This window comes from Ramlibacter pallidus (assembly GCF_015070875.1).
In the GTDB taxonomy this organism is placed as follows: Bacteria; Pseudomonadota; Gammaproteobacteria; order Burkholderiales; family Burkholderiaceae_C; genus Ramlibacter; species Ramlibacter pallidus.
In genome coordinates, this window is record NZ_JADDIV010000001.1 from 609,057 (window position 1) to 662,564 (window position 53,508).

Consider the following 53,508-nt stretch of genomic DNA (forward strand, 5'->3'; position numbering starts at 1 on the left):
GCGACGGCTACTTCAGGTTCCACGGCCTGCGCGACGACCGGCTCGAAGGGCATCCCTACCAGGGCATCGTGAACTCGTACGTGGGGCTGCCGCTGTCCACCGACGGCGACCAGGTGGTGGGCACCTTCTGCCACTTCGACTTTCCCGCGCAGGCGATCGCCGACGCGGAGTACGAGCTGATGCAGCAGGTGGCGCCGGACCTCGCCACCTACGTGCCCTGACGGCGGAGGCGGCCGCTAGCCGGCGCTGAGGCTCTCGGCGATCTTGCGGCCGGTCTCGGCTTCCGACTTCGGCACCGAGACCTGCGCGTTGCACGTCCCACGCGGGCCCTTGATGGCGATGTAGAGGTTCAGGTTGCCGGGCTTGCCGCCGATGCCGCTGAACTCGTAGTAGTGGCGCGAAGCACTGTCCTCGATCATCTTCTCGACCTTCAGCGAGCCGACGATCATCTTCTTGGACTCCGCGAACGGCATCTTCACGCCGTTGACGGCCGCCGAGCTTTTCTTGTCGGCCGTGTTCGCGATACCCATCGGCTCGCCCATGATCGACTGCTGCTTCCAGCCCTCGGGGATGGCCACCTGGCAGGTGCCACCGGATTCCTTCATCAACTTCCATCCCTTCGGGACGGCTTGGGCCTGGGCAGGGCCCGCGAGCGAAACGGCCGCGGCCAGCGCGGCGCCCAGTACTGCTTTTCTCAATGGGTTTCCTTCGTCATGCAGGGAAATCGAGGCTCAGTCGAACCGGACGGCCTTCACGTTGTATTCCTGGCCGATGGTCTGCTCCCAGACCGCCACCGCGCTGCCTGTTCCGTCGATCGCGACGAATGGGGCGCTCGATGTCGCGGAAATCGCCTCCGACAGCTGGCCGATGCCTGTCCAGGCTTTTCCCGCCACCTGCCGCGCGGCGAACACCGCCTCGTTCGCCCCACCCTGGTACTGGCGCCACACCACGAGGGCATTGCCGCGTGCGTCCACGGCAACGTGGACCTGGGATGCATCCCGATCCAGGTCTTCCACGCGCTCGGGCGCCTGCCAGCCGCCGCCCGGCGTGTAGCGGCGCGTCCAGACGTCGGAATAGGCGTCATCCTGGATCCAGGCGACCACGGCGCCGCCGTTCGCGTCCATGGCCACCCTGGGGTCCGACGCGTTGTTGTCGGAATCACCATTGATGCGGACGACCCCTTTCCAGCCCGTGCCCGGGCGAAAACCGTTGGCCCAGACTTCCCGCAGGCCCTGCTCCCACACCAGGAAGAAGCTGCCGTCGGCAGAGGCGGCGATGGAGATCGGCTGATCGATCGATTGCGTGGCTGCCTCGACGGCGACGGGCGCCGACCAGCCGCCCGTGCGCCCCGAATCGACTGCGAAGACGTCATGAACCCCGGAACCGCCGGCCTGGTGCTGCCGCCATGCGACGATCGCGTGGCCCGAAGGCTCCAGGGCCACCACCGGGTCGGCCGATGCATTGGGTTCGCTCTCGAGCCGCTGCGCGCCTTGCCAACCGCCCGCAGGCGTGAAACGGTTCGCGTACACGTTGGACTCGGCACCGTCGTTCTGGATCCACACTGCCACGGCCTCGCCGCCGGAATTCATGGCGATGCGATGCGCGTTCACGCTCGCGTTCTGCAGCAATTGCGCCGTGCCCCAGCCGGAGCCCACCACGTAGCGATTGGTGCGCAACTCGTAGACCGAGCTGTTCCACTGCCGCCAGGTGACGATCGCATTGCCGGCGGCGTCCATGGCGATCTCCGGGTCGTAGGCGACACCGGAGTCGGCTTCGATGGTCTGCGGCGTGCTCCAGCCGGTGCCCGGCTGGTAGCGGCTGGCCCAGATGCTGCCGATCGAATCGGCCTGCCGCCATACCGCGATCGCATTGCCGCTCGCATCCGCGGCGACCCGCGGCTCATAGGCGGAATCCACGCGATCTTCGAGGGACTGCGGCGCGCCCCACGCACCGTCGGCGGTCGTGAAGCTGATCGACGGACCCTGGCCGACCCGCACGGTGTACCTGGCGACGGGCACAAGACGCGCCGCCGGGGAGATGCGCAGGTACCGGCCGTTCGCCGAAACCGTTGCAGCCACCGTCGCGCCTTCAAGAAGGAACTGCACGGTGTCCGCCTGCACGGGGGCCGACATCGTGAGTTCCGGGCGAACCCCCCGGTCCACGTCCGTCGCACCGTTGGCCGGCGAACTGCTCACGATGGAAAGGCCCCCCGCATCCGGCCCCGGTGCCGGCCCGTCGCTGCCGCCGCACGCGACGAGCAACAGCGATGCCGCGGACGCGACAAGGCCTGATCGCCAGTGGCTGGCGGATGGCACGGGCACGGGCGTGCGCTTCTGGGGATGGGAGAGCGGACTCATGGATTCCTTCGCATGCGGTCGTCGAACTTCCGGCAAGGGAAGTGCAGCGGCGCAGTATCGGGAGCGGGGCGGGCGACCAGAAGTGACCGAGGTCACCTGCGGCGAGCCTGCCGCGTCGCATCCGGCGAAAAGGACGAATAGTTCGCGCCCAGGTGCGGGGCCGACGGAGGAATCGGCAAGCGACTGGGAGGCCGTGGACGTCACCCGGAAGTTGAGGGAGCCCCCGGACGGCCTGTTCACCAAGCCAGGGTGGATCTGGCTGCCGGCGGACACCTCGGAGAAGCCGGAGTACGTGAAGGTCCGGATCAACGACTTCTCGGTGCTCGGGCACTAGCGGGCGGGCGCTCCCGCTTCGAGCCGCGTGCGCAGCGTCTCGAGGAAACCTTCCAGCTGCCGCTGGTAGTACCACTGCACCACCGGACGGAAGAAGGCGAGCAGCGGCAGGTTGCCGACGTCGCTGCGCAACGCGTAGGTGAAGACGGCGCCCTCGCCGGACGCAGCCACCGTCCGCTCGACGGCCACCGGCGCGGGACCCTGCACGGTGCGGCTGAGCACGCGCTGCGGCGGCTGGAATTCCGTGATCTCCGTGACGGTGACCAGCGTCTGGCCGAAGGCCTTCAGCGTTTCCTCCGTCCGGGCACCGGCGCGGGCCGGCCCCGGCGTCGTGCGGCGGATGCTCACGATGCCGCCGCGCCAGTGGATGTCGTTCTCGACGTCGGAGACGTAGCGGAAGACCGTGTCCTGGTCGCGCTGGATCAGGACGGAAGCACGCACGGCCACGATGCTTTCCGCGGCGCGCGCGGACGGGAACCAGGCGAGGAGGCAGGCCGCGAGGGCGGCATAGAGGGAATGACGGGTGTTCTTCATGGGCGCGGATTTTTCGCGCCGGGCCGGGCCCCGTATTGATCGAACGCGACGCGTGGGCGCCGCGCGTTTCAGGCGTAAGGGCGCCCGCCGGCGTCCGCCCGGCCGAAAGCGATGGAGAGCGGCGTCGGAGGCAGGCGCGTGAATTCGCCCGGCGTCATCTGCGTCAGCCGCCGGAACTCCCGCGTCATGTGGGCCTGGTCCGCATAGCCGGCGCCGGCCGCGACCTCCGACAGCTTGTGCCCCCGCCCCGCGAGCCGGCAGGCATGCTGCAGCCGCACCGCATGGGAGAACCCCTTGGGCGTGGTGTTCATCCAGCGCCGCATGTCGCGCTCGAGCTGCCGGCGGGTGATGGCGTAGTTCGTGGCCACCGACTCGATGGAGCCGCAGCCGTCCCGCATCAGCTCCGCGCAGGCGCGCGCAGTGCGCAGGGCGGCGGGCGGCATGGCGCGCCGCCGGAGCAACCACGACTCGAGCCAGCGGCCGACGCGGTCGAGGCTCTCGTGCAGGCCGGCGTCCGCCTGCGCGGCCTGCGAGAGGCCGCGCGAACCCTGTCCGCCGATCACCGCATCGAGGCCGATGCAGTCCGCCTGGCCCTGCATGGCCTGGCCGCAGGTGAGTTCCAGTGCGCCCAGCGGCGTGAGCAAGGCGAAGACGCCCACGAAAGGCCCGGCCACGTCGCGCCGGGCGGGCTCGCCCCGGATTCCGCTCAAGAGGCTGGTGCCGACGTCGGAAGGATGCCGCGCGTCGCCGCCGAAATGCACGTGCACGACCGTGGCGCCGGTGGGCACGGCCAGCATGGAACGGGGACGGCGGAGGTCCGCATGGACGGCGACCAGGCCCGTCACGAGCTCGCCGAGCGGGCCGTCGACGCGCCGGGCGGCGACGGTCCACGTGTCATCGGTTTCGGGCGGCTCGCGGGTCATCGCGCGAGTGTCGCCGAATGCGACGCGCAGGGATTGGAAGAACGCGACATGGCGGTTCGCTCGCCTTTTGCGCCGGCTTCATCGACGTCCCCGACTCGCAGGCCAACCTGCCCCGGGTCTCCGCCGCCTGATCGGCGCACCGCGCACTGCGCGTTCAGCTGCGCGGCAGGGGACCCCTGCGCCTGCCGGCCCAGGTGCTGAACGACCTGCACGAGGTGGCGGCGCACGTCGCGGCGAACGTGCGGCATGCCGCGCTGCGGCGCTTGCGCCAGGAGTGCGCGTCGCGCCTCAGCGCCTGAGGCGCGCAGCACGTGGCCGCGTCGGGCCCTGCGCGTTCGACCGGCTAAAGTGTGACGTGGAGGTCCCTTCCATGACCATCGACCAGCGCCTCAAGGACTTGGGGATTGTCCTGCCGCCGGGCACCGCGCCGGCGGCGAACTACGCCAATGCGGTGCGCACCGGCAACCTTCTCTTCATCTCGGGGAAAGGACCACTGCCCGAGAACGGGGTGCTTCCCAGGGGAAGGCTCGGCCGGGAATTCTCGGTGGAGCAGGGTTACCGTTTTGCCCGGTCGGCCGGTCTGGACGTATTGGCGGTCATGCACGCCGAGCTCGGGTCGCTCGAGCGCGTCGTGCGCATCGTCGAGGTGCAGGGATTCGTCAATGCGGAGCCTGACTTCGAGGAACACGCCAAGGTCTTGAATGGTTGCTCCGACCTGATGGTCGAGGTGTTCGGCGAGAGGGGACTCCACGCGAGATCGGTCTTCGGCGCCACGTCCTTGCGCGGCGCGCTTCCCATCATCCTCAGGGCGGTGGTGGAGTTCTCCCGGGATGGCTAGCCCGGTGCGTCTTGCCTGGGGTTGCGTGCCACACCAGAGTGCGAGGAGCCATAGGCCAATCGCTAGCGGCCGCTGCTGTGGAATGTGTCAGCCTATGGGATCTCAGGAGGCCCCATGTTGTTCCGACCCGCCGCTGCCAACCGAACGTCCACAGGAGAGGAGTCTTGGGACGCGCGAACCGTGCCCATGCCGCTCGCCTCGGAGCCGGTCACACCGCTGCGCAGCCGGCGACACCTGTTGGAAAGGTTGCGCGCCGCAGTTCGCCTGGAGCGTGCCTGGGCGGATACGGTTTGCATGTCGGGTGAAGTTAGCCCGACGTCATGATCGCAAGCGGCAGGGTTGCCGTGGTAGGCCGTGCTGGACTTGAACCAGCGACCAAGGGATTATGAGTCCCCTGCTCTGACCAACTGAGCTAACGGCCCGCCTGCGGGGATTGTAGGGCGGGTGTCGCTGGCGCTCCCGACATGGGAGACATGGGAGCCCTGGATCCCCGCCTCCGCGGGGGTGACGTTCACTTGTGGCTCAGCGCATTCGTCACCAGCTTCGACGTGATGTCCACGATCTGGATCATCCGGTCGTAGGCCATGCGCGTCGGGCCGATCACGCCCAGGGTGCCGACCACCTGGCCGTCCACCTCGTAGGGCGCGCTCACCACGGACAGTTCCTCGAAGGGCACGATCTGGCTTTCGCCGCCGATGAAGATGCGCACGCCTTCGGCCTGGCTGGAGACGTCCAGCAGGCGCATCAGCTGCGTCTTCTGCTCGAACAGTTCGAAGGCGCGGCGCAGGTGCGTCATGTCGCTGGAGAAGTCGCTCACGGCCAGCAGGTTGCGTTCGCCGGAGATGACGACCTCGTCCTGGTCCTGCTGCAGCGCTTCGGAACTGGCTTCCACCGCGGTCTGCATGAGCGTGACGATCTCGCCGCGCAGCTCGTCGACCTCGTTCTTCAGGCGCTCGCGCACCGCCTCGATGGTGAGACCGGCGTAGTTCGCGTTCAGGTAGTTGGCGGCTTCGGCCAGCTGCGACTGCGTGTAGTCGGCCGCGGTGTGCACCACGCGGTTCTGCACGTCGCCTTCGGGCGACACGATGATGACCAGGAAGCGCTTTTCCGACAGGCGCAGGAATTCGATGTGGCGAAAGACCGAGCTGCGCCGCGGCGCCACCACCACGCCGACGAACTGCGACATGTTCGACAGCATGTGCGCGGCGTTGGCGATCACCCGCTGCGGCTGGTCGGGCGGCAGCGAGACCGGCGCCGACAGCGACTCGCGGCGCGCCGTGAGCATGGTGTCGACGAACAGGCGGTAGCCGCGCGCGGTGGGAATGCGGCCGGCGGAGGTGTGCGGGCTGGCGACCAGCCCCAGCTCCTCCAGGTCGGACATCACGTTACGAATCGTGGCCGGGGAGAGCTCCAGGCCCGAGGCGCGGGAAAGGGTGCGCGAACCCACGGGTTGCCCCTCGGCGATGTAGCGCTCGATCAGGGCTTTCAGCAACAGCTTGGCGCGGTCGTCGAGCTTCATGGGGATGCGGGGGACTGCCTGCCGATTTTAATGATGTAATTTGAAGATGAATCCCATCTTCCGGCAGGTTGGTCTGTTCGGCAAGTACCACGCCGCGCCAGCGCCGGCGATGGCCGCCTCGAGCCGTGCGGCGCTGGGGGACATCGCGCGTTTCCTGGCGGACCAGGGCTGCGGGGTGGTGGTGGAGGACGACACGGCCGCCAATGCCGACATCACGGGCTTCCCCACCGCGGACATCGCCACCATCGGCGCGGAATGCGACCTGGGCCTGGTGGTGGGCGGCGACGGCACCATGCTGGGCATCGGCCGGCAGCTCGCCCGCCACGACGTGCCCCTGATCGGCATCAACCAGGGCCGGCTGGGTTTCATCACCGACATCCCGCTGGACCAGTTCCGCACCGTGCTGCCGCCCATGCTGGCCGGCGAATACGACGAGGACCCCCGCACCCTGATGCAGGCCAGCGTGCTGCGCGACGGCAACACCGTGTTCGAGGCGCAGGCCATGAACGACGTGGTGGTGAACCGCGGCGCGACCTCCGGCATGGTGGAACTGAAGGTGGAGGTGGACGGCCGTTTCGTCGCCCGCCAGCGTGCCGACGGCCTGATCGTCGCCTCGCCCACCGGCTCCAGCGCCTATGCCCTCTCGGCCGGCGGCCCCCTGCTGCACCCGTCCAACCCCGGCTGGGTGCTGGTGCCGATCGCGCCGCACACGCTGTCGAACCGGCCGATCGTGCTGCCGGACAGCGTGGAGATCGTGATCGAACTGGTGGCCGGCCGCGATGCCAGCGCCAATTTCGACATGCAGTCCCTGGCTTCACTGCAGCACGGTGACCGCATCACCGTGCGGCGCTCGCAGCACAAGGTACGCTTCCTGCATCCCAAGGGCTGGACCTACTTCGACACGCTGCGGCGCAAGCTGCACTGGAACGAGGGCGGGGTTTAGGCAATGAGCTTGAAACGTATTGCATTGCGCGATTTCGTGATCGTCCGCGAGCTCGAACTGGAGCTCGCGGACGGCTTTTCCGTGCTGACCGGCGAAACCGGCGCCGGCAAGTCCATCCTGGTCGACGCCCTGCAGCTCGCCCTGGGTGCGCGCGCCGAATCCACCGTGGTACGCGAAGGCGCCGCCCGCACCGAGATCAGCGCCGAATTCGACCTGCCCGCCTCGCTGCGCCCTTGGCTGCAGGAAGCCGGCTTCGATGCCGAAGACACCCTGCTGCTGCGCCGGAGCATCGACGCCGCCGGCAAGAGCCGCGCCTGGATCAACGGCAGCGCCGCCACGGCCACGCAGCTGCGCGAAGTGGGCGAACAGCTGGTCGACATCCACGGCCAGCACGCCTGGCAGAGCCTGACTCGGCCGGCCTCCGTGCGGGTGCTGCTCGATGGCTATGCGGGGCTGGACACCGCGCGGCTGGAACAACTGTGGTCCGCCTGGCGCGCCGCGCAGAAGACGCTGGCCGACGCCCGCAGCGCGCAAGACTCGCTGCAGCGCGAACGCGAGCGCCTCGCCTGGCAGATCGGCGAAGTCGACAAGCTCGCGCCCGGCGCGGACGAGTGGGACGAACTGAACGCCGGCCACACGCGCCTGTCGCACGCCCAGGCGTTGATGGATGCCGCGCAGTCGGCCCAGCAGCTGCTGGACGGCGAGGACGGCAGCGCCCGCGGCAGCCTCTCGCAGGCACTGGAAGCGCTGCGCGACCAGGAACACCTGGAGCCGCAGTTCCGCGAGATCGCCGAAGTGCTGGCCTCCAGCCTGGCGCAGATGGAAGACGCGTCCCATTCGCTGCACACCTACCTGCGCAAGACCGACCTCGACCCCGAGAGGCTGGCGGAACTGGACGAGCGCATGTCGTCCTGGCTGTCGCTGGCGCGCCGCTACAAGCGCACGCCGCCGGAACTGCCGGCGCTGCTCGCCTCCTGGAAGGACGAACTGGCCCGCCTCGACGCCGCCGCCGACCTGGCCGCGCTGGAGGCGGCCGAGAAGAAGCAGGCCGACGCCTTCCTGGCCGAAGCGCGTTCGCTGTCCAAGGCACGCGCCAAGGCCGCGCCGCAGCTCGCCAAGGCGGTCACGCTGGCGATGCAGGGCCTGGGCATGCAGGGCGGCCGCTTCGAGATCGCGCTGGAGAAGCTGGAAAGCCCGACGGCGCACGGGCTGGAGGAAGTGGCTTTCCTGGTGGCCGGCCATGCGGGCAGCACGCCGCGGCCCGTCGGCAAGGTGGCGTCGGGCGGCGAGCTCTCGCGGATCGCGTTGGCGATCGCCGTCACCACCAGCCGCATCGGCACCGCGCAGACGCTGATCTTCGACGAGGTCGACTCCGGTGTCGGCGGCGCCGTCGCCGAGACGGTGGGCCGCCTGATGAAGCAGCTGGGACGCGACCGCCAGGTGCTGGCCGTGACGCACCTGCCGCAGGTCGCCGCCTGCGCCGACCACCACCTGGTCGTGGCGAAGCAGGCCGAAGGCAAGGGCGTCGCCAGTTCGGTCGCGCCGGTTGAAGGCGAGAAGCGCGTGGCCGAGATCGCGCGCATGCTGGGCGGCGAGCGCCTGTCGGGCACGACGCTGGCGCACGCCAAGGAAATGCTCGGCGACGCCGCAGCGGCGGGAAGCTGACCGGCATGGCCCTCGAACTGGTCCTCATCACCGGAATGTCCGGCTCCGGCAAGTCGGTGGCGCTCCGCGCGCTGGAGGACGCGGGCTACTTCTGCGTCGACAACCTGCCGCCGGAGCTGCTGCTGTCCTTCGTCGACCTGCAGCACCAGGAGACACGGCGGCGCGTGGCGATCGCGATGGACGTGCGCAGCGGCACCTCGCTGCCGCAGGTGCCGGCGCAACTGCGCGAGCTGATGGAGCGCGGCGTGGCCGTGCGGCCCCTGTTCCTGGATGCGACCACCGACACGCTGGTGCGCCGCTTCTCCGAGACGCGCCGGCGCCATCCGCTGTCGAAGTCCATCAGCGAGACCGGGGCCGACCTGCACCGCGCGCTGGTGGAAGCCATCGAACTGGAGCGCGAGGAGCTGGCGGAGTTGCGCGAGCACGCGCACGTGATCGACACCAGCGTGCTGCGCGCGTCGCAGCTGCAGGACTACGTGAAGGCCCTGCTCTCCGCGCCGCACGCCCAGCTGACGCTGGTGTTCGAATCCTTCGCCTTCAAGCGCGGCATCCCGGTCGACGCCGACTACATCTTCGACGTGCGCATGCTGCCCAACCCGCACTACGAGCCGGAGCTGCGCGACCTGACCGGGCGCGACGCGCCGGTGGCCGAGTACCTGGCGGCCAGCGAGCAGGTGCAGGACATGTACGCGGACATCGCGTCCTTCCTCGACCACTGGCTGGAGCCGCTGGCGCAGAACCACCGCAGCTACGTGACGGTCGCCATCGGCTGCACCGGGGGCCAGCACCGCTCGGTGTACCTGGTGGAGAAGCTGGCGGAGGAGTTCGGCGGCCAGTGGACGACGCTCAAGCGCCACCGGGAGCTGGGCAAGACCTAGGCGTTCTCGAGGAAGCGGCGCACCGGCGACGGCAGTCCGAGCGCTGGCCATTCGCCCGCGGTGAACCACTTGCCTTCGGCAGGCGCCCACTCGCGCGGCAGCACGGCCTGCACCGGGTGGAGGTGCAGGTCCTTGTGCGTGAGCACGTGCACGAAAGGCTCCACTTCGCGAACGCGTGTGGCCGCCGGCAGCAAGGCATCGAGCGCATCGCGGCTGCCGAACACCGGCAGGCAATAGAGCCCCGCCCACACACCCGGCGTCGGCCGCCTCTGCAGCCACACCGAACCATCGCCCGCCTGCGCGTGCAGCAGCCACAGCGACTCCGCGCTGCGCTTCGACTTGCGCGTCTTCACGGGGTAGTCCGTCGGATTGCCCGCCGCGGCCGCGGCGCACAGCGGCTGCACGGGGCAGATCAGGCAGCTGGGGTTGCGCGGCAGGCAGACCGTCGCGCCGATGTCCATCAGGCCCTGCGTGTAGCGCGGCATGCTTTCCTGCAGGTCGCGATCGGGCAGCAGGGCGCGCGCGTGGTCCCACAGTGCCCGCTCGTTGGCGCCGGCGCTCAGGTCCGCGCCGAAGGCGAGCACGCGCGTGAGCACCCGCTTGACGTTGCCATCCAGGATGGCGGCGCGCTCGCCGAAGCAGAACGAGGCGATCGCCGCCGCGGTGGATGGCCCGATGCCGGGCAGCGTCTGCAGCACTTCGGCGGTTCGCGGGAAGGCGCCGCCGTGCAGGGCCACGACGTCCTGCGCGCAGCGGTGCAGGTTGCGCGCGCGGCTGTAGTAGCCCAGGCCGCCCCACAGCGCCAGCACGTCGTCCAGCGGCGCGGCGGCGAGGGCCTGCACGTCGGGGAAGCGTGCGAGGAAGCGTTCGTAGTAGCCCAGCACCGCCGCCACCTGCGTCTGCTGCAGCATGATCTCGGAGAGCCAGACCCGGTACGGGTCGCGCGTGTTCTGCCAGGGAAGTGCGTTGCGGCCGTGGGTGCGCTGCCACTGCACGACCCGGCCGGCGAAACCCGCCGGGAGCGCCATCAGGCCGCCGTCTTGAGCGCTTCGGCGTGCGCGTTGCGCGCCGCCATCGAGCTGTTCGTCAGGTGCGTGGTCAGCTCGGCCAGCTTGGCGTCGAGCGAGTCGAGCGCGTTTTCCTGCGACTGGATTTCGGCGATGCGGTCGTCGAGGCCACTGGCCGCCTGCTGGATGCGTTCGATCGCCTCCAGCCGCCGGCCGAAGTTGCGGCGGCGTTCGCGCAGCTGCGCATCGAGCTGCGCGGCAGCCGACTTGTTCCACAGCTCCACTTCGCCCAGCGCGGATTCGTAGATCACGCGCAGGCGGGTGGCCAGCGCGCGGACCAGGCGGTCTGCGAACTCGGGCTGCGCCAGGCGCAGCGCGTTGCTCACGCCCAGGTACTGGTTGTGGCTGCGCTCGACCAGGTCGAGGTCGCGTTCGTAGCGGGCCAGGTCCGGTTCGCGCGGCGCCTGCAGCGAGAAGCCGTACTCGGCGTTCAGCTGGCGGAAGGTGCCCGTCAGCATGGTCTGGATCTCGCCGCTCACCTTTTCGGCCTTGCGCAGGCCTTCGCGCAAGCGGTCGAAGGTCTGCGAGTACGCCTTGCGCACGCCCAGCTTCAGGCCGGGGGTGCGCAGTGCGGTCGTGAGTTCGGCCATCTCGGACTTGAGCGTCGCCGTGCCCAGCAGGTTGAACACGTCGCGCAGCAGCTTCAGGTGCACCGAGCGCACGGCGTGGATCTTCGCGCCGCTGGCGTCGAAGTCGGCCTGCTCCTGCTCGATGCGCGCGCGCATGTGCTTGATGACGGAGATGTTCTTGCCGCGCAGGCCCTTCAACTCCACCATCTGCTCGGCGAGGTCGCGCCGGCGGATGCCCAGCACGCGCATGGCTTCCGTGCGCAGTTCGCTGATGTTGGTGCCGACGGAGCCGCGCAGGATCTTCTGCCGCTGCCCCATCACGCCGTTGGCGAGCGCCTGTTCCAGCACCGGCAGCTGGCTGGCCTTGAGCAGTTCGGCGTTGTTGTTGACCTTGGCGACCAGGCCCTTCTGGCCGGACACCGGGATCACCTGGTGTTCCTGCAGCCCGAGGATCTCGGCCGTCGTGCTGCGCTGGCGGTCGATCTGCGCCTGCACCTGTGCGGGCGTGCTGAGCGCGTCCCACATGGTGTCGATCTTGTTCAGGACGACCAGGCGCGAATCGGCGCCTTCGTCCTCGGCGATCAGGTGCTCGCGCCAGATCGCCAGGTCGGACTTGGTCACGCCGGTGTCGGCGGCCAGGATGAACACCACCGCGTGCGCCTGCGGGATCAGGTTGACGGTCAGTTCCGGCTCGGCGCCGATGGCGTTCAGGCCGGGGGTGTCCAGGATCACCAGCCCCTGCTTCAACAGCGGGTGGGCGATGTTGATCAGGGCGTGGCGCCAGCGCGGCACTTCGACCAGCCCGTCGGCCCCCATCATCGGGTTGTCCTCGGGCGCGTCGTCGTGCCAGAAGCCGAGGGCGCGCGCCTGTTCGAGCGTCACGCGGTTGATCTCGGAAACCTTCTCGAAGGCTTCGGCCAGCTGCGCGGGATCGTTGACGTCCAGGTCCACCCGGTGCCACTTCTCCGGCACCATGCGCCACTCCATCAGCGGCTGCGTCTGCAGGCGCGTTTCGATGGGCAGCAGCCGCAGGCAGGGCGGCACTTCGGAGTCGTAGCCCAGCTCGGTCGGGCACATCGTCGTGCGCCCGGCGCTGGCCGGCATGATGCGGCGCTTGTAGCCGGCGAAGAAGATCGCGTTGATCAGCTCCGACTTGCCGCGCGAGAACTCGGCGACGAAGGCCACCATGACCTTGTCGGTGCGCATCTGGCTTTCCAGCCGGCGCAGCCGCTCTTCGACGGCGCTGTCGATCAGGTCGTGGTCCTTCAACCACTCGGACAGGAGTTTCAGCCGCAGGGCGAACTCGCGCCGCCATGCGCCGTGCTGGTCGAATTGCTCGTTGAAGGAAGTAGCCACTTAGTCCCAAGACCTCGCGATGACTATAGCATCGGCCCTTCCCACGGATCAGTTTTTCTGGCAGTGCGGGCAGTAATACGTTGCGCGTTGTCCCTGCCGGATCATGCGGATGGGCGTTTTGCACACCCGGCACGGCTCGCCGGCACGGTCGTAGACCATGGCTTCCAGCTGGAAGTAGCCGGCCTGGCCGTCGGCGTTGGAGAAGTCCCGCAGCGTGCTGCCACCCTTGGCCACGGCACGGGCCAGCACCTCGCGGATGGCGGCATGCAGGCGCGCGGCGCGCGGCCGGCTGATGCGCGCCGCCGGCAGCGTGGGGCGGATGCCGGCCAGGAACAGCGCCTCCGAGGCGTAGATGTTGCCCACGCCCACCACCACGTCGCCGGCCAGCAGCACCTGCTTGATCGGCGCCTTGCGCTTCTTCAGCGCCGCGTGGAAGGCCGCCGGGTCGAAGCCCTCGTCCAGCGGTTCGACGCCCAGCCCCCCGAGCAGCTTGACGGCCTCCGGCGCCGCCTCGCCCGCGCAATGCACCACGGCGCCGAAGCGGCGCGGGTCGTTCAGCCGCAGCACGCCGCGGCTGGTGACCAGGTCGAAGTGGTCGTGCAGCGCGGCCTCCGGCATCGCGGCGTCGAAGCGCAGGCTGCCGGACATGCCCAGGTGCAGCAGGAGGACGCCCTCGTCCAGGTCCAGCAGCAGGTACTTGCCCCGGCGGCGCACCGCGCGCACCGTGCGGCCGACGAGCGCCTGCGGATCGCAGCCGAGCGGCCAGCGCAGCGGCTTGCCCATGCGCACGGCCTGCACCCGCGCCCCCACGATGCGGTCGGCAAAACTGAGGCGCGTGACCTCGACTTCGGGCAATTCAGGCATGCGACAGGAATGGATCCGCGGCGTGGCGCGGCTGGAGGGGACGACAAAGTATCATGGTTCGATGATGCGATTCCGTCAGTCGGCGCTCACCGCGCTCCTTGCCTGGTGCGCGGCCAGCACCCCCCTGTTCGCGCAGCCCGCCGGCTCCGCCACGCCCGCGAGCACCGTGCAGGAAAACGCCAGCAGCGGGCTGGACGCGGCGCTGTTCTACCAGCTGCTGCTCGGCGAACTGACGGTACGCGGCGAGGAGCCGGGCGCCGGCTTCGCGCTGATCCTCGATGCCGCCCGCAAGACGAACGACCCCGCGCTGTACCAGCGTGCCGTGGAGATGGCCTTCCAGGCCCGCTCCGGCGAAGGCGCGCTGACCGCCGCCCGCGCATGGAAGCAGGCCCAGCCGCAATCGCGCGAGGCGAACCGCTACGTGCTGCAGATCCTGGTGGCCCTGAACCGGCTGCCCGAAAGCCTGGAGCCGCTGCGCGCCGAGATCGCCCTGTCGCCGGCCACCGACCGGCCGGCCATCATCACCTCGCTGGCGCGGACCTACGGGCGCGCCGCCGACAAGAAGCAGGCTGCCGCCATCGTCGAACAGGGCCTGGCCGACTGGCTGAACAAGCCGGAGACCGGCGCCGCGGCATGGGCGGCCGTGGGCCGGCTGCGCCTGGGCGCCGCGGACACCGCGGGCGCGCTGGAGGCCGCGCGCCGGGGCCAGGCGCTGGACGTGAAGTCCGAAGGACCGGCCCTGCTGGCCCTCGAGATGATGGAGCCGAAGCAGCCGCAGGCCGAAGCGCTGGTGCGCAAGTACATGGAAGGCACGCCGCTGCCCGAAATGCGCATGGCGTACGCACGGGCGCTGCTGGATGCGAACCGGCAGGCCGAAGCGCTGGCGCAGCTGCAGGTGATCACCCGCGAGCGGCCGGACTTTCCCGAAGGCTGGCTGGCGCAGGGCACGCTGCTGGTACAGGACAACCAGCTCGCGCCGGCCGAAGCGGCGCTGAAGAAATACCTGGAGCTGTCGCAGGCCCAGTCCGGCGAGGAACGCAGCCGCGGGCAGGCGCAAGCCTTCCTGTCGCTTGCCCAGATCGCCGAGAAGCGCCGTGACTTCGCGCAGGCCGGCGCGTGGCTGGACCGCATCGAGAATTCGCAGGACCTCGTGCAGGCGCAGAACCGGCGCGCCTCCATCCTGGCCCGCCAGGGCCGCATGGACGAGGCCCGCAACCTGATCCGCGCCCTGCCGGAACGCACGCCCGCCGACGCGCGCATGAAGGTGATGGCCGAAGTGCAGCTGCTGCGCGACAACAAGCAGTACAAGCCGGCTTTCGACCTGCTCGCCCAGGCGCTGGCGAAGGACCCGTCGGATGCGGATCTCGCCTATGACCAGGCCATGATGGCCGAGAAGCTGGGCGACTTCGCGGGCATGGAAAGGCTGCTGCGCGAGATCATCGCGAAGAAGCCGGACTACCACCACGCGTACAACGCGCTGGGCTTCTCCCTGGCCGAACGCAACCAGCGCCTGCCGGAAGCCAAGCAGCTGATCCAGAAGGCGCTGGAGTACGCGCCCGGCGATCCCTTCATCACCGACAGCCTGGGCTGGGTCGAGTTCCGCATGGGCAACCGCGTCGAGGCGCTGCGCATCCTGCAGGGCGCCTACAAGGACAAGCCGGATCCCGAGATCGCCGCGCACCTGGGCGAGGTGCTGTGGAGCCTGGGCCAGCGCGAGCAGGCCCAGTCGATCTGGCGCGAGGGCTTGTTGCTGAATGCGGAGAACGAAACGCTGCAGGAAACCTTGAAGCGGCTGAGGGTGCGTCCGTGATGCGCCTGCGCCACGCGGCCTGGGCGCTGCTGTGCGCCCTTTTCCTCGCCGGCTGCGCCACCCCGCAACGCACGCCCGCGGCCCCCGGCGTCCAGGCGTGGGCCGGCCGGCTCGCGCTGACGGTCGAAGGCCAGGCGAGCCAGTCCTTTTCCGCCGGCTTCGAGCTCAAAGGCGCGCCCGAGACGGGCGAGCTCACCCTGTTCAACCCGCTCGGTGGCACGCTGGCCGCGCTGTCCTGGTCGCCCGGCACGGCGACGCTGCGCCAGTCCAACGGCAGCACGCGGCAGTTCCCCTCGCTGGAAGCGCTGGCGCAGGAAGCCACCGGCGCGCCGCTGCCGATCGCCGCGCTCTTCGACTGGCTGGCGGGCCGGCCCACGCCCGTGGCCGGCTGGCAGGCCGACGTGACGCAGGTCGCCGAAGGCCGCTTGCGCGCGCAGCGCAGCGAACCGCCGCCGGCCGCCGACCTGCGGGTGGTCTTCGAACGTTGAGGCCGCGGTGCGCGCACTGCACGACGTCCCCGCCCCGGCCAAGCTGAACCTCTTCCTGCACGTCACGGGCCGCAGGCCCGACGGGTACCACCTGCTGCAGTCCGCCTTCATGCTGCTGGACTGGCACGACACCCTGCATTTCGAACTGCGCCCGGGCGGCCAGCTGAGCCGCGAAGACCTGGCGGCGCCGCTGCCGGCCGACGACCTGGTGTTGCGCGCCGCACGCGCGCTCCAGCAGGCCACCGGCACGTCGCACGGTGCGCACGTCGCCATCGAGAAGCGGCTGCCGGCCGAAGCCGGGCTGGGCGGCGGCTCCTCCGACGCGGCGAGCTGCCTGCTGGCGCTCAACCGGCTCTGGCAGACCGGGCTGCCGCTGCCCGCCCTGGAAAAGATCGGCCTGGCGCTGGGTGCCGACGTGCCCTTCTTCCTGCGCGGCCGCAACGCCTGGGTGGAAGGCATCGGCGAGCGGATCACGCCGCTGGCGCTGCCGAGCGCGCGTTTCGTGGTGGCGAAGCCACCGCGCGGCCTGGCGACCAGGGACATCTTCAACGACCCCGTGCTGAAACGGGACACGGGCAGTGCTACAATCTCGGGCTTTGCTGCAAACCCCTACGGTTTTGGTCACAACGACCTGGAACCGGTGGCCAGGCGGATCTGTCCCGATGTGGAACAGGCCCTGCAATGGCTGGGTTCGCAGGGCTTGCGAGGCCGGATGACCGGCTCGGGCAGCGCGGTCTTCGCGCTGTTGCCGCCGGGTCACCGCCCGGTGCAGGCCCCGGCGGGCTGGGTGGTCAAGGAATGTGGCAATTTGGAGGTTCATCCCCTGGTGGGATGGGCACCCAGCGACGATTCGGTTCGGGGCTGATTTTTTCGGCCACGGACCCGTGTAGGGGAGTCGCCAAGTTGGTTAAGGCACCGGATTTTGATTCCGGCATGCGAGGGTTCGAGTCCTTCCTCCCCTGCCAAACCGTTTAGTTGGGTCACAAGGCCGAAGCGTTCCTCATGCAGGTATCTCCTCCCACTCCCGATTTCATGGTGTTCACCGGCAATGCCAACCCGGCATTGGCGGAAGAGATCGCCGGCCACCTGGGCATCTCGCTCGGGGCCGCCTCGGTCAGCCGCTTCTCCGACGGCGAGGTGACCGTGGAGATCAACACCAACGTGCGGGCCCGGGACGTCTTCGTGGTGCAGTCCACCTGCGCCCCGACCAACGAGAACCTGATGGAGCTGCTGATCATGGTCGACGCGCTCAAGCGCGCCTCGGCCGAACGCATCAGCGCCGTGATCCCGTACTTCGGCTACGCCCGCCAGGACCGCCGCCCGCGTTCGAGCCGCGTGCCGATCTCGGCCAAGGTGGTGGCCAACCTGCTGGAAACGGTGGGCGTGGCGCGCGTGCTGACGATGGACCTGCACGCCGACCAGATCCAGGGCTTCTTCGACATCCCGGTGGACAACATCTACGCGTCCCCGGTGCTGCTGGGCGACCTGCGGCAGAAGAACTACGACGACCTGATCGTCGTGTCGCCGGACGTCGGCGGCGTGGTGCGCGCCCGCGCGCTGGCCAAGCAGCTGAACACCGACCTCGCCATCATCGACAAGCGCCGCCCGAAGGCGAACGTCTCGGAAGTGATGCACGTCATCGGCGAGATCGAAGGCCGCAACTGCGTGATCATGGACGACATGATCGACACCGCCGGCACGCTGGTGAAGGCGGCCGAGGTGCTGAAGGAACGCGGCGCCAAGAACGTCTACGCGTACTGCACGCACCCGATCTTCTCGGGCCCCGCCATCGAACGCATCGCCAAGGGCGACGCGCTCGACGAGGTGGTGGTCACGAACACGATCCCCCTGTCGGACAACGCGCGCGGTTGCGCCAAGATCCGCCAGCTCACGGTCGCGCCGCTGGTCGCAGAGACGATCCAGCGCATCGCCAAGGGCGAGTCCGTGATGTCCCTCTTCTCGGACCAGGTCAACCTGTTCTGAGTTCGCCGCCCCTTCGCGGGGGCATTTTTGAAACGGGATCGCACTGGTCGCGGTCGGTCCCTGATTTGGAGCCAGTCATGAAATTCACCGCTTTCGAGCGCAAAACGGAAGGTACGGGTGCGAGCCGCCGTCTCCGCAACATCGGCAAGACCCCGGGCATCGTCTACGGCGGCGAAGGCCAGCCGCAGCTGATCGAGCTGGACCACAACGCGCTGTGGCACGCCCTGAAGAAGGAAGCCTTCCACTCCTCCATCCTCGAAATGGAACTGGGCGGCGCCACCAGCAAGGTGCTGCTGCGCGACGTGCAGTACCACCCGTTCCGCCAGCAGGTGCAGCACGTGGACTTCCAGCGCGTGGACGCCAACACCCGCATGCACATGAAGGTGCCGCTGCACTTCAAGGGCGCCGAGGAATCGCAGGCCGTCAAGATCGACAACTGCATGGTCAACCCGGTGGTCAACGAGCTGGACGTCTCCTGCCTGCCCTCCGACCTGCCCGAGTTCATCGAAGTCGACCTGTCCGGCCTGAAGAAGGGCATGTCCCTGCACCTCGCCGACATCAAGCTGCCCAAGGGCGTGAAGGCCGTGACGCACGGCAAGCCGAACCCGGTGATCGTGTCGGTGGTGGTCAACAACGTGGCTGAAGAGCCCGCTGCCGACGCCGCCGCCGAAGGCGCCGCTCCCGCGGCCGACGCCAAGGCCGCACCGGCCAAGGGCGGCAAGGACGCCAAGCCGGCCGCCAAGGCCCCGGCGGCCAAGGCGCCCGCCGCCAAGAAGTAAGGATCCCGTCGTTCCCGCGCAGGCGGGAATCCAGGTCGCCCTGGGTCCCCGCCTGCGCGGGGATGACGAGAACACCAAAGCCCGCGCATGCGGGCTTTTTTTCGTCCCGGCGTGGTGACAATAGTCGTGTCGCGCCACCGCGCTTTCCATCTACCTTCCGATCATGATCAAGCTGTTCGTCGGCCTGGGCAATCCGGGCACCGAGTACGAAGGCACGCGCCACAACGCCGGCTTCTGGTGGGTGGACGAACTCGCGCGCGAATTCAAGGTGAACCTGGTCCACGACCGCGGCTACCACGGCCTGGTGGCACGGGCGAACGTGCACGGGCAGACGGTCTGGCTGCTGGAGCCCCAGACCTTCATGAACCTGTCCGGCAAGTCGGTCGCCGCCCTGGCCCGCTTCTACAAGATCCAGCCGGACGAGATCCTCGTGGTGCACGACGAACTCGACGTCGTGCCCGGGCAGGCCAAGCTCAAGTTCGGCGGCAGCCACGCCGGCCACAACGGCCTGCGCGACATCCACGGGCAACTGGGCACCGGCGACTACTGGCGGCTGCGCATCGGCATCGGCCACCCGGGCGTGAAGTCCGAAGTGGTGAACTGGGTGCTGAAGAAGCCCGCGCCCGAGCAGCGCACCGCCATTGAGGACTGCATCTCGCGCACGCTCAAGGCCGTGCCGGCGCTGCTGGCCGGCGAGATGGAAAAGGCCACGCTGATCGTCCACACCCACTCGGCCCCGCGGCCCAAGCCGCCGCGGCCCGAGGGGACCTAGCTTCCACCCACCGCGAAGGAGCCCAGACCGTGCACCACTCCCGACCCCTCCTCATGGGCTCCGCCCTGCTCCTGGCCGCGCACGCGGCCGGTGCGCAGACGATCTACCGCTGCGGCAACAGCTACGGCACGCAGCCCTGCGCCGGCGGCACCATCGTGGAAGGGCAGCCGAACGCGAGCCCCGAGGAGGCCGCCCGGGCGCGGCGCGGCGCCGAAGCGGACGCGAAACGCGCCGACGAACTGCAGAAGGCGCGGCTGGCGCAGGAGCAGGCGGCGCCCAAGGCGGTGGTGATGGGGCCGGCGCAGAAGCCGTCGGAGGTGAAGCCGCCGAAGAAGGCCGGGAAGGACGGCAAGCCGGGCAAGCCGCCCGGCGACTTCACGGCGATGGGGCCGAAGCCGGCAAAGCCGGCCAAGTAAGCGTCATTCCCGCGAAGGCGGGAACCCAGGGCTTCCAGCCTGCGGCTCCGGCTGTCCTTGCGGCACCTGCTTCGCCTGCGCCACCAGCCGCTGGTATTTCTGCCAGAGCGTCTCGCGGTCTTCCACCCGTTGCGGGTTGACCGGGATGCAGGCGACCGGGCACACCTGCACGCACTGCGGCTCGTCGAAATGGCCGACGCACTCGGTGCATTTGTCCGGATGGATCTCGTAGATCTCCGGCCCGAGCGAGATGGCCTCGTTCGGGCACTCCGGCTCGCACACATCGCAGTTGATGCATTCGTCCGTGATCATCAGAGCCATGCGCAAGGTCTCCCGGGAACTTGTGTCATTATCCCCGGCTGCATGAGCCTGTTCCTGTTCAAGCGCCTGATCACCCTGATTGCGACGCTGGTAGGCACCTCGGTGGTCGTCTTCCTGGTGCTGGAGATCCTGCCCGGCAACGCGGCGCAGATCATCATGGGCCCCGATGCCGCCCCCGAGGCGGTCGAAGAGCTCACCCGCAAGCTGGGCCTGGACCAGCCCGCGATGCAGAGGTACTGGGACTGGATCGCCGGCATGCTGCGCGGCGACCTGGGCCTGAGCTACGCGTACAGCACGCCCGTCGGCGAACTCGTGCTGGAGCGCCTGGCGCTGACCGTGCCGCTGGCCGTGATGGCCATGGTGCTCACCACCGTGCTGGCGCTTGCCGCCGGCATCTACGCGGCGTCCCGCCACAACAAGCTGGGCGACGTGGGCGTGATGGGCCTGACGCAGATCGGGATCGCCATCCCCAACTTCTGGTTCGCCATCCTGCTGATCCTGCTGTTCTCGGTGCACCTGAAGTGGTTCTCCGCCGGCGGCTTCCCGGGCTGGGAGGAAGGCATCCTGCCGGGGCTGCGTGCCCTGCTGCTGCCCGCGCTCTCGCTCGCGGTGGTGCAGGCCGCGATCCTGGCGCGCTTCACGCGGTCGGCCGTGCTGGACGTGCTGCGCGAGGATTTCGTGCGCACCGCGCGGGCCAAGGGCGTGTCGCAGCGCGGCACCCTGTGGGGCCACGTGCTGCGCAACGCGCTGATCCCGGTCGTCACCATCATGGGGCTGCAATTCGCCGAGCTGCTGGCCGGCACCATCGTGGTGGAGAGCGTCTTCTATCTCCCCGGCCTCGGCCGCCTGATCTTCCAGTCGATCTCCAACCGCGACCTGATCGTCGTGCGCAACTGCGTGATGCTGCTGGCGGCGATGGTGGTGATCGTGAACTTCATCGTGGACATCCTCTACGCGACCATCGACCCCCGCGTGAAGGCGAGCGACATATGAGCGCCGTGCTCGATCCGGTGCCGCTCGCGCCGCTGCAGGGCCCCGGCTTCTGGAAGCGGGCGCGCCGCAGCCCCAGCTTCATGGTCGGCCTGGTGCTCAGCCTGCTGCTGGTGTTCGCCGCCGGCCTGTCGTACCTCTGGACGCCGCACGACCCGTACAACGTCGACATGGCGCTGAAGCTGCGGGCGCCGGACGCCACGCACTGGCTGGGCACCGACCCGTACGGCCGGGACGTGGCCTCGTTGCTGCTGGTGGGCGCCCGGGCGTCCATCGCGGTCGGCCTGATCGCGGTGAGCATCGGCCTCCTGCTCGGCACGGCGCTGGGGCTGCTGGCGTCGGCCAGGCGCGGCTGGGTGGAGGAGGGGATCATGCGCCTCTCCGACTTCGGCTTCGCCTTCCCCGCGATCCTGTCGGCCATCATGCTCACGGCGGTGTTCGGCCCGGGCATGGTCAACGCGATCATCGCGATCGGCATCTACAACATCCCCACCTTCGCGCGGATCACCCGCGCCTCCGCCAACGCGATCTGGGGCCGCGAGTTCGTGCTGGCCGCGCGCGCCTGCGGCAAGGGCGCCTTCAGCATCACGGTGGAGCACGTGCTGCCGAACATCCTGTCGGTGCTGATCGTGCAGGCGACCATCCGCTTCGCGATCGCGATCCTGGCCGAAGCCGCGTTGTCCTACCTGGGGCTCGGCACCCAGCCGCCGCAGCCCTCCTGGGGCCGCATGCTGAGCGAGGCGCAGACGCTCCTGTTCCAGGCGCCGATGCTGGCCGTGTTCCCTGGCGTGGCGATTGCATTGGCCGTGCTGGGCCTGAACCTGCTGGGCGACGGCCTGCGCGACCTCTTCGACCCCCGCCTTGCGCGCAAACGCTGAATGCCGCTCCTCCAAGTCCAGGACCTCTCCGTCGAACTGCAGACGCACCGCGGCCCCGCCTTCGCGGTGCGCGACGTGAGCTTCTCCCTGGAGCGCGGCGAGACGCTGGGCGTGATCGGCGAATCCGGCTGCGGCAAGTCGATCACGGCCATGGCGCTGATGGGCCTGCTGCCGGAGAATGCGCGCGTCACGGGCAGCATCCTGTTCGAAGGCCAGGAACTGGTGGGCCGCGGCGAACGCGAGATGTGCGCGCTGCGCGGCGACCGCATCGGCATGATCTTCCAGGAGCCGATGACGGCGCTCAACCCCGTGCACAGCGTGGGCCGACAGGTGGCGGAACCGCTGCGGCTGCACCGCGGCCTGTCCGCCGGCGCCGCGCGCAAGGAAGCCATCGCCCTGCTGGACCGCGTCGGCATCCCCGACGCCGCGCGCCGCATCGATGCCTATCCGCACCAGTTCTCGGGCGGCCAGCGCCAGCGCGTGACCATCGCCATGGCGCTCGCCTGCGGGCCGGACCTGCTGATCGCCGACGAGCCCACCACGGCGCTGGACGTCACCATCCAGCGCCAGATCCTGGACCTGATCCGCGACCTGGTCGCCGAACGCGGCATGGGCCTGATGCTGATCTCGCACGACCTCGGCGTGATCGCCCAGAACGTGCAGCGCATGCTGGTGATGTACGGGGGGACCGTGGTGGAGAGCGGGACGACGCAATCGGTCTTCGCCAACCGCATGCACCCGTACACGCTGGGGCTGTTCGGCGCACGCCCGGGGCTGCGCACCGCCCGCGGGCAACGCCTCGCGACCATCCCCGGCACCGTGCCCGAGCTGGTCGACCTGCCGAAAGGCTGCCCCTTCGCGGGGCGCTGCCGCTTCACCATCCCGGAGTGCAACGCACAGGTGCCGCCGCCCTACGAAGTGGTGCCCGGCCATCACGCGCGCTGCATCCGGCTGGACGTCGTCGCGGCCGAGAAGATGAAGGTGGCTGCATGACCGCTCCGCTGCTCCAGGTCGAGAACCTCGTGCGCGAGTACACGCTGCCGCGCGAGAAGCTGCTGCAGCCGCCCGGCAAGGTGCACGCGCTCAATGGCGTGAGCTTCACGATCGAGGCCGGGCGCAGCCTTGGCGTGGTCGGCGAATCCGGCTCGGGCAAGTCCACGCTCGCCCGGCTGGTGATGGCGCTCGACCAGCCCACGTCCGGCCACGTGCGCATGCTGGGACGGGACCTGCACGCGCTGCCGCGCGAGGAACTGCGGCTGGCGCGCCGCGACTTCCAGATGGTGTTCCAGGACCCGTACGGTTCGCTGGACCCGCGGCAGACCGTCGAACGCATCGTGAGCGAGCCCCTCGCAGCACAGGGCTCCGGCCGCGACGAGCAGCGCGAACGGGCCCGCGAGGCCCTGCAGGCGGTGGGCCTGCGCGCCAACGACCTGGGCAAGTACCCGCACGAGTTCTCCGGCGGCCAGCGCCAGCGCATCGCCATCGCGCGGGCGCTGATCACGCGGCCGCGCCTGATCGTCGCCGACGAGCCCGTGAGCGCGCTGGACGTCTCGGTGCAGGCGCAGGTGCTCAACCTGATGCAGGACCTGCAGCAAGAGTACGGCATCACGTACATGCTGATCAGCCATGACCTGGCGGTGGTGCACCACCTGTGCGAGGACGTCGCCGTGCTCTGGCAGGGCCGCATCGTCGAACAGGGGCCGCCCGAGCGCCTCTTCACCGCCGCGGAGCACCCGTACACGCGCGCGCTGCTGGAGGCCGTCCCGCAGGCGGAACCGCCGCCCCTGGCGGTCAACCCTCTTGATTCGCCTGCCTGATCTCGGGATGATGGCCCCGAACCTCTTTCCCTCTCCCTGACTCCCTGGAGCGCCTCCACCATGATCGACCGCCGCAGCGTCCTCACGCACACCGCTTCCCTGGCCGCCCTGGCCACCCTGCCCGCCGGCGTGCTGGCGCAGAACCGCAAGGACTCCATCGTGATGGCCATGACGCTGGAGCCCACCCCCGGCCTGGACCCCACCGGCGGCGCCGCGTCCTCGATCGCCGAGATCACGCTGTACAACATCTACGAGACGCTCACCAAGATCAATCCGGACGGCTCGGTGACGCCGCTGCTGGCCGAGAGCTGGGAGGTCTCGCCCGACCTCACCACCTACACCTTCCGCCTGCGCAAGGGCGTGAAGTTCCACAACGGCGAGCCGCTGACCGCGCAGACCGTGAAGTTCGCGTTCGACCGCGCCGGCGCGGAAAAGAGCACGAACAAGGACAAGCGCACCTTCGCCAACCTGGTGACGCAGGCGGTCGACGAGCACACCGTCGTGATCCTGACCAAGGAGATCGACCCGGACTTCCCCTTCATGCTGGGACAGGCCACGTCGGTCATCGTCGAGCCCAAGAGCGCCGACGGCAACATGACCAAGCCGGTGGGCACCGGCCCCTACACCCTGGAGAACTGGGTGAAGGGCTCGTCCATCACGCTGCGCAAGTGGCCGCAGTACCGCAACGCCGCGGCCATCAAGCTCAATCGCGCGACCTTCCGCTTCATCGCCGACCCGGCGGCGCAGGTCGCCGCGCTGCTGGCCGGCGACGTCGATGCCTTCCCGCGCGTCACGCCGCGCAGCGTCGAACAGTTCAAGGGCAACAACCGCTTCCAGGTCGTGGTGTCCGGCTCGCGCGCCAAGACCATCCTGGCGATCAACAACAAGAAGAAGCCTTTCGACGACGTGCGCGTGCGCCGCGCGGTGGCCATGTCGATCGACCGCAAGGCCGTGATCCAGGGCGCCGGCGACGGCTACGGCGCGCCGATCGGCAGCCACTACCCGCCCAGCGCGCCGGGCTACGTCGACACCACCGGCATCAACCCGTACAACCCCGAGCGCGCCCGCGCCCTGCTGAAGGAAGCCGGCGTGACCGGTCCGCTGGAAGTGACCATCACCCTGCCGCCGCCGCCGTATGCGCGCCAGGGCGGCGAGGTGATCGCCTCGCAGCTGTCCAAGGTCGGCATCACGGCCAAGCTGCAGAACGTCGAGTGGGCCCAGTGGCTCTCCAACGTGTACGGCAACAAGAACTACGACATGACGATCATTTCCCACGTCGAACCCTTCGACCTGGGCAACTTCGCCAAGCCGGATTACTACTGGAACTACCAGTCGGCCAAGTTCAACGACCTGTACGGCAAGTACAAGACGACGTCCAACGCACAGCAGCGGGCGAAGATGCTCGGCGACCTGCAGCGGCTGCTGGCCGAGGACAGCGTGCACGCCTTCCTCTACCAGAACCAGTGGGTGACGGTCGCCAACCGCAACGTGCGCGGCCTCTGGGCCAACATGCCGATCTTCGTGAACGACCTGTCGTCGATGTCGTGGGCGTGAGCGGGCATGGCTGAGCCGCTGCATGAACTTTCGGCTCCCACGCTCGTAGGGCTGTACCGCCGGCGCGAAGTGTCGCCGGTGGAGGTGGCGCGCAGCGTGCTGGGGCACGTGGAGCGCTGGGAGCAGTACGTCCACGCGCTGTACCTGCTGCGGCCCGACCAGGTGATGCAGCAGGCGCGCGCCAGCGAGGCGCGGTGGCTGCGCGGCGAGCCGCAGGGCCTGATCGACGGCGTGCCCGTCACGATCAAGGACAACATCGCCACGAAGGGCGACCCGACCCCGCTGGGCACCGCCGCCACCGAGCTCGTCCCGGCCACGGCCGATGCGCCGCCGGCGGCGCGCGTGCGCGAGCATGGCGGCGTGGTGCTCGCCAAGACCACCATGCCGGACTACGGCATGCTGTCTTCGGGACTCTCCAGCTTCCACAAGCTTTCGCGCAACCCGTGGGACCTGGCGAAGACCCCCGGGGGCTCCAGCGCCGGCGCCGGCTCGGCCGCCGCGGCCGGCTACGGCCCGCTGCACATCGGCACCGACATCGGCGGCTCGCTGCGGCTGCCGGCCGGCTGGTGCGGGATCTTCACGCTCAAGCCCAGCCTCGGGCGCGTCCCGATCGACCCGCCCTACATCGGCCGCGCGGCCGGGCCGATGACGCGGACGGTCGAAGACGCCGCGCTCTTCATGCAGGTGCTCTCCGGCGCCGACGACCGCGACAGCATGAGCCTGCCGCCGCAGGACATCGCGTGGTCGGCCTTCGACCGGGGCGCGGAGAAGCTGCGCGGCCTGCGCATCGGCCTGCTGCTCGAAGCCGGCTGCGGGCTGGCCGTGGAGCCCGAGGTGCGTGCCGCCATCGAGCGCGCGGCGATGATCCTCGAGCGCGCGGGCGCGGTGGTCGCGCCGCTGAAGCCCTTCATGACGCAGGGCATGCTGGACGGCATGGACCACTTCTGGCGCATGCGCTCGCACGTCGACATGCGGACGCTGGCACCCGAGGTGAAGGCGCGCGTGCTGCCCTACATCCAGCAGTGGGCGGACAGCGCCGCCGGCATGACCGGCGAGGCGGTGTACCGCGCGTTCCACCAGTTCCACCTGACGCGCGTGGCCGCGGTGAACGCCTGCCGCCCCTTCGACTACGTGGTCTCGCCGGTCTCGCCGGTGCCGGCGCCGGCGGCGGAGCTGCCGTCGGCGACCAACGACCCGCTGCGGCCGCTGGAGCACATCGGCTTCACCGTGCCCTTCAACATGTCGGAGCAGCCGGCCGCGTCGATCAACTGCGGCTACACGTCCGGCGGCCTGCCCATCGGCCTGCAGATCGTGGGCAAGCGCTTCGACGACCTGGGCGTGCTGCAGGTGGCGCGCGCCTTCGAGATCGTGCGGGAGCCGCAGCGGCCGTGGCCGCTGCCGCCCTCCGAAGCGATCCACCATGTGGACTGACGCCCTCGGCCATCCCGTCACGCTGGACAGCGAGGCCAGCCTCGGCCCGCTGAACGATTTCGTCGAGGGCTTCATCGCCAGCGAGGCGCGGGCCGCCAACATCCTGCAGGCGCAGGAGGACGCGAGCCCCATCGTGCAGGCGTACTGCGCCGCGCTGCACATGTTCGCGGAGACGGGGGACGCGCCCGACAACGCCCGGCCGTTCCTGCGGCGGGCGCAGGCCGGTGCCGCCCGTGCCACGCCGCGAGAGCAGCTCTTCATCGCCGCTGTCGCCGCCTGGATCGACGGCGAGACCGGCCGCGCGGTCACGCTGCTGGAGGAGCAGGCCCGCCTCTTTCCACGCGACCTCGCGTCGCTCAAGCTCGCGCAGTACCACCTGTTCAACCGCGGCGACTCGCCCGGCATGCTGCGCGTGGCGCTGCATGCGCTGCCCGCCGCTGCCGACGTGCCTTACCTGCACGGCATGCTGGCTTTCGCGTGGGAGCAGTGCCACTTCCTGCCGCAGGCCGAAGCGGCCGCCCGCCGGGCCATCGCGCTGCGGCGCAAGGAGCCGTGGGCCCACCACGCACTGGCGCACGTGATGCTGACGCAGGGACGGCTCGCCGAGGGCCATGCCTTCCTGCAGGACGTCAGCGCGACCTGGACCGGCCTCAACTCCTTCATGGTCACGCACAACTGGTGGCACCAGGCGCTGTTCGCGCTGGACCTGGACCGCGCCGACGAAGTGCTGGCCCTCTACGACCACCACGTCTGGACCGAAGCCAGGGACTACAGCCAGGACCAGATCAACGCCGTGTCGCTGCTGGCCCGCGCGGAGCTCGCCGGCATCGACGTCGGCACCCGGTGGGATGACCTTGGCGGCTTCCTCGCGCGGCGCGGGCACGACCACGTGCTGCCGTTCCTGGACCTGCAGTACCTGTACGGGCTGGCGCGCTCCGGCCGCGTGGACGCGGCCCGGGCGCTGCTGGCCTCGATCGAACGGCACGCCTTGCAGCGCGAGGGCGCGGAAGCGGTGATGTGGCAGCGCGTGTGCGTGCCCGCGGCAGTCGGCCTGCTGGCGCACGCCACGCAGGACTGGAAGACGGCGGTCGAGGCGCTCGGCCACGCCCTGCCGCGCCTGGTGGAGATCGGCGGCAGCCACGCCCAGCGCGACCTCTTCGCGCAGGTGCATCTCGATGCCATGGTCCGCAGCGGCCACCTGGCCGGCGCACAGAACCTGCTGCAGCCGCTGGTGAACGCGCAACCCGAGTCGCGGCGCCTGAAGCGCCAGGCCACGAAGCTCTACGCGGCCCTGGGCTTGCCTTCGGTCTCCAGCAGCTTCTGCTGATCGTAGACCGGCTGCGGCGGCAGGTCTTCCAGGTGCCGCGTGTCGGCCCAGGACAGGATGTCGATGCCGCCCTGGCGCACCTTGATCCGGTTGAAGCCCGCGTTGGGGATCTCGCTCTGGCGCGGCCCGTCCAGGCCCAGCGAGCGCGCGGTGCGGTAGATCATGTCCAGGACGCCGCCGTGGGTGACGACCACGACCGTCTGCCGCGGGTGCGAAGCGCAGACGCGGTACACCGCCTCCATCACGCGCGCGTGGAACATGCGGGTGGACTCGCCCTCCGGCATGGCGAAGTCCTGCTCGAAGCGCATCCAGCCCGCCCATGCGTCCGGCAGCTCGCGCTTGATGTCGTCGACGCGCATGCCGTCGACGCGGCCGAAATGCTGCTCCCGCAGGCCGGTCTCCGCCACGGCCGGCAGCGACAGCGTGCCGGCGATGGGCTCGGCGGTCTGCTGCGCGCGCAGCAGGTCGCTGGCATAGACGGCATCGGCCTTCTCGCCGGCCATGCGGGCGGCCAGGCGGCGCGCCTGCTCGAGCCCGATCGCGTTCAGCGACACGTTCACATGCCCCTGGAAGCGGAGCTCCCGGTTCATGTCCGTCTCGCCGTGGCGGATCAACACCAGCTCGGTCATCGCTGCACCTTCCTCCTGCCACGATTATCCCGGCGGCCGCGCGGTGCAGAATGCCTGCCTCACCGTCCACCGCGACTTATTCCCAGCCATGCCTTCCCTGATCCTGGTTCCGGGGCTTGCCGGCAACAGTGCCATGTGGCGGGCGCAGCTCGCAGCATTGGCCGACTGGCGGCCGCAGGTGACCGACGTGCCGTCGCGCGCCGGCAGCATCGAGGCCATGGCCGCCCTGCTGCTGCAGGAACATCCCGGCCGGCTGGTGCTCTGCGGCGCCTCGATGGGCGGGATGGTCGCGATGGAAGCGGCGCGCCAGGCGCCGGAGCGCATCGCGGGGCTGGCCCTCCTCGGCACCGATGCGCGAGCCGATTCCCCCGAAATGATCGCCATCCGCACTGGCGCCATCGAGCTGTTCGCGCAGGGCCGCGCCCGCGAGGTGATCGAACCGAACATCGGCATGGCCTTCCACCCGGACAACGCGGCGGCCCTGAGCCAGGACTACCTGGACTTCGTGCTGGGGGCCGGCACGGAACAACTGATCGCGCAGAACCGGGCCGTCATCGCGCGCCCCGATGCGCGCGAGCACCTGCCGCAGGTGCGCTGCCCCGTGCTGGTGATGTGCGGCGACGCCGACCGGCTGACGCCACCCGAGCGCTCGCGCGAGATCGCGGCGCTGGTGCCGCACGCAAGGCTGGTGATGGTGCCCCGCTGCGGGCACATGCTCACGATGGAGCGCCCGGAGCAGGTGAACGCGGAACTGGCGCGCTGGCTGCAGTCCCTCTAGGGCTCACTCGCGCCCGAGGCTGCGCACCTTCTCGATCAGGCGCTGCTGCACGCTGGGCGACACGAACTGGTGCACCTCGCCGCCGAGCACCGCGATCTCGCGCACGAAGGTGCTGCTGATGAACTGGTACTTGTCGCTGGGCGTGAGGAAGACCGTCTCGACCTGCGGCATCAGGTGCCGGTTCATGCCGGCCAGCTGGAATTCGTAGTCGAAGTCGGTGACGGCGCGCACGCCGCGCACCATCGCCTTGCCGCCGCGCTCCACCACGAAGTCGCGCACCAGGCCGCTGAAGCTCTCCACCTGGACCTGCGGATACGCGGCCAGCGCCTCGCGCGCCATCTCCACGCGTTCCTGCATCGTGAACAGCGACTTCTTGTGGTGGCCCGCCGCCACGGCGACGATCAGCCGGTCGAACAGCTGGCAGGCGCGCCGCACCACGTCCTCGTGCCCCAAGGTCATCGGGTCGAAGGTGCCGGGATACACGGCGAGGACGTGGTTGGCCATGAAGACTCCTCAACGACCGGGTGGCAGCGGATTGCTGCGGCGCATTATGCAGTGCGGCGCAGCAGGTGCCCGTGGACCGCGCCGGCCTTCATGTGGCGCACCGGTTCCAGGCCGTGGCGGGCCAGCGCGTCCCCGTCCCAGGCCGTCGGCGCCTCGAGGTAGACGAGCCCCTGCTCGCGCACCGCGGGCCGCGCCGCGGCCAGGGCCTTGTCGAACAGGTCGGCGTCGAACGGCGGGTCGAGGAAAACCAGGTCGACGCTCGCCGCCGGCAGCCCCGCCAGCACGCTCAGCGCGTTGCCCCGCTGCACCCGCACGTTCGCGGCCTGCAGCTTCTGGACGATGGCGCGCAGCTGGTCGACCAGGCTGCCCTCGGCCTCCACCAGCAGCACGTCGGCCGCGCCGCGCGAAGCGGCTTCCAGCCCGAGCGCGCCGGTGCCGGCGAAAGCGTCCACGCAGCGCCAGCCCGTGAGGTCCTGCCCCAGCCAGTTGAAGAGGGTTTCGCGCACGCGGTCCGGCGTCGGGCGCAGCCCGGGACGGTCGGCGACGGGAAGCGGCGTGCGTTTCCAGTGGCCGCCGATGATGCGCACCTGGTGCGGCAGGCTGCGGCGGGCGGGCGGGGAAGGTCGCGGCATCGGGCGAGCTTACCCGCAGGCAGGCCAAAAAAATGGGACGCGGCCTGGGGCCGCGTCCCGAGTCTCTCCCTGTGAACCTTGGCTGGCCCTGCGATGCGTGACAGCTCCAGTGCATTGTTCCGCCGCGCGCGCCGCGCTGGCAACAGGGCCCCCTGTCAACGTTGACAGGGTGGGAGCGGTTTGCGCCCCTTACTGTCGGGCCGTCGCCACGTCGCCGCCGACGACGACGGTCACCATCCGGTCCGGCTGGACCTTGCGGGCGAAGGCGGCCTTCACGTCGGCGGCCGTCACCTTCTTCACCTGCTCGGTCCAGGTGTCCAGGTAATCCAGCGGCAGGTCGTAGAGCGCAATGCCGGCCAGGTTGTCCAGCAGCTTGCGGTTGCTGTCCAGGCGCAGCGCGAAGCCGCCGATCATGAAGTCCTTGGCCGCCTTCAGCTCGGTGTCGGTCGGGCCTTCGGCGACGAAGCGGCGCACCACGTCGCGCGACACCTGCACGGCCTGCGCCGCCTGGTCCGGCCGCGTCTGCAGGCCCAAGGTGAAGGCGCCGTTGTGCAGCCCCGGCGAGAAGTAGCTGTAGACGCTGTAGCTCAGGCCGCGCTTGTGCCGCACCTCCTCCACCAGCCGGGACACGAAGCCGCCGCCGCCCAGGATGTAGTTGCCCACCAGCAGCGGGAAGTAGTCGGGGTCCAGCCGCTTGTAGCCCGGCTGGCCGATCAGCACGTGCGCCTGCGCGGAGGCGAATGGGATGCTGCGCTCCACCGGCGCCGCGAGCGGCGCCACGTCGGGCACGGCGGGCAGCGGCTCGCAGGTGCCGGCGGGCAGGCGCGCGAGCAGGCTGGCGACGATCTGGTCCGCCTGCGCGCGGGTCACCGCCCCGACGACGCTCGCCTTCGCGCGGCAGGCGCGCACGTACTGGCGGTGGTAGTCGCGCATGTCCTGCACGCTCAGGCGGCCCAGCGTTTCCTCGGTGTTCTCATAGCCATACGGATGCGTGCCGTACACGGCCTGGCTGTACGCGCGGCCGGCGATGGTGCCGGGACGCGTGTTGGCTTCGCGGATCGACGCGATCATCCGCTGGCGGTCACGCTGCCACACGGTGTCGGGGAACGATGGTTCGCCCAGCACCCGCGCGGCCAGCTGCACCGCCCGCGGCAGCAGGTCGGGAGAGGTCAGCGAGCGCAGCGTGAAGCTCATGCGGTCGGCGCCGGCGCTGCCGCCGAAGCCGGCGCCGAGGTCGGCCCAGGCCTCGCCCAGCTGGTTCTCGTCGAGGGCCGGCAGGCCGTCGCGGGCCTCGACGCCGCTGCCGGTCATGCTGGCCGCGATCGGCGCCAGACCTTGCTTGCCGGGCGGGCTGCGCCGGTCGCCGGCATCGAAGTCCAGTTGCACGTCGACGATGGGCAGGCCCGGGGCTTCGATCAGCCAGACCTGCGCCCCGCTCGCCTGCTGCCACTTCTGGATCGGCAGGGCGGCCTGGGCCGGGAGGACGAACGCGCACAGGAGCGCGGCCACGGAGGCCGCGCGCGCGAGGTGATGCTGCAGACGCATGCGGAATTCCTTCAATGGCGGCCGCCGGCGGCGGGCACGCGGGGTTTGCGGTTCGGGTCCAGGGGCAGCGGGCGCAGGATGCCGGCGGTCATCTGGTCGTCGCCGAAGTAGCGCGCGGCCACCGACCTGACCTGTTCGGCCGTCACCTCGTTCAGGCGCGCCATCAGGCGCTGGTCGGAATCGAGCGGCAGGCCGAGCACCCAGTACTGGCCGATCTCGCGCGCCTGGCCCATCACCGAGTCGAGCTTGTAGATCTCGCCGGCGGTCCAGCGCGTCTTCACGCGCTGGAGTTCGGCTTCGCTCACGCCCTCGTCGGCGATGCGCTTGACCTGCGCGCGCAGCGCGGCCTCGAGCTGCTCCGGCGTCTTGCCCGCCGCGGGCACGCCCGTCAGGGTGAAGAGCTGCGGCCCGCGGCCCCACAGTCCGTTGCCGGCATCCACCCCGTCGGCGACGCGGTCCGGGCCGCGCGTGAGCGCCCGTTCCAGCCGCGCGCCGTCGTAGCCATCCAGCACGGCGGCCAGCACGGAGAGCGCCAGGGCGTCGTCGTTCTCCGGCGTGCGCTCGAAGGAGCGCAGCGCCGGCACCTTGAAGGCGAGCGCCACGTACGACTGGTCGGCCGGCGCCTTGAAGTCGACGCGGCGGATGCCCTTCTGCTCCGGTTCCTCGCGCGGCTTGCGCTCGGGCACCGGGCGCGCGGGGATCGTGCCGTAGTACTTCTGCGCCAGGCGCAGCACCTGCTGCGGGTCGACGTCGCCGGCGACGATCACCGCGGCGTTGGCGGGAACGTACCAGCGCCTGTAGAACTCGCGCGCATCGGCCGGCGTCATCGCGTCGAGGTCGCTCATCCAGCCCACGACCGGGCGACGGTACGGAGAGGCCTGGAAGGTCACGGCACTGAGCTGCTCGAACAGGAGGCCGCGCGGGTTGTCCTCGGTGCGGCTGCGCCGCTCCTCCTTCACCACTTCGAGTTCGCGCTTGAACTCCTCGTCGGCCCACTGGTTGTGGACGAAGCGGTCGGCCTCCAGCCGCATCACGTCCTCCAGCCGGTTGGCCGGGATCTGCTGGAAGTAGCCGGTGATGTCGCGGGTGGTGAAGGCGTTCTCGCGGCCGCCGAGGGCCGCGACCACGCGCGAGAACTCGCCCGGCTTCGTGGTTTTCGTGCCCTTGAACAGCATGTGTTCCAGCACGTGCGCGACGCCGCTGGTGCCGTCCACTTCGTCCATCGCGCCCACGCGCACGTAGAGCATGTGCACCGCGGTCGGCGCGCGGCGGTCGGGCTTCACGATCACCGTCAGGCCGTTGGGCAGCTGGAACTGCTGGGGTTTCTGTTGCGCGGGCGGCGCTCCGGAGAGCTGCCCTTGCGCGGGTGCCAGGAAGACGAAGGAGGTGGAAAGGAGGAGGAGGAACGAGCGCAGGAGCTGTTTCATAGAATCGTGTGATTCTAGAAACCCCCCTGATGTTCAGCTTCTTCCGGAAAAAACCTCCGGCCACCCCCGCTCCCACCGCCGCGCCGGCCGTTGCCCCGGCACCCGTGCCCGTCGCGGCACCGGCTCCGGCACCGGCCACGCCTGCCCCTTCGCCAGAGCGCGCCCCGGCGCCCGCGGGCGGTGGACTGATCGGCAGCGCGCTCGTCGCGCCGCTGCAGATCCCCGTCCCGGCCGAGGTGCCGCCGGAACGGCAGAGCTGGATGGAACGGCTGAGCGCGGGCCTGCGCAAGACCGGGACCAGCATCTCGCAGGTCTTCACCGGCGCGCAGATCGACGACGCCCTCTACGAAGAGCTGGAAGCGGCGTTGCTGCTCGCCGATTCCGGCGTCGCCGCCACCGAGTACCTGCTGGCGGAAGTGAAGCGCAAGGTCGCCGCCAGCGGCGCCACGCGCCCCGTGCAGGCGAAGAACATCCTGGTCGACGCCCTCACCCAGTTGCTCCGGCCGCTGGAGAAGCCGCTCACCATCGGCGAGCACCAGCCCACCGTGATCATGGTCGCGGGCGTCAACGGTGCGGGCAAGACGACGTCCATCGGCAAGCTGACCAAGCACCTCGCCGATGCCGGCGAGACGGTGCTGCTGGCGGCGGCGGACACCTTCCGCGCCGCCGCGAAGGAGCAGCTCGCCGTCTGGGCGGACCGCAACAAGGTGGAGATCGTCAGCCAGGAAGGCGGCGATCCGGCCGCCGTGGCGTTCGACGCGGTGTCCGCCGGCAAGGCCCGCCGCAGGGACGTCGTGATCGTGGACACGGCGGGGCGGCTGCCGACGCAGCTGCACCTGATGGAAGAACTGCGCAAGATCAAGCGCGTGGTGACCAAGGCGGAGGCGAGCGCGCCCCACGAGGTGCTGCTGGTCATCGACGGGAACACGGGGCAGAACGCGCTGGCGCAGGTGAAGGCCTTCGACGCCGCGCTGGGCGTCACGGGCCTGGTGGTCACCAAGCTCGACGGCACGGCCAAGGGCGGCGTGCTGGCCGCCATCGCGCAGGAGAAACCGGTGCCGGTCTACTTCATCGGCGTGGGCGAGAAGCTGGAGGACCTGGAAACCTTCAGCGCGCGGGAGTTCGCCCTGGCGCTGCTGGCCTGACCGCGGCGCGCACCCAGTCCGCATAGGCCGCACTGCCCTGGCCAGGCCAGGCGACGAACTGCGGCAGGTCATAGGGATGCTTGTCGCCCAACAGCGCCTGCAGGCCGGGCAAGGCCGACGCCAGTGTCTTGATGGTCAGGCGCACCTCGGCGTCCTGCTGGGCCTTCCCTTCCCAGCGATAGTAGGAAGTGAGCCCCTCCTCCAGCTGGACGCAAGCCGCCAGGCCGGCCTCGAGGATCGCGTGGGCCAGCGCCTCGGCCTCGGAGCGGGAGCCGACAGTGGTGGTGACGGTGACGATCTCGCGTTCCGGACTGGCCTGCATGGGTGCGCTCCGTGGAGGAAAGCGGGAATTTTGCGCCGGCGAGCCGCCGGGCCCTTGGAATTCGCCGAGGCACATCCATCTTCTCCGTGAGCAAGCTGTTCCTCGAGCTCGGCGTCCGCGTGGCGTCTTCCACCAGGGACACTTGTCCCCCCGGAAGCCGTTGACGACGGCCTGTCGCGGCTCGCGCCTACGGAACCCTTTGCTTAGCACTCCGTCTAACAGAGTGCTAATATTTCACGAGCAGAAGGAGTTTCCGGTATGTCCTCATCCATTGGAGCCTCGGGTACCACGGCATTGGCGGTCGCCAATCCCTGGGCCGTCGTTCCTTCGCTGGGCAACCTGGACGCATACATCTCGGCGGTCAACCGGCTGCCGATGCTGACGGCGGAGGAAGAACAGGAATACGCGAAGAAGTTCAGGGACGAAAACGACCTGGAAGCCGCCGGGAAGCTGGTGCTGTCGCACCTGCGGCTGGTGGTGTCCGTATCGCGCAAGTACCTGGGCTACGGCCTGCCGCACGGCGACCTGATCCAGGAAGGCAACATCGGCCTGATGAAGGCGGTGAAGCGCTTCGACCCGAACCAGGGCGTGCGTCTGGTCAGCTACGCGCTGCACTGGATCCGCGCGGAGATCCACGAGTACATCCTGAAGAACTGGCGCATGGTCAAGGTCGCCACGACCAAGGCGCAGCGCAAGCTGTTCTTCAACCTGCGCTCCATGAAGCAGGGCTTCAAGGACGAGGCCGGCGCCGAGACGCACCGCGACACGTTGACCGACGCGCAGATCGAGGTCATGGCGCGCGAACTGAACGTCAAGCCGGAAGAAGTCATCGAGATGGAGACCCGCATGTCGGGCGGCGACGTGGTGCTGGACCCGGGCCCCGCCGACGACGGCGAGGAAGCGTACGGCCCGATCGCCTACCTGGCGGACGCGACGCACGAGCCGACGGCGGAGATCGAGAACCGCGAGCGCGACACCATGGCCAGCGAAGGCATCGCGCAGGCGCTGGAGCAGTTGGACCCGCGCAGCCGCCGCATCGTCGAAGAGCGCTGGCTGAAGGTCAACGACGACGGCTCCGGCGGCATGACGCTGCATGAACTCGCCACCGAGTACGGCGTGTCGGCCGAGCGCATCCGCCAGATCGAGGTGGCCGCGATGAAGAAGATGAAGAAGGCGCTGTCCGCGTACGCTTAAGTTCTCGCGCCTCCCGAAAAGCCCGGCATCGCCGGGCTTTTTTGTTGTATCCGCGCGTAACCGGAGCTTTTTCCCTTGTAGCCCATCCGTGCATGGGGACAATGGGCGCATGAGGAGGAGTGTCCTGCGCGCCTTCGGCGCTGTCTTGCTCTGGTGCGCCTCCTCCTGGGGCGCCGCCGCGCATGCGGCCGCCTCACCGCCGCCCGCCGACCCCTCCGGGCTTGCACCCATCGCCCTGGCCGGCGACCAGCCGGTCCACCTCTACCAGCGCAGCAGCTACTGGGTCGACCCGGCACGGCGCGTCCGCCTGGAAGACATCGAGGCGTCCTCGCAGGACATCCGCTGGAACCTGCGCCGGCGCGACCAGCAGTACAGCCTGCAGGACGGCGTGTTGTGGATCCGCTTCGACGCCGTCGTCCCGCCGGGGGAGCAGTGGTACCTCGAGGTCGGGACGGGGGTCTATGGCCAGGTCCAGATGTTCCACCGTGACCGCGACGGCCGGCTCGTCATGCAACAGGCCGGCACCCAGGTCCCCGTGGCGCAATGGTCGGTGCCCGGACGGCTGCCGACCTTCGCGCTCGCCAAGGACGACCCGCAGCCGGTGCGCTACTGGGTGCGGGTCGAAGACGAGCGCGCCGACTTCTCCGCGCCGGTCACGCTGTTCCGCCAGGACGCGCTGATGCAGAGCCGCGAGCAGGAGCAACTGCTGTTCGGAGCCTTCTTCGGCCTCGCGGCGCTGGTGGCGCTCGCCTCGATGGCCAACGGCATCGCCTTCCGCGACCGGGCCTTCCTCTCCTTCGCGATGTTCATCGTGCTGCTGGCGTGCAGCCATCTCGGCCGCGCGGGCGTCGGGGCACAGTACCTGTGGCGTGAGTGGCGGATCTGGAACGACACCGTGACGGCGCTGTGGCCCGGCGTCGCCACGGCCGCCGCCTTGTGGTTCGTGAAGGTCGTGACGGACCCGGCGCGGCTCTCGCGCGCGCTCGACCTGGCGGTGTGGGCGCTCATCGCCGCCCTGCTCGGGGCCGTGGCGCTCGACGTCCTCATCACCAGCAAGGTGAGCATGACGCTCGTGCTGGTCCTCACCGGCCTGGCCCTCCTCGCCATCCTCGGGATGGTCGTGTGGGGCTGGCTGGACGACACCGAACCGCACCTGCGGCTGGTGGCATGGGGCTTCCTGCCCTTGCTGGTGCTCGCGCTGTTCCCGTTGGCGCGCGGCTTCGGCCTGATGCCGACCAATGTGCTCACGCGCCAAGGCCTCTTCCTGGGCATGGCCCTGCTGTTGCCCATCCTCTACTACGCGTTGAACCTGCGGCTGATCGCGCGGCGGGAGGACCAGATGCGCACCAGCGCGCTGTCGCGCAACGACGCGCTCACCGGGCTGCCGCACCGCCAGGGTTTCATCGAGCGGCTGGACACCAGCCTCGCGCATGCGCGCGGCCAGCGGCAGCAGCTCGCCGTGCTGGGCGTCCGCATCTCCAACCTCGACGCGATCGCCGAGGAGTTCGGGCGCGAGGCCGCGGAGAAGGCGCTGGTGATCGCGGGCTCGCACCTGCGGCGCGTGATCGTCGACTTCGACATGGCGGCGCGCGTGGGCGAGCGCGAGTTCGCCGTGCTGCTGGAGGCCCCGATGACGCCGGAGGCGGCCGCGTCGCGCGCGCAGCAGGTGGTGGCCAGCGGCCTGCGCCAGGTCGAGGCGCTGCCGGCGGCGCTCACGCTCAAGTTCCACGTGACCATCGCCATGCTGCCGCACCCGCACATGGACGGCGCGGCCAGCCTGCGCTGGGCGCTGGAAGGGCTGGACCAGATGCCGGATGCGCGGAAGCTGATCTATCCGTTGGCGGCGTTGGCTTGAGGCTGGTTTCGCTCACGGCGTTGTCCAGGGAGAGTGTGTGTTCGGGGCGAGGTCGGGGGCCGGAGGCCCGACCTCAACACGCGGCGGTTCAGGCCTGAACGCGTGACAACGGGGGAGTTCGGGCGGAGATTGCCCAGGGTCGGGGGTTCGGGTACCCGATCGCAGGGACGATTCGCTCCCCCACGGAAAGTCGATCCCAAAGCCGCTCGTCCGCATTGGAGGCGCTTGTTCTCCATGACCGGCGATAGAGCGAGCCTGGACCGGAGAGCGGGTGCCCGGACCCCCGGCCCGCCCTGCCTGCTGGCAGCGAAAAACTCAGGCGAGCAGCAGCTTCAGGTCGTCGGCCAGCGCCTGCGGCCCGCTCCCGTACCGGCTGTACAGGCGCAGCCTGCCCTGCGGGTCGTAGATGTAGCTCGCCGCCGAGTGGTCCATCAGGTAGCTGCCCGGCGTCTTGCCTTCGGCCTTCTTGTAGTAGACCTTGAAGTCCTTCGCGACCTGCGCGGTCTGCTCCGGCGAGCCGCGCAAGGCGACGAAGTCGGTGCCGAAGTTGCCCACGTAGGCCTTCAGGATCTGCGGCGTGTCACGCTCGGGGTCGACGGTGATCAGCACGCCCTGCACCTTGGCGCCGTCGGCGCCGAGCAGCTTCTTCGCGGCGGCGATCTCCCCCAGCGTGGTGGGGCACACGTCGGGGCACTGCGTGTAGCCGAAGAACACCACGACGGCCTTGCCGGCGAAATCCTTGAGGCTGCGCACCTTGCCGTCGGTGTCGGGCAGCGCGAAGTCCTTCGCGTAGTCCGCCCCGGTGATGTCGACGGCCTTGAACTGCGGCTTGCTTTCGGCGCAGCCGGCAAGGACGGCGAGGCCGCCGGCGAAGGTCAGGAGAGCGTGGCGTCGCTGCATGGCGTCCTCAGAAGGGCAGGTAGTGGTCCAGCAGGAGCGCCGCGAACAGCACGCTCAGGTGGATCAGCGAGAAGCGGAAGGTCTTGCGCGCGAGCGCGTCGGAGTACTCGCGCCACAGGCGGAAGCCGTACCCGATGAATCCGGCGCTCAGGGCGAGCGCGGCCACCAGATAGGTCCAGGAACTCATGCCGTACGCGAAGGGCATCAGGCAGGCCGCGAACAGCACGATCGTGTACAGCAGGATCTGCAGCCGGGTGAACTCGTTGCCGTGCGTGACGGGCAGCATCGGCAGGCCGGACTTGCGGTAGTCCTCCACGCGGTACAGCGCCAGCGCCCAGAAGTGCGGCGGCGTCCAGAGGAAGATGATCAGGAAGAGGATGAGCGCTTCGGGTCCGACGTCGCCGCGCAGCGCGGCCCAGCCGAGCACCGGCGGCATCGCGCCCGAGGCGCCGCCGATCACGATGTTCTGCGGCGTGAGCGGCTTGAGGATGACGGTATAGATCACCGCATAGCCGACGAAGGTCGCGAGGGTGAGCCACATGGTCAGCGGGTTCACCCACGCGTACAGCAGCCACGAGCCGAGCGCGCACAGCGTCGCGGAGAAGACCAGCGTCTGGCGATCGCTCAGTTCGCCTTTCGCCGTGGGACGCCAGGCGGTGCGGCGCATCTTCGCGTCGATGCCCTTTTCCACCAGGCAGTTGAAGGCGGCCGCGGCGCCGGCCACCAGCCAGATGCCGAGGCAGGCGAGCAGCGCCACGCGCACTTCCGGCCACGAAGGCAGGCCGGGCACCGCCAGCACCATGCCGATCAGCGCGCAGAACACGATCAGCTGGATCACGCGCGGCTTCATCAGCGCGTAGAACTGGCGCGCGACGGTGGCGTTCATGCGGAGACTCCGCGCACGCCGGCGGGCACGGCGGCCGTCTTCTCGGCACGGCTCTCACGCAGCGACCAGGTGAGCGCGACCACCAATGCGGCGGCGCCGCCGGTGTGCGCCACCGCCGCGACGATGGGCCAGCCCAGCACCACGTTCGACAAGCCGCTGGCGAACTGCCAGAGCGCCAGGCCCGCCAGCACGCGCGCGGCATGGTGCAGCGGCCCCCCGCGCAGCTTCCACGCGACGAGCCCCAGCACGACGAAGAGGACGTACGCCACCAGGCGGTGCACGTAGTGGATGGCGGTCAGCGCCGCGAAGGTCACGTGCTCGCCGCCGCCCGTCCGGCCCAGCTCGCGCCACAGCTCGAAGCCCTGGCGGAAATCCATCGCCGGCCACCAGGTGCCCTGGCAGGTCGGGAATTCGCTGCACGCGAGCACGGCGTAGTTCGTGCTGACCCAGCCGCCGAGCGCCACTTGCAGCCACAGGAGCGCGAACGCAGCGACGATCCAGGCGCGCGCCGACGGTGCGATCCGGTGTGCCCCCGCGCCGCGCTGCGCCTGGCGATACGCCACCGCCTGCATGGTCAGCAGCGCCAGCAGCACGAGCCCGCCGAGCAGGTGCAGCGTGACGATCGCCGGGAACAGCTTCATCGTCACCGTGAGCGCGCCGAAGGCCCCCTGCACGCAGACCCAGACGAAGGTGAGCGCCGGCCACACCGGGCTCACCGGCAAGCCGCGCTTGCGGTGCAGCCAGGTGGCGACGGCCAGCGTCGTGATCAGCACGCCCACGCCGGTCGCCAGGTAGCGATGGATCATCTCGATCCAGGCCTTGCCGTGCGTCACGGGTCCCGTCGGCATGCGCGCCTCTTCCGCGCGGATCTGCGCCAGCGCGCCGGTCGGGCTGGCATTGCCGTAGCACCCCGGCCAGTCGGGGCAGCCGAGGCCCGAATCGGTCAGGCGCGTGAAGGCGCCGAACAGAACGAGGTCGAAGGTGAGGAAGAGCGTGAGCACCGTGAGGGCGGCCAGCCGGTGCGCCGGCGTCGTCCCCCGGTTGCGCAGCCAGATCCACGCGAGCGGCCCCGCGGCGATCGCGATGCCGAGCAGCGCGATCCACAGCACCGGCGCGAGGTCATACAAGGGCTGGGGTTCCATGACTCAGTCCAGTGCCGCCGCGGAACCGGCTTTGCCGGGCCGCTGGGGGCGCCCCCTCGAGGGGGAGACGCCGAAGGCGTTTCGGGGGTGGGTCATTTTTCTCGGCCCGCCTTGTCCCAGCCTGCGGAGCCCCGCATCAGGCGCTCCAGGTCGCGCCGCACCTTGGTCGCCGAGGCCGCGTCGTCGCCGGGCGGGAAGCGCATCATCCAGTGCCCCTGCGGGTCGACGACATAGAGGTGGTCCGCAAGGCGCCCGCCCGCTGCCGGCGCGAGCCACTGCGCGACCTGCTGCCCGTCGACGCGCAGCACCGTCGCCTGTTGCAGCGCCGGCTTCAGCGCGTCGCGCACCGGCACGTCGTCGTTCACGATCCAGACCCAGTCAAGCCGGTCCTTGTCCTTGCCCAGGCCCTCGCGCAACTGGCGCTGCAGGTAGAGGTGCCGCTCGCACGCCGCGTCGCAGGCGCCGCTGGCCACGCTGACCAGCAGCCACTGTCCCCGCAGCGAAGGCAGCGGCACGGCCTGGCCGTCCAGCGTGGTGGCCGTCACGTTCGGCAGCGGCCGCTGCGGCTCCACCAGGGCGCCGTAGTTGCGGCGGCCCTCGGGACGGATCACGTAATAGGTGAAGAAGGAGGCGATCACCGGTGCCGCGCACACCAGCATCACGAGCAGCATCTTCCAGCGCCCGCTGCGCGTGCGCTGCCCGTCCTCGAGCGCAGCCTCGCGCGGCTCGGGCAGCGAGTGCACCGTCAGCCCGAGGGGCTGGTCAAGGACGCCTGGCTTGGCGGCGGGGTTGGACGAATTGGAACCAGACATAGAGGATGGCGATCAGCGCGGCGAGGGCCCACCACTGGAAGGCGTAGCCGATGTTCTTCTCCGCGCCGCTGGCCGGCCGCGGCCACGCGCGCGACAGGCCTTCGGAGGACGGGCCCACCTGCTGCACGGACAAGGGCAGCAGCGCCAGCCCGGTCTCCGCACGGAAGCGCGCCAGGTCCAGATTCTGCCGGATCGGGCCCTTCTCTTCCGTGTCGAAGGCATATAGCTTGGCGGGCGGCGGGGCCAAGCGGCCCCGCACTTCGACCGTGCCGGCGGGCGTCTGCACCGGCGGCAGGGCGTCGCGCCGGGAGAAGTTGCGCTGGGCCCAGCCGCGCTGCACCAGCACGACGCCCTGGCCTGCCTCCAGGCGCAGGGGCGTCACGACGTAGAAGCCGGGCACGCCATGCATCTGGCGGTTGTCCAGGAAGACCGTGTTCGCCGCCACCCATTCCCCGCGCAGCACGATCGCGCGGTGCAGGAGGTCCGCCCCCTCGCCCGCCGCCTTCAGGTCCGCGGCGGACAGCGGCGGCAGGGCGCCGCGCGACGCGATCGCCTCGTGCAGCGCCGTGCGCTGCTGGGCCCGGCCCCACTGCCAGAATCCCAGGCTGGTCCCGGCCGCCACGCCGGCCAGCGCCAGGAGGGCGATCAGCAGCCGCTTCAGCATGGCACCAGGGGCGCGCCGATAATCGGGGCCATGAATTACCTCGTGCTCCTGGCCTTCCTGGCCATCGTCGCCAGCCTGGGCTCGGCGCTGTACTTCATGATGAAGGACGGGCAGGACGGGAAAGCGAAGACCAACAACATGGCCCGCGCGCTGGCGTTCCGCGTCGGCTTCTCGATCCTGCTGTTCGTCTGCATCCTGCTGGCGTGGAAGCTCGGCTACATCGAGCCGACCGGTCTTCCGCTGAAGTAAGGTGGGTTGAAGGACGAAGGGCCGCTCGCGCGGCCCTTTTTCGTTCCCGCCGGCCCCGCGCAGGCGGGGCGATGACGGAACTAGCGCATCCAGTACACCAGGATGTACAGGAACAGCCAGACGACGTCGACGAAGTGCCAGTACCAGGCGGCGCCTTCGAAGCCGAAGTGCTTCTCCGGCGTGAAGTGGCCCTTCATCAGGCGCAGGGTGATGAACAGCAGCATCAGCATGCCGACCAGCACGTGGAAGCCGTGGAAGCCGGTGAGCATGAAGAAGGTGGAGCCGTAGGCACCCGAGCTGAGCTTCAGGTTCAGGTCGGTGTACGCGTGGTAGTACTCGTAGCCTTGCACGAAGAGGAAGGTCAGGCCCAGCAGCACCGTGGCCCACATCCACAGCACGGTGGTGCCGCGGTGGCCGGCGCGCAGCGCGTGGTGCGCGATGGTCAGCGTCACGCCCGAGGTCAGGAGCAGCGCGGTGTTGATCGTGGGCAGCCAGAACGGGCCCATGGTCTGGAAGGGCTCGATGATGCCGGCCGGCGATGCGGTCGCTCCCGGGGCGCTGCTCGGCCAGACGGCCTTGAAGTCGGGCCACAGGATCGCGTTGTCCAGGCCGCCGAGCGCCGGCACGGAGTGGGCGCGCATCCACCACAGGGCGGTGAAGAAGGCGCCGAAGAACATCACTTCCGAGAAGATGAACCAGCTCATGCTCCAGCGGAAGGACAGGTCGATCTTGCGACCGTACTGGCCGGTCTCGCTCTCGCGGACGGCGTCGCCGAACCACTGGAACAGCACCCAGAACAGCCACAGCATGCCGCCGAGCACCAGCCACTTGCCCCAATCGGCGTTGTTGATCCAGTTGGCCGCGCCGAAGATCACGAAGAACAGCCCGAGCGCCGCCGACGCCGGGTGGCGCGAGGGCTGGGGCACGTAGTAGTGGGGCGTCGTCCCCGGTGCGCTGGTGCTCATCTTGACTCCTGATCCTCTAACTTCTCGATTTCAGATTCTGTGTTCAAACCACCCAGTTCACCAGGGCGATCAGCCCGCCGATGAACAGCAGCACCAGCACCAGCGCGACGCCGATGATGGCGAAGGGGCTCAGCTTGCCCAGGTCTTCCTCGTAGCCGCTTCTCTTGCGCACGCCGAAGAAAGCCCACAGGACCGCCTTGACCGTGTGGAGGATGTTCAACCGCCGGTGCCCTCCGCCGGCGCCTGCGCCGTCGGCGCGGCCGGCACCTTGCCGCCCACTTCGAAGAAGGTGTACGACAGCGTGATGGTGGTCACGTCCTTGGGCAGCCGCGGGTCGATGACGAAGGCCACCGGCCACTGCTTGCGCTCGCCCGGCTCCAGCACGTACTGGTTGAAGCAGAAGCACTCCAGCTTGTTGAAGTGCGCCGTCGCGTTGCGCGGCGCGTAGCTGGGGATGGCCTGGGCCGCCATCTTGCGGTCCTGCACGTTCTGGAACTCGTACATCACCGTGGCCAGCTGGCCGGGATGCACCTGGATCGATGCCTTCTCCGGCTTGAACTGCCAGGGGCCGCGCACGTTGGCGTCGAATTCGACGGTGATCGTGCGCGAGGTGTCGACCTGCGTGTTGGCCGCGGCGCGCGAGCTGCCCGGCACCTGCTTCTCGCCGACGGCCAGGATGTTGATGCCCAGCGCCTCGCAGATGTGTTCGTAGATGGGCACCAGCGCGTAGCCGAAGGCGAACATGCCGGCGGCCACGACCGCGAGCTTGCCCACCATCTTCCGGTTCGCGGCGCGGATGCTCATGGCCTCAGGCCTTGCCCAGCAGCACGAACTTGGCGATGAAGCCGAGGAAGAACACCAGCGCGATGGACGCGAGGATCAGCGCCAGGCGCCGGTTCTTCTTCTGCTGCTCGTCGGACACGGCCATCCTCGTGCTCAGTGCGCGGCGGCGCCGGAGTTCGGGTTGATCGCCTTGCCGGGGGCGTCGAGCACGCGGGTCGCGCTCGGGTCCAGGCGCGGGGGCACCTCGAAGGTGTGGAAGGGCGCCGGCGAAGGCACTTCCCATTCCAGGCCCTCGGCGCCGCGGCCGTCGGCGTCGTTCCACGGGCGCTGCGGGGCGGGGGCGCCGTGGCCGCGCATCGTGGGCAGCACGATGAAGAAGAAGAAGTACACCTGGGCGAGGCCGAAGGCGAAGGCGCCCACCGAAGCCAGCGCGTTGAAGTCCGCGAACTGCATCGGGTAGTCGGCGTAGCGGCGCGGCATGCCGGCGAGGCCCAGGAAGTGCATCGGGAAGAAGGTGACGTTGAAGGCGATCAGCGTCCACCAGAAGTGCAGCTTGCCGCGGCCTTCGTTGTACATGACGCCCGTCCACTTCGGCGCCCAGTAGTAGTAGCCGGCGAACAGCGCGAACAGCGAGCCGGCCACCAGCACGTAGTGGAAGTGGGCCACGACGTAATAGGTGTCCTGCAGCAGCAGGTCGATCGGGGCCATGGCCAGGATCAGGCCGGTGAAGCCGCCGATGGTGAACACGAAGATGAAGCCGACCGAGAACAGCATCGGCGTCTCGAAGGTCATCGAGCCCTGCCACATCGTCGCGATCCAGTTGAAGATCTTCACGGCCGTGGGCACCGCGATCAGCATGGTCGCGTACATGAAGAACAGCTGGCCCGTCACCGGCATGCCGGTGGTGAACATGTGGTGCGCCCACACGATGAAGGACAGGATCGCGATGGAGCTGGTCGCGTACACCATGGAGGCGTAGCCGAACAGGCGCTTGCGCGAGAAGGCGGGCACGACCTGGCTGATGATGCCGAAGGCCGGCAGGATCATGATGTAGACCTCGGGGTGCCCGAAGAACCAGAAGATGTGCTGGTAGAGCACCGGGTCGCCGCCGCCGGCCGGGTTGAAGAAGGTCGTGCCGAAGTGGCGGTCGGTCAGCGTCATGGTGATCGCACCGGCCAGCACCGGCATCACGGCGATCAGCAGGTAGGCGGTGATCAGCCACGTCCAGCAGAACATCGGCATCTTCATCAGCGTCATGCCGGGGGCGCGCATGTTGAGGATGGTGACGATGATGTTGATCGAGCCCATGATCGACGACGCGCCCATGATGTGCATCGCGAAGATGCCGGCGTCCATCGACGGGCCCATCTGCAGCGTCAGCGGCGCGTACAGCGTCCAGCCGGCGGCGGGGGCGCCACCGGGCATGAAGAACGACAGCACCAGCATCAGGCCCGCGGGGATCAGCAGCCAGAAGCTGAAGTTGTTCATCCGCGCGAACGCCATGTCGGGCGCGCCGATCTGCAGCGGGATCATCCAGTTCGCGAAACCCACGAAGGCCGGCATGATGGCGCCGAACACCATGATCAGGCCGTGCATGGTGGTGAGCTGGTTGAACAGCTCCGGGTTCACCAGCTGCAGGCCGGGCTGGAACAGCTCGGCGCGGATGCCCATGGCGAGCAGGCCGCCGAACATCAGCATGAAGAACGAGAACAGCAGGTACAGCGTCCCGATGTCCTTGTGGTTGGTCGCGTAGACCCAGCGCCGCCAGCCGGCGGGCGCGTGGTCATGGTGATCGTCGTGGCCGGCGTGCCCGTGGCCGTGGGGATCGAGAACTGCGCTCATGGGGTTTCCTCTTGATTCCTGCCGCCGCTTACTTGCCGCGCTGCGCCAGCACTTCGGCCGGCTGCACCACCTGGCCCGTCTTGTTGGTCCAGGCGTTCTTCGTGTAGCTGATCACGGCCGCGATGTCCGTATCGGAGAGCTGGCGCCAGGCCGGCATGGCGGCACGGCCGTTGAGCAGGATGGCGATTTCCTTGGACTTGTCGGCATCCAGCACGATCGGCGAGGCGTCCAGCGCCTTGATCGGGCCCGCGCCCTTGCCGTTGGCCTGGTGGCATGCGGCGCAGTTGGCGGCGTAGACCTTCTCGCCACGGGCGACGATGTCGGTCAGCTGCCAGACCTTGGCGGGGTCGTCCTGCTTGGCGGCCATCAGCTTCTTCTGCTCGCCGGACCAGGCCACGAACTCCTCCTGGCTCACCACCTTCACGTGGATGGGCATGTAGGCGTGTTCCTTGCCGCACAGCTCGTAGCACTGGCCGTAGAAGTCGCCGGTCTTCTCGCTGCGGAACCAGGTGTCGCGCACGAAGCCGGGGATCGCGTCCTGCTTCACGCCGAAGGCCGGCACGCCCCAGGCGTGGATCACGTCGTTGGCGGTCGTGATGATGCGGACCTTCTTGTTGACCGGCACCACCAGCGGGTTGTCGACCTTCAGCAGGTAGTCGTTGGGCTTCTGCGCGGCATTGCCGCCGTCGTTGGACATCTCGCGGTGGGAGGCGTCCAGCGTGGACAGGAAGCTCACGCCCTGGGCGTCGCCCGTCAGGTAGTCGTAGCCCCACTTCCACTGGTAGCCCGTGGCCTTGATGGTCACGTCGGCGTTGCTGGTGTCCTTGGCGGCGACCAGCACCTTGGTGGCCGGCAGCGCCATCACGATCACGATGATGAAGGGGATGATGGTCCAGATCACTTCCACCGTCACCGACTCGTGGAAGTTGGCCGGCTTGTGGCCGACCGACTTGCGGTGCTTCCAGATGGAATAGAACATCACGGAGAACACCAGCACGAAGATCACGATGCAGGTGATCAGCATGAACCAGTGCAGCCACGACTGCTCGACGGCGATGCGCGTCGCGGCGGCATGCAGGTTGAGCTGGCGCACGGCCGGGCCGCCCGGCAGGTCCTGCACCTGGGCCTGGGCGGTGCCCAGGGCACCGGCCAGCGAGAGCAGCGCCGCGATCTTCGAAATACTCTTCATCGTTTTCAGCCTCAAGCCTTCAAAAAACCGTCCGTGGACCCCGGGGCTACGCCTCGCGCAGCGCCCTGCGGATCTCCTGCGCCAGCACCGGCCGCAATTCCGGCCGGACATAGCGCCCCACGATCACCCGCCGACCCTGCCCCGACACTTCGATCAGGGAGCGGTCGTCCGCGCCGGGTTCCACGCGAACCCACTCGCGGTTGAATTCCGCCCTTTCGAGGCGACCGCCGTTTTCCAGCTCCACCACCAGCCTGCGGCCCTGCAGCAGGATGTGCTCGCGGTCGGCGGCGTGGCGGGCATACGCCAGGAACGCGGCGCCGACGGCCAGGACCTCGAGCCAGGCGAAGGGGAGGATCATCACCGCACCCCGGAACCAGAAGAACGTCCCGATCCCGAGCGACACGACGCAAAGCGAGGCGTAGAGCCAGCCCAGCTGGGCCGGCGTCACCGAGCAGTTGCGCCCCAGGAACCAGTGGATGGCCTGGCCCTGGACGGTGGCGAAACGGAATACGGGGTTCGGCACGGGCGACGCACGAAAATCAACCGCGCATTGTAGCGGCTCCTCATCTGCCACTTTCCGCGCGGGCGGCCCTTGACCTGCGGCAAGTGGCCTGCAACAGACGCCCTTGCGGCGGCTATTCCCGACCGCGGCGCTCGGACTGCAGCATGGCGCGCATGTCGGCCATGGAAATGGCGCTGCTTTCGGCGAGCTTCGCGCGCGGCAAGGGCTTGAGCGCGTGGCCGTAGACCACCTCGAAGGTGAGGGCCAGCTGCCCGTCCGGCCCGCGCAGGGCGCGGGAGATCAGCGCATGGAGCGCGTCGCGCCAGCGGCGCCCGCGCAGGCCCGGGAAGCGTGCCGGATGCAGGTTCGCCCCCAGTTCGCGCAGTTCCCGCAGCAGGCGCTGCGGCGTCTCGAAGCTGAGCGTGATCCGTTCCATGTCCATCACGGGCTCGGCGAAGCCACCCTGCACCAGCATGTCGCCCCAGTCGTGCATGTCGGTGAACTCGTGCGCCGGGGGCGGCCAGCCGGCCTCCGCGTAGGCGCTGCGCAGCTCGCGCAGGGTATCGGGCCCGAGGCAGGAGAACATCAGGAAGCCGTCGACGGCCAGCGCGTCGTGCCACTGGCGCATCAGGGCCTGAGGATCGGCCTCCATGTGCAGTTGCATGTTGGACCAGAGCATCTGCACGCCGCCGGCCGGCACGGGGCCGAAGGCGGTGCGCGCGCCGCCGCCGAGGCGCCGCCACCAGGGCGATCCGAGACGTTCCCGCGCGATGGCCGCCCGCGCGGGATCCGGCTCGACGACATGCGTGCCGGCCTGCGGGTAGCGCTTTCCCACGAGCGCATGCGCCTCCAGGCCGCCGCGCACCGGCTCCCAGTCGGCCCAGGCCGCGGGCGCCCGCTTGATCCACTCCAGCCGTTCGGCCATGCGGCGGCCCACTTCCTCGTGCAGCCAGGGGCTCGCGGCGGGCGCGGCCCGCTGCCAGCGCGCGGCGGCGGCGGGGTGGATGGTGGGGGGCCGATCTGGGGATGCCATGGCAGGGGGTGCCGAGTATATTGAGCCGCATGCGCACCGCCTGGCTGCAGCGCTGGACTTCCGCCCCGCCCAGCCGTTGCGCGGTGTGCGGCGCATGGCCGGCCCAGCCCCTGTGCGATGGCTGCGTCGTCCGCTTCGGCCAGCCGCGGCACCGCTGTCGTACCTGCGCCCTGCCCGTCCCCGAGACCGTCGCGGCCTGCGGCGCCTGCTTGCGCGAGCCGCCGCCGCTGGACGCCTGCTTCGCCGCGGTGCCTTATGCCTATCCCTGGTCCGGCCTCGTGGCCCGCTTCAAGTTCAGCGGCGAAGCCGGTTGGGCCGGCGCGCTGGCCAGCCTCATGGCACGCACCCCCGGCGTGGACGATGCGTTGACCCAGGCCGACCTGCTGCTCCCCCTGCCACTGGCGCCCCGCCGGCTGGCCGAGCGCGGCTTCAACCAGGCGCTGCTGCTGGCCCGCGCCCTGGCCCGCGACAAGGTCGAGACGCAGCTGCTGCTGCGCCTGCGCGAAACCGGCGCGCAGGCCACCCTGGACCGCCGCGCCCGCCGCGCCAACGTCCGCGATGCCTTCGGCGTCGACCCGCTGCGCGCGGCGGAACTGCAAGGCCGCGCCGTGCTGCTGGTCGACGACGTGATGACCAGCGGCGCGTCCCTGCATGCAGCGGCCTCGGCCGTGCGGCGGGCGGGAGCGCGAAGTGTCTCGGCGGTCGTGCTCGCCCGCACCGAGGAGGCCTGACGCGACAATCGCGTCCATGTTCCACATCGTCCTGGTCGCGCCGGAGATCCCGCCCAACACCGGCAACGTGATCCGCCTGGCGGCCAACACCGGCTGCACGCTGCACCTCGTCGAGCCGCTGGGCTTCTCGATGGACGACAAGCACATGCGGCGCGCGGGGCTGGACTACCACGAGTACGCGGAGGTGCGTCGCCATGCCGGCTGGTCCGCGTTCGTCGCGGCCGAACGACCGGCACGGGAACGGATGTTCGCGCTGAGCACGCGCGGCACGCAGGGCGTGCACGCGGTCGCGTTCCTTGCCGACGATTGGCTGGTCTTCGGCTCGGAAACGCGGGGCCTCGCCCCGGAGCTGCTGGAAACCTTCGCGCCGCCGCAACGGCTGAAGTTGCCGATGCGGGCGGGACAGCGCAGCCTCAACCTTTCGAACGCCGTGGCCGTGACCGTCTTCGAAGCGTGGCGGCAGCACGGGTTCGCCGGCGCTGGCTGAGCGCTGTGCATCGTGCGACACAGGCAATGTCTCGTTTCGCGCAGCTGTGTTTGAAACGCGACGCACTGTCCCGCATCTGCCCTTCAACCGGCCCTTTCAGGGCAGGCCAGGCAACCCTAGACTCCTTTACCGGCCCGCTTCGTGCGGGCTTTTTTTTCGCCCGACCGAAGCAGTCTTTTCAGGATGTACGGCCGCGCTGCGTCACACGTAGCGCCGCGTCAGCGATTCGGCGATGCAGGCCGGCTTGTCCGCGCCTTCCCGTTCGACCGTCACCAGCCAGGTCATCTGCATGCCGTTGTCCGGCAGGTCCTGGCATTCCAGCAGTTTCATCGTGGCGCGCAGGCGGCTGCCCGCGGGCACGGGCGAGGTGAAGCGCACGCGGTTCAGGCCGTAGTTCACGCCCATGCGCGTGTTGCGGATGTCCAGGGCCGATTCGAAGAAGCGCGGAAGCAGCGACAACGTGAGGAAGCCGTGCGCGATCGGTGCGCCGAAAGGGCCGGCCTTGGCGCGTTCCACGTCCACGTGGATCCACTGGTGGTCGCCGGTCGCTTCGGCGAACAGGTTGATCTGCTGCTGCGTGACGGGGATCCAGTCGCTGGTGGCGACCTCCTGGCCGACCAGTGCGCGCAGCTCGGCGAGCGATTCGAAGACTCTCATCGCCCCATTACAGCACCGGGGTGCCCGCCTCAGGCGTCAAGCCAGCGACAGATGCCCTGCCATTGCTCCAGGTCGCGCTCGACCTTGCCGGGCGCCACGTCGAACAGCGTGAGCCCGCGGGCCGCCAGGTGCACGTAGTTCTGGGTGGGGCGCACGAACCCGAGCACCGGCAGGCCGAGGGCCTCGACGAACTCCTGCAGCTTGTCGGCGGCGATGGTGCGGGAATCGACCCGCGTCCCGACGATGCCCACCTGCATGCGGCTGGCCTTGCGGTGGTGCGCCAGTTCGTCGAGGAAGCTGCGGGTGGCGTACATGTCGAAGATGCTGGGCTGCAGCGGCACGATCACCTTGTCGGCGGACCGCAGCGTGTCTTCCATCCACTTGCCGTGCATGCCGGCCGGCGTGTCCAGCACCACGTGCGTGGTGCCCTTGGGCGGCTTGGCGATCTGCCCTTCGCCGACTTCCCAGCTGGTGATGGGCCGCGCCTCCGCCGGCCGCAGCCGCAGCCACAGGCGCGAAGATTGCTGGCGGTCCGCATCGCCTAGCATCACCTGGTGGCCGCGGCTGGCAAAGTAGCCGGCGATGTTGGTGGCCATGGTGGACTTGCCCACCCCACCCTTCGGGTTCGCAACGACAACGACCGGCATGCGGGCTCCTGTGCTGCGCGGCCGGGAAGGCCGCATCGCTTATGTTACCGCCCATGGATGAGTTCGCAAAACCCGCGCCCGGCGTCTACCTGGTCGCCGCCCACCCCAACTGGGGCGAATCGAAAGTCAACCGCCTGCTGCTGGCCGCGGCGGGCCAGCTGCCGTGGGTGCGCGTGCGCGACCTGTACGGCAGCTATCCGGACTACGACATCGACGTCGCCGCGGAGCAGGAGGCCGTCGCCGCAGCCCGCCTCGTCGTGCTGCTGCACCCGATCCAGTGGTATTCCATGCCCGCCCTCCTGAAGCTGTGGCTCGACGAGGTGCTGCGCTACGGGTGGGCGTACGGCCCCGGCGGCACGGCCCTGCAGGGAAAGGACCTCTGGCTGGTGGCCACCACGGGCGGCAGCGAGCATTCGTACCACCCGCAGGGCTACAACCGCTACTTCTTCGACGCCTTCCTGCCGCCCTACGAGCAGACGGCCGCCCTGTGCGGCATGCGCTTCCTGCCGCCGATGGTGCTGCACGGCGCGCACACCGCGCCGCCGGGCGCGATCGAAGCGCATGTGTCCACCTTCGGCCAGCGGCTGGGGACCTATCCCGACTGGCCGGAACTGGAAGACCTGCCCGCCTGCCCCGCCTGCGACGTGCCGCAGTCCGACCGCCCCGCGGTGCACGACCAGGCGAGCCGCTGATGGAACACCACGCGCCCGCCTGGCTGTCCTACAGCTTCATCTACCTGGCCGCGGCGGTGATCGCCGTGCCGCTGTCGCGCGCGCTCGGACTGGGCGCCATCCTCGGCTACCTGGCCGCGGGCATCGCCATCGGCCCCTGGGGCCTGAAGCTGGTGCCCAACGTGCAGGACGTGCTGCACTTCGCCGAGTTCGGCGTGGTACTGATGCTGTTCCTCGTGGGCCTCGAGCTGGAGCCGCGGCGGCTGTGGAACCTGCGGCGGCCGATCTTCGGCTGGGGCAGCGTGCAGCTGTTCGGGTCCGCGGCGGTGATGACCGCGATCGCGGTCTCGTTCGGCATCGACTGGCGCATCGCGCTGGTCGGCTCGCTGGCGCTGGCCGACTCCTCCACCGCCACCGGCCTGCGCGCGATGGCCGACCGCAACCTCATGCCCACGACGTCCGGGCGCAGCGCGCTGAGCGTGCTGCTGCTGCAGGACGTGGCCGCGATCCCGGTGCTCGCGCTGCTGCCGCTGCTGGCGGTGAGCGAGGTGCATGCGCAGGGCAGCGGCTGGTGGGGTGCGGCCCGCATCGTGGGCGTCATCCTGGCGATCGTTCTCGGCGGGCGGCTGCTGCTGCGGCCGGCGCTGCGCTGGATCGCGCGCAGCGAATCGCCCGAGATCTTCACCGCGGCGGCGCTGCTGCTGGTGGTCGCCACCGCTTACGTGATGCATTCGGTCGGCCTGTCCATGGCGCTCGGCGCCTTCCTCGCCGGGGTGCTGCTGGCGGAGAGCGAATACCGGCGCGAGCTCGAGACCGACATCGAGCCCTTCAAGGGCCTGCTGCTCGGCCTGTTCTTCATCGCCATCGGCATGACGATCGACTTCGCGGTGGTGATCGAAAGGCCG

The 53,508-nt window shown here is 69.6% G+C and carries 59 protein-coding genes and 2 tRNA genes (2 of these 61 running past the window's edge); 30 read left to right on the plus strand and 31 right to left on the minus strand.

Annotated features, from left to right (window positions below; genetic code table 11):
• Nucleotides 1-221, plus strand: the end of a protein-coding gene (locus IM787_RS03065; protein ID WP_193675152.1) for a GAF domain-containing protein. The gene continues 226 nt to the left of window position 1, outside the view; only the last 221 of its 447 coding nucleotides appear in the window; its start codon lies off the left edge, out of view; it ends in the stop codon at nt 219-221.
• Between the two features lie 15 nt (nt 222-236).
• Here the strand turns inward: IM787_RS03065 and IM787_RS03070 are convergent, their stop codons facing one another.
• Together IM787_RS03070 and IM787_RS03075 are read right to left on the minus strand one after the other, a co-directional pair.
• Nucleotides 237-698, minus strand: coding sequence for a hypothetical protein (locus tag IM787_RS03070; protein WP_193675153.1), 462 nt, complete (start codon nt 696-698; stop codon nt 237-239).
• A 33-nt stretch (nt 699-731) separates the two neighbouring features.
• Complete coding sequence (locus tag IM787_RS03075) at nt 732-2,357, minus strand: Ig-like domain-containing domain (protein ID WP_193675154.1); 1,626 nt, start codon at nt 2,355-2,357, stop codon at nt 732-734.
• A gap of 193 nt (nt 2,358-2,550) precedes the next feature.
• Between IM787_RS03075 and IM787_RS03080 the strand changes: the two genes are divergently transcribed.
• On the plus strand, nt 2,551-2,691 hold the full coding sequence (locus IM787_RS03080; RefSeq protein ID WP_193675155.1) for a hypothetical protein: 141 nt from the start codon (nt 2,551-2,553) through the stop codon (nt 2,689-2,691).
• Here the strand turns inward: IM787_RS03080 and IM787_RS03085 are convergent.
• Both IM787_RS03085 and IM787_RS03090 read right to left on the minus strand, forming a co-directional pair.
• Nucleotides 2,688-3,224 (minus strand): SRPBCC family protein, encoded by a 537-nt coding sequence (locus IM787_RS03085; RefSeq protein ID WP_193675156.1) that lies wholly within the window; start codon nt 3,222-3,224, stop codon nt 2,688-2,690. The genes IM787_RS03080 and IM787_RS03085 overlap by 4 nt on opposite strands.
• Nucleotides 3,225-3,292: 68 nt before the next feature.
• Nucleotides 3,293-4,147, minus strand: coding sequence for a helix-turn-helix domain-containing protein (locus IM787_RS03090; protein ID WP_193675157.1), 855 nt, complete (start codon nt 4,145-4,147; stop codon nt 3,293-3,295).
• Between the two features lie 370 nt (nt 4,148-4,517).
• Between IM787_RS03090 and IM787_RS03095 the strand changes: the two genes are divergently transcribed.
• Nucleotides 4,518-4,985: a RidA family protein gene (locus tag IM787_RS03095; protein ID WP_193675158.1), complete on the plus strand. Its 468-nt coding sequence runs from the start codon at nt 4,518-4,520 to the stop codon at nt 4,983-4,985.
• 345 nt (nt 4,986-5,330) lie between these two features.
• On the opposite strand, the gene IM787_RS03100 is transcribed toward IM787_RS03095, so the two are convergent.
• Nucleotides 5,331-5,407, minus strand: a tRNA-Ile gene (locus tag IM787_RS03100).
• An 89-nt stretch (nt 5,408-5,496) separates the two neighbouring features.
• Nucleotides 5,497-6,504 carry a heat-inducible transcriptional repressor HrcA gene (gene hrcA, locus IM787_RS03105; RefSeq protein ID WP_193675159.1) on the minus strand — a complete coding sequence of 336 codons (1,008 nt, stop codon included), beginning with the start codon at nt 6,502-6,504 and terminating at the stop codon, nt 5,497-5,499.
• Between the two features lie 46 nt (nt 6,505-6,550).
• Between hrcA and IM787_RS03110 the strand changes: the two genes are divergently transcribed.
• From IM787_RS03110 to rapZ, 3 genes are read left to right on the plus strand one after another with little or no spacing between them, the layout of a single operon-like run.
• The gene (locus IM787_RS03110) at nt 6,551-7,447 is read left to right on the plus strand and encodes an NAD kinase (RefSeq protein ID WP_193675160.1); all 897 of its coding nucleotides are present in this window, start codon (nt 6,551-6,553) and stop codon (nt 7,445-7,447) included.
• Nucleotides 7,448-7,450: 3 nt separating this feature from the next.
• Nucleotides 7,451-9,112 (plus strand): DNA repair protein RecN, encoded by a 1,662-nt coding sequence (recN, locus tag IM787_RS03115; protein ID WP_193675161.1) that lies wholly within the window; start codon nt 7,451-7,453, stop codon nt 9,110-9,112.
• 5 nt (nt 9,113-9,117) lie between these two features.
• Entirely contained in the window at nt 9,118-9,990 is an 873-nt protein-coding gene (rapZ, locus tag IM787_RS03120; RefSeq protein WP_193675162.1) for an RNase adapter RapZ, read from the plus strand.
• Here rapZ and mutY read toward each other — a convergent pair.
• From mutY to mutM, 3 genes are read right to left on the minus strand one after another with little or no spacing between them, the layout of a single operon-like run.
• Nucleotides 9,987-11,018 (minus strand): A/G-specific adenine glycosylase, encoded by a 1,032-nt coding sequence (gene mutY / locus IM787_RS03125; RefSeq protein WP_193675163.1) that lies wholly within the window; start codon nt 11,016-11,018, stop codon nt 9,987-9,989. The two genes, rapZ and mutY, sit on opposite strands and share 4 nt — an antisense overlap.
• Entirely contained in the window at nt 11,018-12,982 is a 1,965-nt protein-coding gene (locus IM787_RS03130; RefSeq protein ID WP_193675164.1) for a dynamin family protein, read from the minus strand. The genes mutY and IM787_RS03130 overlap by 1 nt, the downstream gene beginning before the upstream one ends.
• Nucleotides 12,983-13,030: 48 nt before the next feature.
• Nucleotides 13,031-13,846: a bifunctional DNA-formamidopyrimidine glycosylase/DNA-(apurinic or apyrimidinic site) lyase gene (gene mutM, locus IM787_RS03135; protein WP_193675165.1), complete on the minus strand. Its 816-nt coding sequence runs from the start codon at nt 13,844-13,846 to the stop codon at nt 13,031-13,033.
• Between the two features lie 61 nt (nt 13,847-13,907).
• Between mutM and IM787_RS03140 the strand changes: the two genes are divergently transcribed.
• The 8 genes from IM787_RS03140 (at nt 13,908) to IM787_RS03175 (ending at nt 20,094) form a co-directional block, all read left to right on the plus strand.
• Nucleotides 13,908-15,656 carry a tetratricopeptide repeat protein gene (locus tag IM787_RS03140; RefSeq protein ID WP_193675166.1) on the plus strand — a complete coding sequence of 583 codons (1,749 nt, stop codon included), beginning with the start codon at nt 13,908-13,910 and terminating at the stop codon, nt 15,654-15,656.
• Nucleotides 15,656-16,144 carry an outer membrane lipoprotein LolB gene (locus IM787_RS03145; RefSeq protein WP_193675167.1) on the plus strand — a complete coding sequence of 163 codons (489 nt, stop codon included), beginning with the start codon at nt 15,656-15,658 and terminating at the stop codon, nt 16,142-16,144. Before IM787_RS03140 ends, IM787_RS03145 begins: the two co-directional genes overlap by 1 nt.
• A 7-nt stretch (nt 16,145-16,151) precedes the next feature.
• The gene (ispE, locus tag IM787_RS03150; RefSeq protein WP_193675168.1) at nt 16,152-17,009 is read left to right on the plus strand and encodes a 4-(cytidine 5'-diphospho)-2-C-methyl-D-erythritol kinase; all 858 of its coding nucleotides are present in this window, start codon (nt 16,152-16,154) and stop codon (nt 17,007-17,009) included.
• A gap of 23 nt (nt 17,010-17,032) precedes the next feature.
• Nucleotides 17,033-17,109: transfer RNA gene (locus tag IM787_RS03155), tRNA-Gln, on the plus strand.
• 37 nt (nt 17,110-17,146) lie between these two features.
• On the plus strand, nt 17,147-18,127 hold the full coding sequence (locus IM787_RS03160; protein ID WP_193675169.1) for a ribose-phosphate pyrophosphokinase: 981 nt from the start codon (nt 17,147-17,149) through the stop codon (nt 18,125-18,127).
• 77 nt (nt 18,128-18,204) lie between these two features.
• Nucleotides 18,205-18,906 carry a 50S ribosomal protein L25/general stress protein Ctc gene (locus IM787_RS03165; protein ID WP_193675170.1) on the plus strand — a complete coding sequence of 234 codons (702 nt, stop codon included), beginning with the start codon at nt 18,205-18,207 and terminating at the stop codon, nt 18,904-18,906.
• Between the two features lie 163 nt (nt 18,907-19,069).
• On the plus strand, nt 19,070-19,678 hold the full coding sequence (gene pth, locus IM787_RS03170) for an aminoacyl-tRNA hydrolase (RefSeq protein ID WP_193675171.1): 609 nt from the start codon (nt 19,070-19,072) through the stop codon (nt 19,676-19,678).
• A 29-nt stretch (nt 19,679-19,707) separates the two neighbouring features.
• Nucleotides 19,708-20,094 carry a hypothetical protein gene (locus IM787_RS03175; RefSeq protein ID WP_193675172.1) on the plus strand — a complete coding sequence of 129 codons (387 nt, stop codon included), beginning with the start codon at nt 19,708-19,710 and terminating at the stop codon, nt 20,092-20,094.
• Between the two features lie 3 nt (nt 20,095-20,097).
• On the opposite strand, the gene IM787_RS03180 is transcribed toward IM787_RS03175, so the two are convergent.
• The gene (locus IM787_RS03180) at nt 20,098-20,415 is read right to left on the minus strand and encodes a YfhL family 4Fe-4S dicluster ferredoxin (protein WP_193675173.1); all 318 of its coding nucleotides are present in this window, start codon (nt 20,413-20,415) and stop codon (nt 20,098-20,100) included.
• Between the two features lie 42 nt (nt 20,416-20,457).
• Between IM787_RS03180 and IM787_RS03185 the strand changes: the two genes are divergently transcribed.
• From IM787_RS03185 to IM787_RS03215, 7 genes are read left to right on the plus strand one after another with little or no spacing between them, the layout of a single operon-like run.
• Complete coding sequence (locus IM787_RS03185; RefSeq protein ID WP_193675174.1) at nt 20,458-21,408, plus strand: ABC transporter permease; 951 nt, start codon at nt 20,458-20,460, stop codon at nt 21,406-21,408.
• Nucleotides 21,405-22,283 carry an ABC transporter permease gene (locus IM787_RS03190; RefSeq protein WP_193675175.1) on the plus strand — a complete coding sequence of 293 codons (879 nt, stop codon included), beginning with the start codon at nt 21,405-21,407 and terminating at the stop codon, nt 22,281-22,283. The genes IM787_RS03185 and IM787_RS03190 overlap by 4 nt, the downstream gene beginning before the upstream one ends.
• Nucleotides 22,284-23,276 carry an ABC transporter ATP-binding protein gene (locus IM787_RS03195; RefSeq protein ID WP_193675176.1) on the plus strand — a complete coding sequence of 331 codons (993 nt, stop codon included), beginning with the start codon at nt 22,284-22,286 and terminating at the stop codon, nt 23,274-23,276. It begins immediately after the preceding gene.
• A complete protein-coding gene (locus IM787_RS03200; protein ID WP_193675177.1) occupies nt 23,273-24,100 on the plus strand; it encodes an ATP-binding cassette domain-containing protein in 828 nt (275 codons plus the stop codon). Before IM787_RS03195 ends, IM787_RS03200 begins: the two co-directional genes overlap by 4 nt.
• A gap of 60 nt (nt 24,101-24,160) precedes the next feature.
• On the plus strand, nt 24,161-25,654 hold the full coding sequence (locus IM787_RS03205; RefSeq protein ID WP_193675178.1) for an ABC transporter substrate-binding protein: 1,494 nt from the start codon (nt 24,161-24,163) through the stop codon (nt 25,652-25,654).
• A 6-nt stretch (nt 25,655-25,660) separates the two neighbouring features.
• Entirely contained in the window at nt 25,661-27,085 is a 1,425-nt protein-coding gene (locus tag IM787_RS03210; protein ID WP_193675179.1) for an amidase, read from the plus strand.
• Nucleotides 27,075-28,412, plus strand: a complete 1,338-nt coding sequence (locus IM787_RS03215; protein WP_193675180.1) for a tetratricopeptide repeat protein — start codon at nt 27,075-27,077, stop codon at nt 28,410-28,412. Before IM787_RS03210 ends, IM787_RS03215 begins: the two co-directional genes overlap by 11 nt.
• Here the strand turns inward: IM787_RS03215 and IM787_RS03220 are convergent.
• Nucleotides 28,367-29,041, minus strand: a complete 675-nt coding sequence (locus IM787_RS03220; RefSeq protein ID WP_193675181.1) for a histidine phosphatase family protein — start codon at nt 29,039-29,041, stop codon at nt 28,367-28,369. The two genes, IM787_RS03215 and IM787_RS03220, sit on opposite strands and share 46 nt — an antisense overlap.
• A gap of 88 nt (nt 29,042-29,129) precedes the next feature.
• Here IM787_RS03220 and IM787_RS03225 point away from each other — a divergent pair, with 88 nt between their 5' ends.
• Complete coding sequence (locus tag IM787_RS03225) at nt 29,130-29,819, plus strand: alpha/beta fold hydrolase (protein WP_193675182.1); 690 nt, start codon at nt 29,130-29,132, stop codon at nt 29,817-29,819.
• A gap of 3 nt (nt 29,820-29,822) precedes the next feature.
• On the opposite strand, the gene coaD is transcribed toward IM787_RS03225, so the two are convergent.
• From coaD to IM787_RS03245, 4 genes are all read right to left on the minus strand, one after another.
• Nucleotides 29,823-30,323 carry a pantetheine-phosphate adenylyltransferase gene (gene coaD, locus IM787_RS03230; RefSeq protein ID WP_193675183.1) on the minus strand — a complete coding sequence of 167 codons (501 nt, stop codon included), beginning with the start codon at nt 30,321-30,323 and terminating at the stop codon, nt 29,823-29,825.
• Nucleotides 30,324-30,367: 44 nt separating this feature from the next.
• Entirely contained in the window at nt 30,368-30,955 is a 588-nt protein-coding gene (gene rsmD, locus IM787_RS03235) for a 16S rRNA (guanine(966)-N(2))-methyltransferase RsmD (protein ID WP_193675184.1), read from the minus strand.
• A gap of 189 nt (nt 30,956-31,144) precedes the next feature.
• Nucleotides 31,145-32,500, minus strand: a complete 1,356-nt coding sequence (locus IM787_RS03240) for a M16 family metallopeptidase (RefSeq protein WP_193675185.1) — start codon at nt 32,498-32,500, stop codon at nt 31,145-31,147.
• A gap of 11 nt (nt 32,501-32,511) precedes the next feature.
• Nucleotides 32,512-33,927, minus strand: coding sequence for a M16 family metallopeptidase (locus tag IM787_RS03245; RefSeq protein WP_193675186.1), 1,416 nt, complete (start codon nt 33,925-33,927; stop codon nt 32,512-32,514).
• Nucleotides 33,928-33,956: 29 nt separating this feature from the next.
• Between IM787_RS03245 and ftsY the strand changes: the two genes are divergently transcribed.
• Nucleotides 33,957-35,072 carry a signal recognition particle-docking protein FtsY gene (gene ftsY, locus IM787_RS03250; protein WP_193675187.1) on the plus strand — a complete coding sequence of 372 codons (1,116 nt, stop codon included), beginning with the start codon at nt 33,957-33,959 and terminating at the stop codon, nt 35,070-35,072.
• Here ftsY and cutA read toward each other — a convergent pair.
• Nucleotides 35,035-35,394: a divalent-cation tolerance protein CutA gene (cutA, locus tag IM787_RS03255; RefSeq protein ID WP_193675188.1), complete on the minus strand. Its 360-nt coding sequence runs from the start codon at nt 35,392-35,394 to the stop codon at nt 35,035-35,037. The genes ftsY and cutA overlap by 38 nt on opposite strands.
• Nucleotides 35,395-35,652: 258 nt before the next feature.
• Between cutA and rpoH the strand changes: the two genes are divergently transcribed.
• Complete coding sequence (gene rpoH, locus IM787_RS03260) at nt 35,653-36,588, plus strand: RNA polymerase sigma factor RpoH (protein WP_193675189.1); 936 nt, start codon at nt 35,653-35,655, stop codon at nt 36,586-36,588.
• A gap of 109 nt (nt 36,589-36,697) precedes the next feature.
• Nucleotides 36,698-38,443 (plus strand): sensor domain-containing diguanylate cyclase, encoded by a 1,746-nt coding sequence (locus tag IM787_RS03265; RefSeq protein WP_193675190.1) that lies wholly within the window; start codon nt 36,698-36,700, stop codon nt 38,441-38,443.
• Between the two features lie 315 nt (nt 38,444-38,758).
• On the opposite strand, the gene IM787_RS03270 is transcribed toward IM787_RS03265, so the two are convergent.
• From IM787_RS03270 to IM787_RS03290, 5 genes are all read right to left on the minus strand, one after another.
• Complete coding sequence (locus tag IM787_RS03270) at nt 38,759-39,343, minus strand: SCO family protein (protein ID WP_193675191.1); 585 nt, start codon at nt 39,341-39,343, stop codon at nt 38,759-38,761.
• Between the two features lie 7 nt (nt 39,344-39,350).
• Nucleotides 39,351-40,229 carry a heme o synthase gene (cyoE, locus tag IM787_RS03275; RefSeq protein ID WP_193675192.1) on the minus strand — a complete coding sequence of 293 codons (879 nt, stop codon included), beginning with the start codon at nt 40,227-40,229 and terminating at the stop codon, nt 39,351-39,353.
• Nucleotides 40,226-41,371 carry a COX15/CtaA family protein gene (locus IM787_RS03280; RefSeq protein ID WP_193675193.1) on the minus strand — a complete coding sequence of 382 codons (1,146 nt, stop codon included), beginning with the start codon at nt 41,369-41,371 and terminating at the stop codon, nt 40,226-40,228. The genes cyoE and IM787_RS03280 overlap by 4 nt, the downstream gene beginning before the upstream one ends.
• A gap of 92 nt (nt 41,372-41,463) precedes the next feature.
• A complete protein-coding gene (locus IM787_RS03285; protein ID WP_193675194.1) occupies nt 41,464-42,183 on the minus strand; it encodes an SCO family protein in 720 nt (239 codons plus the stop codon).
• Complete coding sequence (locus IM787_RS03290; protein WP_193675195.1) at nt 42,134-42,847, minus strand: SURF1 family protein; 714 nt, start codon at nt 42,845-42,847, stop codon at nt 42,134-42,136. Before IM787_RS03290 ends, IM787_RS03285 begins: the two co-directional genes overlap by 50 nt.
• Nucleotides 42,848-42,877: 30 nt before the next feature.
• Here IM787_RS03290 and IM787_RS03295 point away from each other — a divergent pair, with 30 nt between their 5' ends.
• Nucleotides 42,878-43,096: a twin transmembrane helix small protein gene (locus IM787_RS03295; RefSeq protein ID WP_193675196.1), complete on the plus strand. Its 219-nt coding sequence runs from the start codon at nt 42,878-42,880 to the stop codon at nt 43,094-43,096.
• A gap of 80 nt (nt 43,097-43,176) precedes the next feature.
• Here the strand turns inward: IM787_RS03295 and IM787_RS03300 are convergent, their stop codons facing one another.
• The 8 genes from IM787_RS03300 to IM787_RS03330 form a co-directional block, all read right to left on the minus strand.
• The gene (locus tag IM787_RS03300) at nt 43,177-44,061 is read right to left on the minus strand and encodes a cytochrome c oxidase subunit 3 (protein WP_193675197.1); all 885 of its coding nucleotides are present in this window, start codon (nt 44,059-44,061) and stop codon (nt 43,177-43,179) included.
• A 43-nt stretch (nt 44,062-44,104) separates the two neighbouring features.
• Entirely contained in the window at nt 44,105-44,281 is a 177-nt protein-coding gene (locus IM787_RS03305) for a DUF2970 domain-containing protein (protein ID WP_193675198.1), read from the minus strand.
• Nucleotides 44,278-44,865, minus strand: coding sequence for a cytochrome c oxidase assembly protein (locus tag IM787_RS03310; RefSeq protein ID WP_193675199.1), 588 nt, complete (start codon nt 44,863-44,865; stop codon nt 44,278-44,280). Before IM787_RS03310 ends, IM787_RS03305 begins: the two co-directional genes overlap by 4 nt.
• Before the next feature lie 4 nt (nt 44,866-44,869).
• Nucleotides 44,870-44,989, minus strand: a complete 120-nt coding sequence (locus tag IM787_RS21425) for a cytochrome oxidase small assembly protein (RefSeq protein ID WP_227494046.1) — start codon at nt 44,987-44,989, stop codon at nt 44,870-44,872.
• A gap of 8 nt (nt 44,990-44,997) precedes the next feature.
• Nucleotides 44,998-46,686 (minus strand): cytochrome c oxidase subunit I, encoded by a 1,689-nt coding sequence (ctaD, locus tag IM787_RS03315; RefSeq protein WP_193675200.1) that lies wholly within the window; start codon nt 46,684-46,686, stop codon nt 44,998-45,000.
• Between the two features lie 28 nt (nt 46,687-46,714).
• The gene (gene coxB / locus IM787_RS03320) at nt 46,715-47,875 is read right to left on the minus strand and encodes a cytochrome c oxidase subunit II (RefSeq protein ID WP_193675201.1); all 1,161 of its coding nucleotides are present in this window, start codon (nt 47,873-47,875) and stop codon (nt 46,715-46,717) included.
• 46 nt (nt 47,876-47,921) lie between these two features.
• Nucleotides 47,922-48,398 carry a DUF2244 domain-containing protein gene (locus tag IM787_RS03325; protein ID WP_193675202.1) on the minus strand — a complete coding sequence of 159 codons (477 nt, stop codon included), beginning with the start codon at nt 48,396-48,398 and terminating at the stop codon, nt 47,922-47,924.
• A 112-nt stretch (nt 48,399-48,510) separates the two neighbouring features.
• Nucleotides 48,511-49,410: a class I SAM-dependent methyltransferase gene (locus IM787_RS03330; protein ID WP_193675203.1), complete on the minus strand. Its 900-nt coding sequence runs from the start codon at nt 49,408-49,410 to the stop codon at nt 48,511-48,513.
• Between the two features lie 29 nt (nt 49,411-49,439).
• Between IM787_RS03330 and IM787_RS03335 the strand changes: the two genes are divergently transcribed.
• Nucleotides 49,440-50,141 (plus strand): ComF family protein, encoded by a 702-nt coding sequence (locus IM787_RS03335; RefSeq protein WP_227494047.1) that lies wholly within the window; start codon nt 49,440-49,442, stop codon nt 50,139-50,141.
• A gap of 16 nt (nt 50,142-50,157) precedes the next feature.
• Nucleotides 50,158-50,628 (plus strand): tRNA (cytidine(34)-2'-O)-methyltransferase, encoded by a 471-nt coding sequence (locus IM787_RS03340; RefSeq protein ID WP_193675205.1) that lies wholly within the window; start codon nt 50,158-50,160, stop codon nt 50,626-50,628.
• 201 nt (nt 50,629-50,829) lie between these two features.
• Here IM787_RS03340 and IM787_RS03345 read toward each other — a convergent pair whose 3' ends face one another.
• Both IM787_RS03345 and IM787_RS03350 read right to left on the minus strand, forming a co-directional pair.
• Nucleotides 50,830-51,285: a MaoC family dehydratase gene (locus IM787_RS03345; RefSeq protein ID WP_193675206.1), complete on the minus strand. Its 456-nt coding sequence runs from the start codon at nt 51,283-51,285 to the stop codon at nt 50,830-50,832.
• A gap of 29 nt (nt 51,286-51,314) precedes the next feature.
• Nucleotides 51,315-51,932 (minus strand): ParA family protein, encoded by a 618-nt coding sequence (locus IM787_RS03350; protein ID WP_193675207.1) that lies wholly within the window; start codon nt 51,930-51,932, stop codon nt 51,315-51,317.
• Nucleotides 51,933-51,985: 53 nt separating this feature from the next.
• On the opposite strand from IM787_RS03350, the gene kefF reads away from it, so the two are divergent.
• The gene (kefF, locus tag IM787_RS03355; RefSeq protein ID WP_193675208.1) at nt 51,986-52,624 is read left to right on the plus strand and encodes a glutathione-regulated potassium-efflux system oxidoreductase KefF; all 639 of its coding nucleotides are present in this window, start codon (nt 51,986-51,988) and stop codon (nt 52,622-52,624) included.
• Nucleotides 52,624-53,508, plus strand: partial view of a glutathione-regulated potassium-efflux system protein KefC gene (gene kefC / locus IM787_RS03360; RefSeq protein WP_193675209.1) — the 5' portion only. 960 nt of this gene lie beyond the right edge of the window; 885 of the gene's 1,845 nt are visible here — the first part of the coding sequence; its start codon is at nt 52,624-52,626; its stop codon lies off the right edge, out of view. Before kefF ends, kefC begins: the two co-directional genes overlap by 1 nt.

Coding starts and splice junctions, on each gene's coding strand:
- ctaD (WP_193675200.1), bottom strand. CDS start 46,686: ATGAGCGCAGTTCTCGATCCCCACGGCCACGGGCACGCCGGCCACGAC.
- IM787_RS03220 (WP_193675181.1), bottom strand. CDS start 29,041: ATGACCGAGCTGGTGTTGATCCGCCACGGCGAGACGGACATGAACCGG.
- IM787_RS21425 (WP_227494046.1), bottom strand. CDS start 44,989: ATGGCCGTGTCCGACGAGCAGCAGAAGAAGAACCGGCGCCTGGCGCTG.
- IM787_RS03145 (WP_193675167.1), top strand. CDS start 15,656: ATGCGCCTGCGCCACGCGGCCTGGGCGCTGCTGTGCGCCCTTTTCCTC.
- IM787_RS03165 (WP_193675170.1), top strand. CDS start 18,205: ATGAAATTCACCGCTTTCGAGCGCAAAACGGAAGGTACGGGTGCGAGC.
- mutM (WP_193675165.1), bottom strand. CDS start 13,846: ATGCCTGAATTGCCCGAAGTCGAGGTCACGCGCCTCAGTTTTGCCGAC.
- IM787_RS03330 (WP_193675203.1), bottom strand. CDS start 49,410: ATGGCATCCCCAGATCGGCCCCCCACCATCCACCCCGCCGCCGCCGCG.
- IM787_RS03280 (WP_193675193.1), bottom strand. CDS start 41,371: ATGGAACCCCAGCCCTTGTATGACCTCGCGCCGGTGCTGTGGATCGCG.
- coaD (WP_193675183.1), bottom strand. CDS start 30,323: ATGGCCAACCACGTCCTCGCCGTGTATCCCGGCACCTTCGACCCGATG.
- IM787_RS03290 (WP_193675195.1), bottom strand. CDS start 42,847: ATGCTGAAGCGGCTGCTGATCGCCCTCCTGGCGCTGGCCGGCGTGGCG.
- IM787_RS03140 (WP_193675166.1), top strand. CDS start 13,908: ATGATGCGATTCCGTCAGTCGGCGCTCACCGCGCTCCTTGCCTGGTGC.
- rapZ (WP_193675162.1), top strand. CDS start 9,118: ATGGCCCTCGAACTGGTCCTCATCACCGGAATGTCCGGCTCCGGCAAG.
- IM787_RS03185 (WP_193675174.1), top strand. CDS start 20,458: ATGAGCCTGTTCCTGTTCAAGCGCCTGATCACCCTGATTGCGACGCTG.
- IM787_RS03345 (WP_193675206.1), bottom strand. CDS start 51,285: ATGAGAGTCTTCGAATCGCTCGCCGAGCTGCGCGCACTGGTCGGCCAG.
- IM787_RS03210 (WP_193675179.1), top strand. CDS start 25,661: ATGGCTGAGCCGCTGCATGAACTTTCGGCTCCCACGCTCGTAGGGCTG.
- cyoE (WP_193675192.1), bottom strand. CDS start 40,229: ATGAACGCCACCGTCGCGCGCCAGTTCTACGCGCTGATGAAGCCGCGC.
- IM787_RS03180 (WP_193675173.1), bottom strand. CDS start 20,415: ATGGCTCTGATGATCACGGACGAATGCATCAACTGCGATGTGTGCGAG.
- pth (WP_193675171.1), top strand. CDS start 19,070: ATGATCAAGCTGTTCGTCGGCCTGGGCAATCCGGGCACCGAGTACGAA.
- IM787_RS03350 (WP_193675207.1), bottom strand. CDS start 51,932: ATGCCGGTCGTTGTCGTTGCGAACCCGAAGGGTGGGGTGGGCAAGTCC.
- IM787_RS03300 (WP_193675197.1), bottom strand. CDS start 44,061: ATGAGCACCAGCGCACCGGGGACGACGCCCCACTACTACGTGCCCCAG.
- IM787_RS03310 (WP_193675199.1), bottom strand. CDS start 44,865: ATGAGCATCCGCGCCGCGAACCGGAAGATGGTGGGCAAGCTCGCGGTC.
- recN (WP_193675161.1), top strand. CDS start 7,451: ATGAGCTTGAAACGTATTGCATTGCGCGATTTCGTGATCGTCCGCGAG.
- IM787_RS03335 (WP_227494047.1), top strand. CDS start 49,440: ATGCGCACCGCCTGGCTGCAGCGCTGGACTTCCGCCCCGCCCAGCCGT.
- IM787_RS03090 (WP_193675157.1), bottom strand. CDS start 4,147: ATGACCCGCGAGCCGCCCGAAACCGATGACACGTGGACCGTCGCCGCC.
- IM787_RS03085 (WP_193675156.1), bottom strand. CDS start 3,224: ATGAAGAACACCCGTCATTCCCTCTATGCCGCCCTCGCGGCCTGCCTC.
- cutA (WP_193675188.1), bottom strand. CDS start 35,394: ATGCAGGCCAGTCCGGAACGCGAGATCGTCACCGTCACCACCACTGTC.
- IM787_RS03245 (WP_193675186.1), bottom strand. CDS start 33,927: ATGAAACAGCTCCTGCGCTCGTTCCTCCTCCTCCTTTCCACCTCCTTC.
- rsmD (WP_193675184.1), bottom strand. CDS start 30,955: ATGCCGCGACCTTCCCCGCCCGCCCGCCGCAGCCTGCCGCACCAGGTG.
- IM787_RS03160 (WP_193675169.1), top strand. CDS start 17,147: ATGCAGGTATCTCCTCCCACTCCCGATTTCATGGTGTTCACCGGCAAT.
- IM787_RS03095 (WP_193675158.1), top strand. CDS start 4,518: ATGACCATCGACCAGCGCCTCAAGGACTTGGGGATTGTCCTGCCGCCG.
- IM787_RS03340 (WP_193675205.1), top strand. CDS start 50,158: ATGTTCCACATCGTCCTGGTCGCGCCGGAGATCCCGCCCAACACCGGC.
- IM787_RS03110 (WP_193675160.1), top strand. CDS start 6,551: ATGAATCCCATCTTCCGGCAGGTTGGTCTGTTCGGCAAGTACCACGCC.
- coxB (WP_193675201.1), bottom strand. CDS start 47,875: ATGAAGAGTATTTCGAAGATCGCGGCGCTGCTCTCGCTGGCCGGTGCC.
- IM787_RS03190 (WP_193675175.1), top strand. CDS start 21,405: ATGAGCGCCGTGCTCGATCCGGTGCCGCTCGCGCCGCTGCAGGGCCCC.
- hrcA (WP_193675159.1), bottom strand. CDS start 6,504: ATGAAGCTCGACGACCGCGCCAAGCTGTTGCTGAAAGCCCTGATCGAG.
- IM787_RS03240 (WP_193675185.1), bottom strand. CDS start 32,500: ATGCGTCTGCAGCATCACCTCGCGCGCGCGGCCTCCGTGGCCGCGCTC.
- IM787_RS03200 (WP_193675177.1), top strand. CDS start 23,273: ATGACCGCTCCGCTGCTCCAGGTCGAGAACCTCGTGCGCGAGTACACG.
- rpoH (WP_193675189.1), top strand. CDS start 35,653: ATGTCCTCATCCATTGGAGCCTCGGGTACCACGGCATTGGCGGTCGCC.
- IM787_RS03205 (WP_193675178.1), top strand. CDS start 24,161: ATGATCGACCGCCGCAGCGTCCTCACGCACACCGCTTCCCTGGCCGCC.
- IM787_RS03195 (WP_193675176.1), top strand. CDS start 22,284: ATGCCGCTCCTCCAAGTCCAGGACCTCTCCGTCGAACTGCAGACGCAC.
- IM787_RS03075 (WP_193675154.1), bottom strand. CDS start 2,357: ATGAGTCCGCTCTCCCATCCCCAGAAGCGCACGCCCGTGCCCGTGCCA.
- mutY (WP_193675163.1), bottom strand. CDS start 11,018: ATGGCGCTCCCGGCGGGTTTCGCCGGCCGGGTCGTGCAGTGGCAGCGC.
- IM787_RS03285 (WP_193675194.1), bottom strand. CDS start 42,183: ATGTCTGGTTCCAATTCGTCCAACCCCGCCGCCAAGCCAGGCGTCCTT.
- ftsY (WP_193675187.1), top strand. CDS start 33,957: ATGTTCAGCTTCTTCCGGAAAAAACCTCCGGCCACCCCCGCTCCCACC.
- IM787_RS03215 (WP_193675180.1), top strand. CDS start 27,075: ATGTGGACTGACGCCCTCGGCCATCCCGTCACGCTGGACAGCGAGGCC.
- kefF (WP_193675208.1), top strand. CDS start 51,986: ATGGATGAGTTCGCAAAACCCGCGCCCGGCGTCTACCTGGTCGCCGCC.
- IM787_RS03270 (WP_193675191.1), bottom strand. CDS start 39,343: ATGCAGCGACGCCACGCTCTCCTGACCTTCGCCGGCGGCCTCGCCGTC.
- IM787_RS03265 (WP_193675190.1), top strand. CDS start 36,698: ATGAGGAGGAGTGTCCTGCGCGCCTTCGGCGCTGTCTTGCTCTGGTGC.
- IM787_RS03295 (WP_193675196.1), top strand. CDS start 42,878: ATGAATTACCTCGTGCTCCTGGCCTTCCTGGCCATCGTCGCCAGCCTG.
- IM787_RS03225 (WP_193675182.1), top strand. CDS start 29,130: ATGCCTTCCCTGATCCTGGTTCCGGGGCTTGCCGGCAACAGTGCCATG.